This is a genomic window from Ramlibacter sp. AN1015 (genome assembly GCF_037726105.1).
Taxonomy (GTDB): Bacteria; Pseudomonadota; Gammaproteobacteria; order Burkholderiales; family Burkholderiaceae_C; genus Ramlibacter.
Window position 1 is genome coordinate 393,253 of the sequence record NZ_JBBJUM010000002.1, and the last position, 56,708, is coordinate 449,960.

Annotated in this window: 50 protein-coding genes (2 of these 50 only partly in view); 23 read left to right on the forward strand and 27 right to left on the reverse strand. The window is 70.3% G+C overall.

Annotated features, from left to right (window positions below; genetic code table 11):
• Positions 1–1,946, forward strand: partial view of an FAD-binding and (Fe-S)-binding domain-containing protein gene (locus tag WG922_RS04540; RefSeq protein ID WP_340280975.1) — the 3' portion only. The gene continues 979 nt to the left of window position 1, outside the view; 1,946 of the gene's 2,925 nt are visible here — the last part of the coding sequence; its start codon lies off the left edge, out of view; the stop codon is at positions 1,944–1,946.
• 4 nt (positions 1,947–1,950) lie between these two features.
• Positions 1,951–2,385 (forward strand): PPC domain-containing DNA-binding protein, encoded by a 435-nt coding sequence (locus WG922_RS04545; RefSeq protein ID WP_340280976.1) that lies wholly within the window; start codon positions 1,951–1,953, stop codon positions 2,383–2,385.
• A gap of 38 nt (positions 2,386–2,423) precedes the next feature.
• Here WG922_RS04545 and WG922_RS04550 read toward each other — a convergent pair whose 3' ends face one another.
• Together WG922_RS04550 and WG922_RS04555 are read right to left on the reverse strand one after the other, a co-directional pair.
• Positions 2,424–3,380, reverse strand: a complete 957-nt coding sequence (locus WG922_RS04550; RefSeq protein ID WP_340280977.1) for a c-type cytochrome — start codon at positions 3,378–3,380, stop codon at positions 2,424–2,426.
• A gap of 26 nt (positions 3,381–3,406) precedes the next feature.
• A complete protein-coding gene (locus WG922_RS04555; protein WP_340280979.1) occupies positions 3,407–3,802 on the reverse strand; it encodes a c-type cytochrome in 396 nt (131 codons plus the stop codon).
• Positions 3,803–3,985: 183 nt separating this feature from the next.
• Between WG922_RS04555 and coxB the strand changes: the two genes are divergently transcribed.
• The 3 genes from coxB to WG922_RS04570 are packed head-to-tail and all read left to right on the forward strand — an operon-like array spanning position 3,986 to position 7,903.
• Positions 3,986–4,969 (forward strand): cytochrome c oxidase subunit II, encoded by a 984-nt coding sequence (coxB, locus tag WG922_RS04560; protein ID WP_340280980.1) that lies wholly within the window; start codon positions 3,986–3,988, stop codon positions 4,967–4,969.
• An 8-nt stretch (positions 4,970–4,977) separates the two neighbouring features.
• Positions 4,978–7,539 carry a cytochrome c oxidase subunit I gene (ctaD, locus tag WG922_RS04565; RefSeq protein WP_340280981.1) on the forward strand — a complete coding sequence of 854 codons (2,562 nt, stop codon included), beginning with the start codon at positions 4,978–4,980 and terminating at the stop codon, positions 7,537–7,539.
• Between the two features lie 4 nt (positions 7,540–7,543).
• Positions 7,544–7,903 carry a hypothetical protein gene (locus WG922_RS04570; RefSeq protein ID WP_340280982.1) on the forward strand — a complete coding sequence of 120 codons (360 nt, stop codon included), beginning with the start codon at positions 7,544–7,546 and terminating at the stop codon, positions 7,901–7,903.
• Positions 7,904–8,027: 124 nt separating this feature from the next.
• On the opposite strand, the gene lolD is transcribed toward WG922_RS04570, so the two are convergent.
• Complete coding sequence (gene lolD, locus WG922_RS04575; RefSeq protein WP_340280983.1) at positions 8,028–8,723, reverse strand: lipoprotein-releasing ABC transporter ATP-binding protein LolD; 696 nt, start codon at positions 8,721–8,723, stop codon at positions 8,028–8,030.
• A complete protein-coding gene (locus WG922_RS04580; RefSeq protein ID WP_340280985.1) occupies positions 8,716–9,972 on the reverse strand; it encodes a lipoprotein-releasing ABC transporter permease subunit in 1,257 nt (418 codons plus the stop codon). Before WG922_RS04580 ends, lolD begins: the two co-directional genes overlap by 8 nt.
• Positions 9,973–10,043: 71 nt before the next feature.
• Between WG922_RS04580 and WG922_RS04585 the strand changes: the two genes are divergently transcribed.
• Both WG922_RS04585 and recJ read left to right on the forward strand, forming a co-directional pair.
• Complete coding sequence (locus WG922_RS04585; protein ID WP_340280987.1) at positions 10,044–11,024, forward strand: phosphoglycerate mutase; 981 nt, start codon at positions 10,044–10,046, stop codon at positions 11,022–11,024.
• Entirely contained in the window at positions 11,021–12,730 is a 1,710-nt protein-coding gene (gene recJ, locus WG922_RS04590) for a single-stranded-DNA-specific exonuclease RecJ (protein WP_340280988.1), read from the forward strand. Before WG922_RS04585 ends, recJ begins: the two co-directional genes overlap by 4 nt.
• 43 nt (positions 12,731–12,773) lie before the next feature.
• Here the strand turns inward: recJ and WG922_RS04595 are convergent, their stop codons facing one another.
• Positions 12,774–13,103 (reverse strand): hypothetical protein, encoded by a 330-nt coding sequence (locus tag WG922_RS04595; RefSeq protein ID WP_340280989.1) that lies wholly within the window; start codon positions 13,101–13,103, stop codon positions 12,774–12,776.
• 143 nt (positions 13,104–13,246) lie between these two features.
• Positions 13,247–13,522, reverse strand: coding sequence for a hypothetical protein (locus WG922_RS04600; protein WP_340280991.1), 276 nt, complete (start codon positions 13,520–13,522; stop codon positions 13,247–13,249).
• A gap of 165 nt (positions 13,523–13,687) precedes the next feature.
• Here WG922_RS04600 and WG922_RS04605 point away from each other — a divergent pair, with 165 nt between their 5' ends.
• On the forward strand, positions 13,688–14,611 hold the full coding sequence (locus WG922_RS04605; RefSeq protein ID WP_340280992.1) for a delta(1)-pyrroline-2-carboxylate reductase family protein: 924 nt from the start codon (positions 13,688–13,690) through the stop codon (positions 14,609–14,611).
• Positions 14,612–14,650: 39 nt separating this feature from the next.
• Here the strand turns inward: WG922_RS04605 and dcd are convergent, their stop codons facing one another.
• The 8 genes from dcd to WG922_RS04645 form a co-directional block, all read right to left on the reverse strand.
• Complete coding sequence (dcd, locus tag WG922_RS04610; protein ID WP_340280994.1) at positions 14,651–15,214, reverse strand: dCTP deaminase; 564 nt, start codon at positions 15,212–15,214, stop codon at positions 14,651–14,653.
• Positions 15,211–16,539: a guanine deaminase gene (gene guaD / locus WG922_RS04615; RefSeq protein ID WP_340280995.1), complete on the reverse strand. Its 1,329-nt coding sequence runs from the start codon at positions 16,537–16,539 to the stop codon at positions 15,211–15,213. The genes dcd and guaD overlap by 4 nt, the downstream gene beginning before the upstream one ends.
• Positions 16,540–16,702: 163 nt before the next feature.
• The gene (locus WG922_RS04620) at positions 16,703–17,359 is read right to left on the reverse strand and encodes a hypothetical protein (protein ID WP_340280996.1); all 657 of its coding nucleotides are present in this window, start codon (positions 17,357–17,359) and stop codon (positions 16,703–16,705) included.
• A gap of 247 nt (positions 17,360–17,606) precedes the next feature.
• On the reverse strand, positions 17,607–18,698 hold the full coding sequence (locus WG922_RS04625) for a BMP family ABC transporter substrate-binding protein (protein WP_340280997.1): 1,092 nt from the start codon (positions 18,696–18,698) through the stop codon (positions 17,607–17,609).
• Positions 18,699–18,770: 72 nt separating this feature from the next.
• Positions 18,771–21,224, reverse strand: coding sequence for a penicillin acylase family protein (locus WG922_RS04630; RefSeq protein ID WP_340280998.1), 2,454 nt, complete (start codon positions 21,222–21,224; stop codon positions 18,771–18,773).
• Positions 21,225–21,237: 13 nt separating this feature from the next.
• Positions 21,238–22,305 (reverse strand): adenosine deaminase, encoded by a 1,068-nt coding sequence (locus WG922_RS04635; protein WP_340280999.1) that lies wholly within the window; start codon positions 22,303–22,305, stop codon positions 21,238–21,240.
• Positions 22,306–22,409: 104 nt separating this feature from the next.
• Positions 22,410–24,431 carry a hypothetical protein gene (locus WG922_RS04640; protein WP_340281001.1) on the reverse strand — a complete coding sequence of 674 codons (2,022 nt, stop codon included), beginning with the start codon at positions 24,429–24,431 and terminating at the stop codon, positions 22,410–22,412.
• Between the two features lie 26 nt (positions 24,432–24,457).
• A complete protein-coding gene (locus tag WG922_RS04645) occupies positions 24,458–24,937 on the reverse strand; it encodes a type III secretion system chaperone (protein WP_340281003.1) in 480 nt (159 codons plus the stop codon).
• 256 nt (positions 24,938–25,193) lie between these two features.
• Here WG922_RS04645 and opgC point away from each other — a divergent pair, with 256 nt between their 5' ends.
• Positions 25,194–26,339: an OpgC domain-containing protein gene (gene opgC / locus WG922_RS04650; RefSeq protein WP_340281004.1), complete on the forward strand. Its 1,146-nt coding sequence runs from the start codon at positions 25,194–25,196 to the stop codon at positions 26,337–26,339.
• Between the two features lie 122 nt (positions 26,340–26,461).
• Here the strand turns inward: opgC and WG922_RS04655 are convergent, their stop codons facing one another.
• The 6 genes from WG922_RS04655 to WG922_RS04680 form a co-directional block, all read right to left on the reverse strand.
• The gene (locus WG922_RS04655; protein ID WP_340281005.1) at positions 26,462–27,406 is read right to left on the reverse strand and encodes an SGNH/GDSL hydrolase family protein; all 945 of its coding nucleotides are present in this window, start codon (positions 27,404–27,406) and stop codon (positions 26,462–26,464) included.
• 360 nt (positions 27,407–27,766) lie between these two features.
• Positions 27,767–28,939: a BMP family ABC transporter substrate-binding protein gene (locus WG922_RS04660; protein ID WP_340281007.1), complete on the reverse strand. Its 1,173-nt coding sequence runs from the start codon at positions 28,937–28,939 to the stop codon at positions 27,767–27,769.
• A 42-nt stretch (positions 28,940–28,981) separates the two neighbouring features.
• On the reverse strand, positions 28,982–29,902 hold the full coding sequence (locus WG922_RS04665) for an ABC transporter permease (RefSeq protein ID WP_340281008.1): 921 nt from the start codon (positions 29,900–29,902) through the stop codon (positions 28,982–28,984).
• Positions 29,902–31,008, reverse strand: coding sequence for an ABC transporter permease (locus WG922_RS04670; RefSeq protein ID WP_340281009.1), 1,107 nt, complete (start codon positions 31,006–31,008; stop codon positions 29,902–29,904). The genes WG922_RS04665 and WG922_RS04670 overlap by 1 nt, the downstream gene beginning before the upstream one ends.
• Positions 31,001–32,539, reverse strand: a complete 1,539-nt coding sequence (locus WG922_RS04675) for an ABC transporter ATP-binding protein (RefSeq protein WP_340281010.1) — start codon at positions 32,537–32,539, stop codon at positions 31,001–31,003. The genes WG922_RS04670 and WG922_RS04675 overlap by 8 nt, the downstream gene beginning before the upstream one ends.
• The gene (locus WG922_RS04680; protein WP_340281011.1) at positions 32,536–33,471 is read right to left on the reverse strand and encodes a LysR family transcriptional regulator; all 936 of its coding nucleotides are present in this window, start codon (positions 33,469–33,471) and stop codon (positions 32,536–32,538) included. Before WG922_RS04680 ends, WG922_RS04675 begins: the two co-directional genes overlap by 4 nt.
• Positions 33,472–33,584: 113 nt before the next feature.
• Here WG922_RS04680 and xdhA point away from each other — a divergent pair, with 113 nt between their 5' ends.
• Positions 33,585–35,075 (forward strand): xanthine dehydrogenase small subunit, encoded by a 1,491-nt coding sequence (xdhA, locus tag WG922_RS04685; protein ID WP_340281013.1) that lies wholly within the window; start codon positions 33,585–33,587, stop codon positions 35,073–35,075.
• Complete coding sequence (gene xdhB / locus WG922_RS04690; protein ID WP_340281015.1) at positions 35,072–37,471, forward strand: xanthine dehydrogenase molybdopterin binding subunit; 2,400 nt, start codon at positions 35,072–35,074, stop codon at positions 37,469–37,471. The genes xdhA and xdhB overlap by 4 nt, the downstream gene beginning before the upstream one ends.
• Positions 37,472–37,711: 240 nt before the next feature.
• Here xdhB and WG922_RS04695 read toward each other — a convergent pair whose 3' ends face one another.
• Positions 37,712–37,930 carry a DUF3606 domain-containing protein gene (locus WG922_RS04695; RefSeq protein ID WP_340281017.1) on the reverse strand — a complete coding sequence of 73 codons (219 nt, stop codon included), beginning with the start codon at positions 37,928–37,930 and terminating at the stop codon, positions 37,712–37,714.
• A 247-nt stretch (positions 37,931–38,177) separates the two neighbouring features.
• On the opposite strand from WG922_RS04695, the gene WG922_RS04700 reads away from it, so the two are divergent.
• Both WG922_RS04700 and WG922_RS04705 read left to right on the forward strand, forming a co-directional pair.
• Positions 38,178–38,447 (forward strand): GlsB/YeaQ/YmgE family stress response membrane protein, encoded by a 270-nt coding sequence (locus tag WG922_RS04700; protein WP_445322789.1) that lies wholly within the window; start codon positions 38,178–38,180, stop codon positions 38,445–38,447.
• A gap of 12 nt (positions 38,448–38,459) precedes the next feature.
• Positions 38,460–38,861, forward strand: coding sequence for a hypothetical protein (locus tag WG922_RS04705; protein WP_340281019.1), 402 nt, complete (start codon positions 38,460–38,462; stop codon positions 38,859–38,861).
• A gap of 141 nt (positions 38,862–39,002) precedes the next feature.
• On the opposite strand, the gene WG922_RS04710 is transcribed toward WG922_RS04705, so the two are convergent.
• The 3 genes from WG922_RS04710 to WG922_RS04720 form a co-directional block, all read right to left on the reverse strand.
• Complete coding sequence (locus tag WG922_RS04710; RefSeq protein ID WP_340281021.1) at positions 39,003–39,152, reverse strand: hypothetical protein; 150 nt, start codon at positions 39,150–39,152, stop codon at positions 39,003–39,005.
• Positions 39,153–39,294: 142 nt separating this feature from the next.
• Positions 39,295–40,440, reverse strand: coding sequence for an alpha/beta hydrolase (locus WG922_RS04715; RefSeq protein ID WP_340281022.1), 1,146 nt, complete (start codon positions 40,438–40,440; stop codon positions 39,295–39,297).
• A gap of 31 nt (positions 40,441–40,471) precedes the next feature.
• Positions 40,472–41,392 (reverse strand): LysR family transcriptional regulator, encoded by a 921-nt coding sequence (locus WG922_RS04720; RefSeq protein WP_340281023.1) that lies wholly within the window; start codon positions 41,390–41,392, stop codon positions 40,472–40,474.
• An 84-nt stretch (positions 41,393–41,476) separates the two neighbouring features.
• Here WG922_RS04720 and WG922_RS04725 point away from each other — a divergent pair, with 84 nt between their 5' ends.
• The 5 genes from WG922_RS04725 to WG922_RS04745 all read left to right on the forward strand — a co-directional run bounded on the left by WG922_RS04725 (position 41,477) and on the right by WG922_RS04745 (position 49,865).
• Positions 41,477–43,630, forward strand: coding sequence for an indolepyruvate ferredoxin oxidoreductase subunit alpha (locus WG922_RS04725; RefSeq protein ID WP_340281024.1), 2,154 nt, complete (start codon positions 41,477–41,479; stop codon positions 43,628–43,630).
• Positions 43,631–43,650: 20 nt separating this feature from the next.
• Positions 43,651–45,246 carry an indolepyruvate oxidoreductase subunit beta family protein gene (locus tag WG922_RS04730; RefSeq protein ID WP_340281175.1) on the forward strand — a complete coding sequence of 532 codons (1,596 nt, stop codon included), beginning with the start codon at positions 43,651–43,653 and terminating at the stop codon, positions 45,244–45,246.
• Positions 45,247–45,287: 41 nt separating this feature from the next.
• Complete coding sequence (locus WG922_RS04735; RefSeq protein ID WP_340281025.1) at positions 45,288–46,295, forward strand: Bug family tripartite tricarboxylate transporter substrate binding protein; 1,008 nt, start codon at positions 45,288–45,290, stop codon at positions 46,293–46,295.
• Positions 46,296–46,315: 20 nt separating this feature from the next.
• On the forward strand, positions 46,316–46,729 hold the full coding sequence (locus WG922_RS04740; RefSeq protein WP_340281027.1) for an acyl-CoA thioesterase: 414 nt from the start codon (positions 46,316–46,318) through the stop codon (positions 46,727–46,729).
• A 178-nt stretch (positions 46,730–46,907) separates the two neighbouring features.
• Positions 46,908–49,865, forward strand: coding sequence for a hypothetical protein (locus WG922_RS04745; protein ID WP_340281028.1), 2,958 nt, complete (start codon positions 46,908–46,910; stop codon positions 49,863–49,865).
• A gap of 20 nt (positions 49,866–49,885) precedes the next feature.
• Here the strand turns inward: WG922_RS04745 and WG922_RS04750 are convergent, their stop codons facing one another.
• Entirely contained in the window at positions 49,886–51,124 is a 1,239-nt protein-coding gene (locus tag WG922_RS04750; RefSeq protein WP_340281030.1) for a urate hydroxylase PuuD, read from the reverse strand.
• Positions 51,125–51,229: 105 nt separating this feature from the next.
• Positions 51,230–52,057, reverse strand: coding sequence for a xanthine dehydrogenase accessory protein XdhC (gene xdhC, locus WG922_RS04755; protein WP_340281032.1), 828 nt, complete (start codon positions 52,055–52,057; stop codon positions 51,230–51,232).
• A gap of 73 nt (positions 52,058–52,130) precedes the next feature.
• Here xdhC and WG922_RS04760 point away from each other — a divergent pair, with 73 nt between their 5' ends.
• Positions 52,131–52,682, forward strand: a complete 552-nt coding sequence (locus tag WG922_RS04760) for a hypothetical protein (RefSeq protein ID WP_340281034.1) — start codon at positions 52,131–52,133, stop codon at positions 52,680–52,682.
• Positions 52,683–52,713: 31 nt separating this feature from the next.
• On the opposite strand, the gene uraH is transcribed toward WG922_RS04760, so the two are convergent.
• Positions 52,714–53,070, reverse strand: a complete 357-nt coding sequence (uraH, locus tag WG922_RS04765; RefSeq protein ID WP_340281177.1) for a hydroxyisourate hydrolase — start codon at positions 53,068–53,070, stop codon at positions 52,714–52,716.
• A 93-nt stretch (positions 53,071–53,163) separates the two neighbouring features.
• On the opposite strand from uraH, the gene WG922_RS04770 reads away from it, so the two are divergent.
• The 4 genes in view from WG922_RS04770 to WG922_RS04785 are tightly spaced (at most 7 nt apart) and all read left to right on the forward strand, a layout consistent with a single transcriptional unit that may run on beyond the window.
• Entirely contained in the window at positions 53,164–53,829 is a 666-nt protein-coding gene (locus tag WG922_RS04770; protein ID WP_340281036.1) for a GntR family transcriptional regulator, read from the forward strand.
• A gap of 7 nt (positions 53,830–53,836) precedes the next feature.
• The gene (gene puuE / locus WG922_RS04775) at positions 53,837–54,772 is read left to right on the forward strand and encodes an allantoinase PuuE (protein WP_340281038.1); all 936 of its coding nucleotides are present in this window, start codon (positions 53,837–53,839) and stop codon (positions 54,770–54,772) included.
• A gap of 5 nt (positions 54,773–54,777) precedes the next feature.
• Positions 54,778–56,565 (forward strand): 2-oxo-4-hydroxy-4-carboxy-5-ureidoimidazoline decarboxylase, encoded by a 1,788-nt coding sequence (gene uraD / locus WG922_RS04780; protein WP_340281039.1) that lies wholly within the window; start codon positions 54,778–54,780, stop codon positions 56,563–56,565.
• Positions 56,562–56,708, forward strand: the start of a protein-coding gene (locus tag WG922_RS04785) for a M20 family metallopeptidase (protein ID WP_340281041.1). The gene runs 1,086 nt beyond the window's last position; the window shows 147 of its 1,233 coding nt (coding positions 1–147); its start codon is at positions 56,562–56,564; its stop codon lies beyond the right edge, outside the window. Before uraD ends, WG922_RS04785 begins: the two co-directional genes overlap by 4 nt.

Here is a 56,708-nt window from a genome sequence, read left to right on the forward strand (position 1 = left end):
TGGCCTTGCTGCCCGAGGGCCGCGGCTGGCTGCTGGCGGAGTTCGGCGGCGATTCCGTCGAGGCGGCGTGCGATCGCGCGCGCGCCCTCATGGCGCGGCTGGAGGGCGAGCACGAGCCGCCGTCGATGAAGCTGATCGAAGATCCGAAGGTGCAGGCCATGCTGTGGAAGGTGCGCGAGGCCGGGCTGGGCGCCACGGCCCACGTACCCGAGGAGCACCTGACCTGGGAAGGGTGGGAAGATTCTTCCGTGCCGCCCGATCGACTCGGCGAATACCTGCGCAAGCTGCGCGCGCTGTTCGACCAGTACGGCTACGGCTGCGACCTGTACGGCCACTTCGGGCAGGGCTGCGTGCACACGCGCATCGACTTCGACCTGCGCACCGCCGCCGGCATCGAGAAGTTCCGGCGCTTCATGGAAGACGCGGCGCGGCTCGTGGTGAGCGTGGGCGGCTCGATCTCGGGCGAGCACGGCGACGGCCAGTCCAAGGGCGAGCTGCTGCCCATCATGTACGGCGAACGGCTGGTGCGCGCCTTCGATGAGTTCAAGGCCATCTGGGACCCGCAGGGCAAGATGAACCCGAACAAGGTGGTGCAGCCGCACCGCTCCGACGAGGACCTGCGCCTGGGCACCGACTACCGGCCGGCGCAGGTCGAGACCGTGATGCATTTCGCCTCGGACAAGGGCGACTTCTCCCGCGCCGTGCTGCGCTGCGTCGGGGTGGGCGAGTGCCGCAAGAAGAGCGGCACCATGTGCCCCAGCTACATGGCGACCGGCGAGGAGATGCACTCCACGCGCGGGCGCGCCCACCTGCTGTTCGAGATGCTCAACGCCGAGACCAAGGACGGTGTGCTCAAGGGCGGCTGGCGCGCGCCGGCGGTCAAGGAGGCGCTCGACCTGTGTCTCTCGTGCAAGGGCTGCAAGAGCGAGTGCCCGGTGAAGGTGGACATGGCGAGCTACAAGGCCGAGTTCCTGCACCACCACCACCGCACGGCCTGGCGGCCGCTGTCGGCGCAGGTGTTCGGGCGCATCGACCGCTGGTCGCGGCTGGCGAGCCACGCGCCTTCGCTGGTGAACTTCTTCAGCCAGCGCGAGCCCTTCGCGGGGCTGGGCAAGCGGCTGGCGGGCATCGCCCCGCAGCGCCGGCTGCCGGTCTTCGCCCGCCGCACGTTCCGTCAGGGCTTTCGCGAGGCGCCGCAACGCCCCGGCGCGCGCGAGGTGCTGCTGTGGCCCGACACCTTCAACAACCACTTCCACCCGCAGGTAGGCCACGCCGCGGCGGACGTGCTGCGGCATGCCGGAGCCCAGGTGCGCCTGCCGCCTGCGGGCCTGTGCTGCGGCAGGCCGCTCTACGAGTTCGGCATGCTGGAGGACGCGCGCCGCTATCTGGAGCGCATCGTCCTGGCGCTCGACGATGACCTGCGCGCCGGCACGCCAATCGTGGTGCTGGAGCCGGCCTGCCTCTCGGTGTTCAAGGAAGAACTGCCGCAGATGCTGCCGCACGACCAGCAGGCCAAGCGCCTGCGCGAGCAGAGCCTGTCGCTGCCGGAATTCCTGCGCGACCATGCGCCGGACCTGGCCTTCGAGGCACTCGAGCGGCCCGCCCTGCTGCACGGCCACTGCCACCACAAGAGCGTGCTCGATTTCGATGCCGAAACCGCGCTGCTGCGCGAGCGGCTGGGGCTGCATCTGGAGCTGCCCGACACGGGCTGCTGCGGCATGGCCGGCTCGTTCGGCTTCGAGGCGCACAAGTACGAAGTCTCGATCGCCTGCGCAGAGCGGGTGCTGCTGCCGGCCGTGCGCGACTGGAGCCCCGAGCGGCTGCTGGTCGCCGACGGCTACAGCTGCCGCGAGCAGATCGTCCAGTGCACGGGGCGCGAAGCCCTGCACGTCGCCGAAGTCCTGCAGCGGGCGCTGCCGGGCCATCCATCACCCACCGGGAGCTAGCTTCATGCGATCCAAGGTCCTCAACGCCGGCAGCGAACGCACCATCGCGCTGGTCTACGACGCCGGCGACGAGGTGGTCGCCACGCTGCAGCGATTCGCCGCCGACCAGAGCCTCACCGCCAGCCGCATCAGCGCCATCGGCGCCTTCGAGCGCGCCACCCTGGGCTATTTCGATTGGCAGCGCAAGGACTACGAGCGCATCGAAATCGACGAGCAGGTCGAGGTGCTCTCGCTGCTGGGGGACATCGCGCTCGACGGCGACAAGCCCAAGGTCCACATCCACGTGGTGCTGGGCCGGCGCGACGGCAGCTGCGTCGGCGGCCACCTGCTGCAGGCGCAGGTGCGCCCCACGCTGGAGCTGCTGCTGGTCGAGTCGCCCGGCTACCTCAAGCGCGAGCACGACGCCGCGAGCGGCCTGCCGCTGATCCGCATCGGATAGGGACGGCTCGCACCGACCCTCCGCTGCGGCGCGCGGATTCACGGCGTGCGCAGCGTGTAGAGGAAGGCCGCGATGTCGCGCGCATCCTGCTCGCTCATGCCCATGGGCGGCATGGCCGACAACGGATCGATCTCCTGCGGATCCAGCAGGAAGCGCACCATGCTCTGCGGGTCGTTCGCGACCACGCCGGCGATGAACGTCCGCGTGCCGATGCCGGCCAGCGGCGGTCCTACGTAGTGGTTGGCGCCGACGACGCCGGGGATCTGATGGCAGGTCTGGCACAGGAAGGCCTGCGCCTTGTGCTGCCCGACGCGCGCGTTCCCCAGGGGCACGCCGGGCCCGGTGGCCACACCCGGTGGAGCCTTGCGCGCAGCGTTGGCAACCATGAGCGTAGCCGGCGGTTCGGCTTTGCGGGCGGTGGCGTCGTCTGGCGGCCGCTTGCCCCCGCTGCCTGCGTCCGCCTTGCCGCCCGGCAGTTCCAGCACGAGCTGCCCATACTCGCGCGGCGACATCGCCGCCATCCCCTTGGTAAACGCGACCACGTCCCAGATCTGGTCGTCGCTGAGCCGGTACTCCCAGGCCGGCATGCCCGACATCTTGATGCCGTGCTTGACGATCCAGAAGATGCGCTCGCTCGGCCAGCTGCGCGCGGCCGGCATCAGGTTTACCGGCGCCGGGGTCATGCCGTAGGCAAGCGAGTCGGGTGCCACACCTGGAGCCCCGTGGCACTGCAGGCAGTGCGCGCGGTAGTGCACCGCGCCGGCGCGGATGCGCTGTGGCTCGATCAGGTCGGGAGGCGCGCGCACGTCCTGCGATTCGGCGATGACCGACCGCTCCATCGCGTAGTTCAGCAGCCGATAGACCGGCGGGATGTGCTGCCGGGTCGCCGCGACGTTGTAGATGCCGAAATAGACGAACAGCCAGGCACCGACGCCGCCGAGCAGCAGCAGCACCAGCAGGCCGATCAGGAGGTTGCGTACGCGGACGGTGGTCATGGCAGCGGGGCGGGGCGTCCGACGGTTCAGTGGGCGCTCACCAGGTAAGCCGCGATGTCGCGTGCCTCGCGCTCCGACACCCCCAGGTCGGGCATGGCCGTGCGCGGATCGATCTCCGGCGGCGACTGTAGCCAGCGCACCAGGTTCTCCGGGGTGTTCGCGATCACCCCGGCCACGTAGGCGCGCTCGCCCATGCCGCGCAGGGGCGGACCCACGTTCGCGCCGTAGCCCGGCAGGCCGGGGATGGTGTGGCAGGAGACGCAGCCGTAGCGTTGGATGGCCTGCATCCCGGCCTGTGCGTCGCCACCGGGGATGTGCATGGGCGCGCTCTCGCTGCTGCACCCGCCCAGCAGCAGGAGCAGGCCGAAGGCGCACGCACTGCGCGGCAGCAGGGCAGAAGCCCGGGTGGAGGTACTCGGCACGTTCGCTTCATTCTGCGGTTCGGCGTTTGGGCGCGGGGTGCTGTCGAGCGCGAACGCGAGGTAACAAAGGCTGGGAAATGAAAGGCAGAGGCGCGCGCGAGCCCACCGCGCGCCCGGATTCTTCAATCATTGCCACTCGACGAGAGCTGCTGCGTGCGCGGCAGCTCCGCCTGCCGCCCACCCATGACCGCCGCCACCCCACCCGCCTCCCCTGCCGCCCCGCTTCACCGCGAAGGTGTGCAGTCGGCACTGGAGGCCTGGAGCGATGGCGCCGCCCAGCTGCTGGAGATCACCTGGGTGCTGTTGATCGGCAGCGCCGCGATCTTCGTCGCGGTCATGGTGCTGGTGGCGCTGGCGGTGCTGGGGCCGCAGCGCATCCGTGCGGCGCTGGGCCGGCACGCCTGGGTGGTCGGCGGCGGCATCGTGTTCCCCACGGTGGTGCTCACGGGCCTGCTGGTCTACACGCTGTCGGCGGCGGGGCCGGTGTCGCACCCGCGCGGGCCGTCGGCCGCCCTGCGCATCGAGGTCACCGGCGAGCTCTGGTGGTGGCGGGTCCGCTATCTCGACGGCCAGGGCGGCGTGCTGCTGGAGACGGCCAACGAGATCCACATCCCGGCGGGGCAGCCGGTGGACCTGGCACTGGTGTCCGACAACGTGATCCACAGCTTCTGGGTCCCCAATCTCGCCGGCAAGCTGGACATGATTCCCGGCCACGTGAACTGGCTGCGCATCGAGGCGCGCGAGCCCGGCGTCTACCGCGGCCAGTGCGCCGAATACTGCGGCGCGCAGCACGCCAAGATGGCCTTCCACGTGGTCGCGCAGCCGCTGGCCGACTTCGAGCGCTGGCTGCAACAGCAGCTGCGCCCCGCCGCGCCGCCGCAAGAACCAGTGCTGCAGCTGGGGCAGCGGCTGTTCCTGGAGAACCGCTGCGGCGTCTGCCACACGGTGCGTGGCACGCCCGCCGACGGACGGCTCGGCCCCGAACTCACCCATGTCGGCCTGCGCGACTGGGTCGCCGCGGGCATCCTGCCCAACAACCAGGGCACGCTCGCCGGCTGGATCGCCAATCCGCAGGAGATCAAGGCCGGCGCGCGCATGCCGGCCTACCAGCGCTTCTCGGGCGACGAGCTGCGCGCGCTCTCGGCCTGGCTGGCCAGCCTGCGCTGAGGAACGCCATGGCATTGCCACCCGAGCACGAGATCGACTTCAGCAGGCTGCCCAATCCGGGCCCGCGCGACGACAGGAAGGAGCTGGCCCAGCTCAAGAAGATCTGGGCTCCGCCGAGCGGCCTGCGCTTCGTCTCGGTGGTCAACAACAACTACGTCGGCGCCTTCTACGTGGGCACGGCGCTCATGTTCTTCGTGCTGGCGGGCATCCTCGCGGTGATCATGCGCACCCAGCTGGCGGTGCCCGACAACGACCTGGTGGGGCACGACCTCTACAACCAGCTCTTCACCATGCACGGGACCATGATGATGTTCCTGTTCGCGGTGCCGGTGGTCGAGGCGATGGGCGTGCTGCTGCTGCCGAACATGCTGGCCGCGCGCGACCTGCCCTTTCCGCGCCTGAGCATGTATGCCTTCTGGGCGTACTTCGTGGGCGGCACGGTGTTCTTCTGCAGCATCTTCTTCGACCTCGCGCCCCGCGGCGGCTGGTTCATGTATCCGCCGCTCACCAGCTATGAATATTCGCCGGGTCACAACGCCGATTTCTGGCTCCTGGGCATCGGCTTCATCGAGATCTCCGCCATCGCCGGCGCCATCGAGATCGTGGTGGGCATCCTGCGCACCCGCGCGCCGGGCATGACGCTGGACAAGCTGCCGATCTACGCCTGGTCGATGCTGGTGCTGGCCGGCATGATCATCTTCGCCTTTCCGGCGGTGATCCTGGGCACGGTGCTGCTGGAGATCGAACGCACCTTCCACTGGCCCTTCTTCATCGCCGAAAAAGGTGGTGATCCCCTGCTGTGGCAGCACCTGTTCTGGCTGTTCGGGCACCCCGAGGTCTACATCATCTTCCTGCCGGCCGCGGGCATGGTCTCGATGATCGTGCCGACCATGGCCCAGCGGCCGCTGATCGGCTACAAGCTGATCGTCATCGCGCTGGTGGGCACCGGCTTTCTCAGTTTCGGGCTGTGGGTGCACCACATGTTCGCCACCGGCATCCCGCAGCTGTCGCTGAGCTTCTTCTCGGCCGCCAGCATGGCCGTCTCGATCCCGAGCGGCATCCAGGTGTTCGCCTGGATCGCCACGCTCGCCGCCGCGAAGAAGCTCTCACCCATGCAGACGCCCATGCTGTTCGTGCTGGGTTTCCTCTTCATCTTCGTGCTGGGCGGGCTCACCGGTGTCATGGTGGCCGTCGTGCCCTTCGACTGGCAGGCGCACGACACCTACTTCATCGTGGCCCACCTGCACTACGTGCTGATCGGCGGCATGGTGTTCCCGCTGTTCGGCGCGTTCTACTACTGGATGCCGTATGCGAGCTCCAAGCCGATGTCGGAGCGGATGGGGCGGTGGGTGTTCGCGCTGATGTTCATCGGCTTCAACCTCACCTTCTTTCCCATGCACATCACCGGGCTGGAAGGCATGCCGCGGCGGGTCTACACCTACCCGGCGGAGATGGGCTGGGGCACGCTCAACATGCTGTCCACGGTAGGGGCCTACATGATCGCGGCAGGCGTGCTCATCTTCCTCGTCGATCTCGCGATGCACTTCCGCATGACCGGTGAGAACGCCGGCAATGTCTGGAACGCCGGCACGCTGGAGTGGCTGCCCTCGGGCAACTACTCCAACCGCAGCATCCCGTTCGTCACCAGCCGCGAGCCCCTGTGGGACCAGCCCCGCCTGTCGGAAGACGTCGATGCGGGCCAGTACTACCTGCCCAACGCCCCCACCGGCGGGCGCGAGACCATCGTCACCAGCCCGGTCGATGCCAAGCCGCAGTACCTGCTGCAGATGCCCGGGCCCGGGTGGTCGCCGTTCCTCGCGGCAATCGGCACCGCCGGCTTCTTCCTGCTGCTGACCGTCAAGCTGGTCTGGCCGGCCATGGCCTGTGGCGTGATCGCCGTCGCGGCCGTGCTGCGCTGGGTGTGGGACACCGACCCCGGCTTCACGCACCCGCCGGTGGACGTCGGCGGCGGCATCCGCCTGGAGGTCTATGCCACCGGCTCGCGCTCGCACTCGTGGTGGGCCATGATGGTGCTGGTCATCGTCTCGGGCTCGATCTTCGCGTCGCTGGTGTTCTCGTACTTCTTCCTGTGGACCGTGTCGCCGCAGCTGTGGCCCCGGGACGCCGCGATGCTTCCCGGCTTCGGCTGGCCGGCCGCCTCGGCCGCCTGCCAGCTGGCCAGTGCGGCACTGGTGGGCTCGGCCGGCCGGCGGCTGCTGCGCCAGGACGACCGGGCGCCCACGCTCGCCTGGCAGCTGGCCATGCTGGTGGCCATCGCCCTGCTCTGGGCCGCCCTGGCGATTGACATCCAGGCCCAGTGGCGCACCGGGCTGGGTCCGACCGAGCACGCCTATGGCGCGGTGGTCTACACCATGGTGTCGCTGCAGGGGTTCTACGTGGTCGTCATGACCTTCATGGGCGGCTACTGCATGGTGCGCGCGGTCGCCGGCATGCTCACCGGCCGGCGCCGGGTCACCTTCGAGAACACGCGCCTGTACTGGTACTACGTCGTGGTGCAGGGGCTGATCGCGCTCGCCGTGGTGCACGGCTTTCCCCGCATGCTGGAGTAGCGCGATGGCCTCCGGCACCCTGCCACCGCAGCCGTTCTACCGGACCTTGCTGCTCACCTCTTCGGGCCCCATCGTGTGGGCGCTGCACTTCATCGCCATCTACGGCTTCCACGGCCTCGTCTGTGCGCGACCCGAATGGGACTGGCAGTGGTGGGGCATGTCGGCGGCCATGCTGGGGGTGCTGGCCGCAGGGGTCGTGGCGCTGGTGGCGATCGCGGTGTTCTGCGCGTGGGCCTGGCCGCGCAAGACCGCCGGCGAGCCCACCGGTTTCCTCGCCTGGACCACCGTCGGGCTGGGCGCGCTGTCGGCCCTCGCGGTGGTTTACGAGACCATCACCGTCTGGCTGGTGCCGGTCTGCGGCTGAGACGGCTCATGGGCGTGCACCGGTCGGCCGGAAGGCCGCGCAGGAAGGCCAGTCGCGGCGCCCGTGCGTGAGCGGCCGCGAAGCCGCGGTTTGAGGACGTGATCGGCCCGGGACGACGACCGCCTCAGCCGAGTCGTCCGCCCATCAGCCGCAGCTGCTGGCCGCAGCGCGCGGCCAGCGCCTCGTCGTGCGTCACCAGCACGAACGCGGTGCCGCGGGCGCGCGCCAGCTGCAGCATCAGGTCGAAGACGCTCTCGGCGGTGCGGCGGTCGAGGTTGCCGGTGGGCTCGTCGGCCAGGACGCAGGCCGGCTGCGTCACCAGCGCCCGCGCGATCGCCACGCGCTGGCGCTCGCCGCCCGAGAGCTCGGCCGGCCGGTGGCGCAGGCGCTCGCCCAGCCCGACTGATTCGAGGGTCTCGCGGGCCATCGCGTGGCACCGCTCGACCGGCTCGCGCCGGATGCGCAGGGGCATGGCGACGTTGTCCAGGGCGCTGAACTCGGGCAGCAGGTGGTGGAACTGGTAGACGAAGCCGAGGTAGCGGTTGCGCAGCCGCCCCTGCTCGGCCGCCCCGAGCGTCGCGAGTTCGCGCCCGTGCAGCATCACCCGGCCGGCACTGGGTGCCTCCAGGCCACCCAGCAGGTGCAGCAGCGTGCTCTTGCCCGAGCCGGACGCGCCGACGATGGCGACCGTCTCGCCCGGGTGCACGACGAAATCGACGCCACGCAGCACTTCGACGTCGAGTCCGCCTTCGGAAAAGCGTTTGCTCAGGCCCTCGGCCTGCAGCACGGCACCGCCTGCGAGGTCGTGCTGGTCATTCATAGCGCAGCGCCTCCGCCGGATTGACGCGGCTCGCGCGCCAGCTGGGGTAGAGCGTCGCCACGAAGGCGAGCACCAGCGAGATCACCGCGATCGGCACGATGTCGGCGGCCAGCGGCTCGCTGGGCATCCGGTTGATCAGGTAGATGTCCTTGGGCAGGAAGGTCGCGCCGAGCGCGTTCTCCAGCGCCGGCACGATCACGTCGATGTTCAGGGCCACGCCCAGTCCCAGCAGCAGCCCGGCCAGCGTGCCCACCACGCCGACGGTCGCGCCCTGCACCACGAAGATGCCCATGATGCTGCCGGGACTCGCACCCAGCGTGCGCAGGATCGCGATGTCGGCGCGCTTGTCGGTCACGGTCATCACCAGCGTGCTCACCAGGTTGAAGGCCGCGACCGCGACGATCAGCGTGAGGATGATGAACATCATGCGTTTTTCCAGCTGCACGGCCGCGAACCAGGTGCGGTTCTGGCGCGTCCAGTCGCGCAGCAGCACCGCGCCGGACATGCTGGAGGACAGCTCGGCGGCGACCTCGCGCGCCTGGTGCAGGTCGGCCAGGCGCAGGCGCAGGCCGGTGGGTCCCTCCAGCCGGAACAGCCGCTGCGCGTCCTCGATGTGCATCATGACGAGGCCGCTGTCGTACTCGAAGTGCCCGGAGTCGAAGGTCCCGACCACCGTCATCTGCTTGAGGCGCGGCACGATGCCCGCCGGCGTGACCTGCCCGCTGGGGGCGACCAGCGTCACCGGGTCGCCCTCGCGCACGCCCATGGCGCGCGCCAGCTCGGCCCCCAGCACCACCCCGAACTCGCCGGGCACCAGGCGCGCGAGTGCGGTGTCGCGCAGCTGCGCGGCCAGCTCGGTGATCTGCGGCTCCAGCGCGGGGTCGATCCCGCGCACCAGCGTGCCGCGCATGTCCTCGCCGCGGGCGATCAGGGCCTGCGCGGCGACGAAGGGCGCCGCGCCCACCACCTGCGGATGGCGCGTGGCTTCCTGCAGGGTGCGCTGCGGGTCGGCCAGGACGCCGCCGCCCGGGCCGTAGACCTCGATGTGCGAGACCACGCCCAGCATGCGGTCGCGCACCTCTTTCTGGAAGCCGTTCATCACCGACAGCACGATGATCAGGGCGGCCACGCCCAGCGCGATGCCGAGCATCGAGACGCCCGAGATGAAGGAGATGAAGCCGTTGCGGCGGGTGGCCCGACCGGCGCGGGTGTAGCGCCAGCCCAGGAGCAGTTCGTACGGAATTCGCATGCCGCGGGTGCAAAGCGTCCGGAAGGACGGAAAGGTGGGGGCGCCATTGTGGCATCCGGGACAATGGCGGCATGTCTCAAGGCGTTCCCCCTGGCGCTCCACGCGGTGCGCACCTGCTGGTGCCCTTTGCCGCGTGTGCCGGCGCCGGCTGCGGCGAACAGCTGCAGGCGCTGGAGCTGCCGGCGCTGGCCGCGCTGCTGGCGCAGCTCGATCCGTCCGAGACCGACGCCGGCACTGCGCACGACCTGTCCATGCCGCACGAGCGCGTCCTGGCGCGCCGCGCCGGGCTCTGGGAGCGCGACGGGCGCGTGCCGAATGCCGCCTGGGAGATGGCCCTGGCCGAACAGGACCCGGGCACTGCGGCCTGGGCCTGGATCACCCCCTGCCACTGGGCCGTCGGGCGCGACCACATCCGCATGCTGCCGCCCCACGCGCTGGACCTTCCCGAGGACGAGGCGCGCGCGCTCTTGGCCGCCATGGCGCCGTATTTCGCCGAAGACGGCATCACCCTCGCGTTCCGATCTCCCCTGCGCTGGCTGGCGCACGGCGAGCCCCTGCGCGAGCTCCCCTGCGCATCCCTGGATCGCGTCAGCGGCGCGGTGGTCGATGACTGGCTGCCGCGGGGCGACGAGGCCCGCACGCTGCGGCGGCTGCAGCAGGAGATGCAGATGCTGCTCTACACCCATCCCGTCAACGAGGGACGCGAGGCCCGCGGCATGCCGCCGGTGAATTCGTTCTGGGTGAGCGGCGCCGGCGCCCTGCCGCCCGGCGCTGCGCCTGCCCTGCCGGCCGGCCTGCAGGTGTTCGAGGGGCTGCGCGAGCCGGCGCTGGCGGGCGACTGGCCCGCCTGGGCGGCCGCCTGGCACGGTCTCGACGCCGGGGTGCTGGCCGGGCTGCGGGCGGCCCTGGACCGCGGCGAGCCGGTCTCGCTCACCCTGTGCGGCGCCGCCAGCGCCCGCACCTGGGCGGCGGTCGAACGCGGCGCGTGGCGCCGTGCCCTTCGTGTTTTCCGCAGCGCGCCGCCGGTGGCGCAGGTGCTCGCAACCCTATGAAGATCATTCCGAGAGACGTCAATCCCCGTGCCGCCTGGACCCTCGAACAGGCGGGCGTGCACCCCCTGCTCGCGCGGCTGTTCGCCGCCCGCGGCATCGCCTCGCGCGAGGACCTCGACGACGCGCTGTCGCGCCTGCTGCCGCCCGTCGGGCTCAAGGGCGCGCGCGAAGCCGCGGTGTTCCTGGCCGACGCCATTGCGGCCGACCGGCGGCTGTGCATCGTGGCCGACTACGACTGCGACGGTGCCACCGCCTGCGCCGTGGGCGTACGGGGCTTGCGCCTGCTGGGCGCGCGGCAGGTCGAGTACCTGGTGCCTGACCGGGTGGTCGATGGCTACGGCCTCACGCCCACCATCGCCCGGCGCGTGCACGCCCGCGGCGCCGACGTGCTGATCACGGTGGACAACGGGATCGCGAGCTTCGAGGGCGTGGCCGAGGCCAACGCCCTCGGGCTGCAGGTGGTGGTGACCGACCACCATCTGCCGGGCGAGCGGCTGCCGGAGGCCGCGGTGATCGTGAACCCCAACCAGCCCGGCTGCGGCTTCGACAGCAAGTGCATCGCCGGTGTGGGCGTGATGTTCTATGTGCTGCTCGCGCTGCGCGCCGAATTGCGCGCGCGCGGCGCCTTCACCGCCGAAGCGCAGCCCAAGCTCGACGCGCTGCTGCCGCTGGTGGCCCTGGGCACGGTGGCCGACGTGGTGCGGCTGGACGCCAACAACCGCCGCCTGGTGGCGCAAGGCCTGCGCCGCATCCGCGCCGGCGCGCTGCCCTGCGGCTTGTCCGCCCTGTTCGACGTGGCGGGGCGCCAGAGCGCCAGCGCCAGCGCCTTCGACTTCGGCTTCGCCGTGGGGCCGCGCATCAATGCGGCGGGACGCCTGTCCGACATGACGCTGGGCATCGAGTGCCTGCTCACCGACGATCCCGCCCGCGCCGAGGAACTGGCCCGCACGCTCGACGGCATCAACCGCGAGCGGCGCGACATCGAGGGCGGCATGCGCGATCAGGCACTCGAGCTGGCGCAGGCGCTGTTCGACGAGGGCGAAGAGCCGCCCGCGGCGGTGTGCGTGTTCGACCCCGAGTTCCACGAAGGCGTGGTCGGCATCGTCGCCTCGCGCATCAAGGAACAGCTGCACCGCCCCACCTTCGTCTTCGCGCCCAGCCAGGCGCCGGGCAAGGAACACGAGCTCAAGGGGTCCGGCCGCTCCATCCCCGGCTTTCACCTGCGCGACGCGCTGGATCTGGTGGCCAAGCGCCACCCCGGCGTGCTGCTGCGTTTCGGTGGCCACGCCATGGCGGCCGGCTGCACCGTGCTCGAAGAGCACTTCGACACCTTCGAGCAGGCGCTGGCGCAGGTCGCCGCCGAATGGCTCGAGCCTGCCACGCTGCAGCGCCGGCTGGACACCGACGGTCCGCTCGCGCCCGAATGGCGCCGCGTCGATCTGGTCGATCTGCTGCACAAGGAGGTGTGGGGGCAGGGCTTTTCGCCGCCCGTCTTCAGCGAGGAGCTGGAAATCGTCTCGCAGCGGCTGGTGGGCGAGAAGCACCTGGCGCTGAAGATCCGCCACCAGGGGCAGCCGGTGGACGGCATCTGGTTCGGACGCACGCAGCCGCTTCCGGCCCGGGCGACGCTGGCCTTCCGCCTCGATGCCGACGAATGGCAGGGTGCGCGCCGGCTGCGCTTCCTGGTCGAAGGCGCGGAGGTTTAGGGCGTAATTCGGCGCCGCCGCGCGAGAAGCCCCGCCGGCGGCGTCAGCCGCGGCCGCCCGACGGGTCGGCCCATCGCGCGAACAGCCGGGCGGCCACGCTGCGCAACGCTTCGTCGTCCGTGGCGCGAGCCCGCGCGATCTGCCACAGCGCGTACTCGCGGTCGTTGCGCATCTCGGCGCAGTGCACCGCGCGGCCATGCTCGGCCATGCGGGCCGCGAACTGGTCCAGCAGCACCTGCAAGCCCACCGGATCACCGGTCAGCGGTGTGGGCAGGGCTTCCTCGTCGCAGCACTCCAGGGATGCCTCGGGATTCGACAGGCGATCGTCTCTCTGGGACGCATCGACGCGTCGGGTAGGCACGGGGGTTGACATGCATCCAAGATACGTCGCGGCCGCGCTTGCGATGCGTCGGCAGCGGCGCGCAGCGCCTGTCGGACAGCAGCGCCATGTTGCACCGCCGCATACGGACATCCGTCAGCCGGCCGGCGGGCGCACGCCGGCCGTGCGGGCCAGGCTCAGCGAGACGCCGTGCGCACGGCGTCCGGGCTGGCGGCGGTCGCGTCCGCGGTGGCGCTTGCGCCTGGGCCGGCAGACCGAACTTCGGCGCCGGACTGCTGCAGGCCGAGGCGGCTGGTGCATGTGCCGATGGTCGAGCCCACCACGTACTGCAGGCAGTCGCTGAAGGCCGTCTGCTGCACCTGGGCAGCCGTGCGGCGCGCTTCGGCCTTGCGTACCTGATGGCTCACGACGAGGTAGAACGCCAGCCCCAGCAGCACGGCCAGGGTGACCATTCCGGTCCAGAAAACCCGCCCTGCCGTCGTACGGGAGCGGAGGGTCGGCAGTGGGTTGGGCGGCATGGACGAATGGGCGCTTTGCAGTGCAGCGCATGGTAGGCAGCCGCGGCGGCCGGCACGGCACGGCATCCACCCAAGCCCCTGTAGGACAGAATCGGGGCCATGTCCCTGCTTCTCGACGCCGTCGCGACGGCGCGCCTGCTGCCCACCCCCGCCCTTGTCGAGCACCTGCGCGCCGTGCTGCGGGATGCGTCGGTCGAAGTGCCGCCCCGGCTCGTGCAGGCGCTGCACGGCGGCGGCAGCCTGTTCGTGATGCCGGCACTGGACCGGCACATCGCCATCACCAAGCTCATCACCTTCACGCCCGCCAATGCGGGCAGCGCCCGGCCGGCCATCCAGGGAGACGTGGTGGTGTTCGACGTCGCGACCGGCGAACGCCGCCTGGTGCTGGACGGACCCACCGTCACCGCCCGCCGCACCGCGGCCGTGTCCCTCCTGGCGGCGCAGGCGCTCGCGCCCGCGCCCGACGGACCGTTGCTGATCGTGGGGGCGGGTGCGCAGGGCTTCGCGCACCTGGAAGCCTTCGCCGCCGGACTGCCCCTGCGCGCCGTGCGCATCGTCTCGCGCAGTGCGGCCAGCGCCGAGGCCCTGGCCGCACACGCCCGTGCGATGGGGCTGGATGCATCGGTGCTCGCGCAGGCCGACGCCGCCCTGGCCGAATGCCCGCTGGTGGTGACCTGCACCCCGGCGCGCGAGGTGGTGTTGCGGCAACGTCCGCGCGAGGATGCCTTCATGGCGGCGGTGGGCGCGTTCACGCCGCGCATGGTCGAGCTCGCGCCCGAGCTGTGCCGGCACTGCGCAGACACCGGCGGCATCTGGCTGGACGCAGCGGACGCGCGGCACGAAGCCGGCGACCTGCTGCAGGCGGGGCTGGACCTGGCGGCCTTGCCCACGCTGGCCGACCTCGTGCGCGGCACGGCTGCTGCCCGCGCCGGGTCCGGGCCGGTGCTGTTCAAGAGCTGCGGCTGGGCCGGCTGGGACCTGGCGGCGGCACGGACGGCGCTGGAAGCCGCCGATCGGGCCTAGGGAGGCGCAGCTCGCCCGGCTCGCCGGGCGTGGAGTGTTTCAGGCCTTCGGCAAGGTCACGCCGCGCTGTCCCTGGTACTTGCCGCCGCGGTCCTTGTAGCTCACCTCGCAGACCTCGTCGCTCTCGAAGAACAGGACCTGGGCGCAACCCTCGCCGGCGTAGATGCGCGCCGGCAGCGGCGTGGTGTTGCTGAATTCGAGGGTGACGTAGCCCTCCCACTCGGGCTCGAAAGGCGTCACGTTGACGATGATGCCGCAGCGCGCGTAGGTGCTCTTGCCCAGGCAGATGGTGAGCACGTTGCGCGGGATGCGGAAGTACTCGAGTGTGCGGGCCAGCGCGAAGCTGTTGGGCGGAATGATGCAGGAGTCGCCGTGGAAATCGACGAAGCTTTTCTCGTCGAAGTTCTTGGGATCGACCACCGTGCTGTGGATGTTGGTGAAGACCTTGAATTCGGGCGCGCAGCGGATGTCGTAGCCGTAGCTGGAGGTGCCGTAGCTGATGACGCGCTGTCCATCGACCTCGCGCACCTGCCGCGGCTCGAAGGGCTCGATCAGGCCATGCTCCTCGGCCATGCGGCGGATCCACTTGTCGCTCTTGATCATGCTGCTGCTCTCCTGGGGGGCTCGATTGTAGGTGTCGGCCACGTGGGCACCCCCGCCACGTGCACCCGTTCGACGACGCGCTCGTCGCCCAGCACGATGAGCGCGAACAGCAACTCGTCCACCGTGCGCGCGTGCCCGGTGCGACGCGCCAGCAAGGGGGTCGCGCGGGGGTTCAGCACGACGAAATCGGCCTCGCAGCCCGGCTGCAGGTTACCGACCACGCCGTCCAGCCCGAGCGCCTTCGCCGCCCCGGCCGTGTGCTGCCACCACAGGCGCGCGGGCGCGAGCGACAAGCCGGGTTTGGTCTGGCCCTCGCGGCCGACGTAGTAGGCCGCGAGCATGGTGTGAAAGGGGCTGAAGCTGGTGCCGCCGCCGACGTCGCTGCCCAGGCCGTGGCGAAAGCCCACGCGTTCGGCGCCCTCGTAGTCGAAGAAGCCGCTGCCCAGGAACAGGTTGCTGGTCGGGCACACCGCGGCCGCGGCGCCCGAGTCGCGCATCAACGCCCGGTCGTCGTCGTCGAAGTGGATGCAGTGGGCGTATATGGCGCGCCCCCGCATCAGGCCGAAGTCGTCGTAGACGGCCAGGTAGCTGCGCGCGTCGGGGAACAGCTCGCGCGCCCACAGGATCTCGTCGCGGTTCTCGGCCACGTGCGACTGGATCCACACGTCGGGGTAGCGCGCCGCCAGCTCGCCGGCGCCTCGCAGCTGCGCCGGCGAGCAGCTCGGCGCGAAGCGCGGCGTGATGGCGTAGCCCAGGCGTTTCTGGCCGTGCCAGCGGCGAATCAGCGCTTCGGTGTCGATCAGCGACTGCTCGGTGTCGTCGCGCACGCCGTCCGGCGAATGCCGGTCCTGCAGCACCTTGCCGCCGATCAGGCGCATGTTGCGTTGCGCCGCCGCGCCCATGAGCGCATCGACCGACGCCGGGTGCGAACTGGCGAAAGCGAGTGCGGTGGTGACGCCGTGGCGCAGCAGCTCGTCCAGGAAGACCTCGGCCATCCCGGCCGCGTGGGCCACTTCGGCGAAGCGTGACTCGTGCGGGAAGGTGTAGTGCTCCAGCCAGGGCAGCAGCCCGTCGGCCGGCGAGCCGATCACGTCGGTCTGGGGGAAGTGCACGTGCAGGTCGATGAAGCCGGGTGCCAGGATGCGATCCGGCAGATGTTCGACGGCGATGCCGGGGAAGTTGCCCGCGAGTGCCGACCAGGCACCCGCGGCGCGGACGACCGGCGTGCCGTGTGCGTCGGGGCCGATGACCAGCAGGCCGTCTTCATCGAAGACCGCGGTGCCATGGTCATCAAATCTCAGGAGAGCGGCGCGGAAAGCTTGCATGCGGCGAGCTTAAGCCAGCGGAGCGTCGCAGCGACCGGCACTGCTCCGAGGGCAGCCCCTCCGCTCGAAGGTAGTCCGACGCCCGGCTGCCACCGCGCGGCCACCGCGACGGCGCGACCGCGGCCGCCCAGGCCAGGGACAGCGGACGTCCGCTTTCCGAAGCCTAGGAAGGAAGGCCCACGTCGATGGCCATGTGCTCGCTCCGCGCGCCGTCCAGAGGCCCTACGTAGCCTTCGACAATCGGCAACAGCGCCGCAGGCAACTGCTCCTGACCTGCCTTGAGCAGGGCTGACTCACATCTCGACAATCGGTCGAAGGCCTGCTCCTCGTCCTGCTCCGCTGCGTCGATTTGTCTCTGTACCGCCGCGATGTCCGCATCGAGTTCCCGCTCCTGCGTGTAGTGGTGACGCACGCACATGCCCAGGCAGCACACCAGGCCCAGCATGGTGGCGCCGACTCCCACGGTGACCGCGTCCGTATCCTCGGACCCGGCCAGCAGGAAATAAGCCGTGGTCGGCAAGGCGACGAGCAGGCACATGCTGGCCACGAGGCGTTGGGGCGCCCAGCCAGCCGAGCGGCGGTCCAGCAGGATCACCTGCCGCTCCCGCAGGGCGCCGGTCGCCGCCTGCGCTGTCGCGTGCGCCTGCTGCAGCCGCGGGCGTTGCGCCGTGAGGCGCATCACGTCTCGCCGCGCGTCGCGCAACCGGGTGTCTATGAGCCTGCCGCCGCGCACGGGGGATACGCGGACGAGTACCGCCTCGTCCGCATGGGCACCTGATGGCCGGCGCGGCGCGGGATGGGAATGAACTGCTGAAAACAAGGGGGAGTCCTCGAGGCTGATGAGCGAAGCGGGTGCTGCTCGGCGCGCTGCATGGGTGGACGGCACGCCCCTCCCGTTCCGAGAACGTCAGCGTTCGCGCACCCGGCGCGAGTGCGAAGCGGGTGCGAAGCGAGTGCGGTGCAACTGCGCGGCACGTTGCGCTCCGGTGCCGCGCAAGTTGGGCGTGCGGCGCCTCTGCGCGGGTTCGCGCCGCCAACCACAGGCGAGCCGGCAGCCCGTGCGTCGCTCAGCCGCGCGGCTTGCCCACGACGCCTTCGACCAGCCAATCCATGCCGATGATGGCGTCATCCTGCAGCGTCTTGCCGGCCGGCACGCGCTCGCGGCCCGCGTTGTCGCGGATCGCCTGGCGCCCCGCCGCGAACGGATGCAGCCGTCCGGCGGCGATATCCGCCTGCCGCGCCTGGACTTCGTCGCGCACCGCCTGCGGCACCTTGGGGCCGAACGCGCCCACGCGCACCATGCCCTCCTTCACGCCGCCCCACACCTGCTGCGGCTTCCACTGCCCGGCCAGCACCTCGCGCGCGCGCTGCGTGTAGTAGTCGCCCCAGTGGTGGGTGACGGCGGCGACCTGCGCGTCGGGCGCGAAACGGCGCATGTCCGAGTGGTAGGCCACCGCCAAGCGGCCACGCTCTTGTGCGGCGGTCATGACGGCGGTGGAGGCGGTGTGGAAGGCCAGCACGTCCGCACCCTGGTCCATGAGGCTCATGGCGGCGTCCCGCTCGCGCGGCGGATTGAACCACTCGCCCAGGAACACGACCTTCACCTGCGCCTGCGGGTTGACCGAGCGCATGCCCAGCGTGAAGGCGTTGATGCCCTGCAGCACCTCCGGGATCGGCAGGCCCGCGACATAGCCGGCGCTGCCGCTGCGGCTGAGGCGCCCCGCCGCGATGCCGGCGAGATAGCGGCCTTCGTAGTAGCGGGCGTTGGCGGTCGCGACGTTGGGGGCGGTTTTCAGGCCCGTGATCGATTCGAACTTCACGTCGGGGAAGTCGCGCGCGACTTTCAGCGTCGGCTCCATGTAGCCGAAGCTGGGGGTGAAGATCAGGGTGTGCCCCTGCGCGGCCAGATCGCGGATGACGCGCTCGGCATCGGGCCCTTCTGGCACGTTCTCGATCGAGGTGGTCCGCACCTGTGGGCCGAGCGCCGCCTCGAGCGCGCGGCGGCCGTCCTCGTGCTGGCGTACCCAGCCCGCCTCGGTGGCCGGCGCGACGTGGACGAAGGCCACGCGCAGCGGCGCCACGGAGCCCTGGGCAAAGGAAGCGGAAAGGGGAAGGCAACAGGCGGCCGCGATGGCGCGCGCCGCGAGGTTTTTGTACATGGTGTTCCTCTACATGGCCCCGGGGAAGCACGGAAAGAGCGGCCGCCGGGGCACGGCCGCGAGGGCGCGATTCTACGGGGCCGGCTGCAGCGTCGCCTGATGGGCCCACCGTGCAGGCCTCAGCTGCAGGGGTCGGTACTGCACCTGCGCCCAGGCGTCCGACATGTCCCGGTAGCGGGGGCTGAAGACCAGCCCGCTCTGCCCCGTCTGGTAGATGAACTGCGAACGCTCCAGGTCCGCCAGGTCGTACAGCGCCCGCAAGCTGGCGGCGTGGCGGTTGGCGAAGGGCAGCAGCGCGTTGTTGGGCGCGTACTGGCCGACGTTCACCGTCCAGGCATCGCCGCCGGTGGGCACGCGCACGTCGAACCAGCGCGCCAGTGCCGCGACGTTGCCGAATGGCCGGTGCGTGGAGAGCGCGGGGTGCGCGGCGCCCCAGCGCCAGGCGGCGACCTCGCGGCCGTGCTCCGAGGCGATGCGCTCCAGCGCGCGGTCGAGCGCGGCGGCCGATTGCGCGGCGCATCCCTGCGGAGCGCACCACCACGCGCCGGCCTGCGGGTCCTCCAGCATGGACTCCAGCCCGGCGCGAAAAGAACGCTTTCCATACAACGCGTCGAAGCGGGCCTGGCCCAGACGCGGCACCACCAACGCGCGCGTGAGCTCATCGGCCCACACGGCGAAGATCAGCGGCGCGGCACCGTCTGCGCGCATGTCGCCGTCGAAGCCCTGCAACTGCTTGCGCGCGGCCGCGGCAAGCGGGTGCGTGCCGGTCGTGGCCTGCAGCACCGGCAGCAGCCGTCGCGTGGCCAGGGAAACTGTGTCGGCCTGCACTGCGCGCATGCTCGCGAGGTCGTGCCGGGGCGTGGCTTCGAGCAGGGTCTCGATGCGCTCGAAGCGCTCCGGCGTGCTCCAGTCGGCGCCCAGGAAGTGCGGGTAGTCGGGCCCGTGGATGCGCTGGTTGGCCGTGGCGTGCCAGCCGCGTGCGGCGATGGCGTCGGCGTGCTTGCGCGGCGTCTGTTCCGGGGCGAGCCAGCCTGTCCAGTCGTAGCGGGCGTCCCAGCCGGGCGCCGGCGCCACGCCGCGCAGGTCGTTGCCGGCCGCGCGCTGCGGCACGCGACCGATTGCCTGGAACGCGGTGCGGCCGCCAGTGTCGGCCGCCACCACGTTCTGCATCGGCGAGTGGTAGAGATCGAAGGCTTCCAGCAATTCATCCACCGAGCGGGCGGCATTCGCGCGCAGGCCTGCCAACACCGTCGCGTTGTCGGCGTCGAGCGCGGCCCAGCGCAGTGCGATCGCATAGCGGCGGGTGTCGATCACCTCGCCCCAGCCGGGCGCCACGTCGCTGATCACCGGGCCGTGGCGCGTGCTGCGCACCACCAGCGTCTGCGGCGCCTGGCCCTTGATCCGGATGATCTCCTCGCGCCGGGCGAACGGCGCCCAGCCCTCCGGCGTGCGGTACTGGCCGGGGTCGTCGGCGTGCACCTGCTCGAGGTAGAGGTCCTGCACGTCGGGGCCGGTGTTGGTGAAGCCCCAGGCCACCTGCGTCGTGCGCCCGAGCACCACCGATGGCAGGCCCGGCAAGGTGGCTCCGATGACGTCGGTGGCCGGCCCCGACGGCCCGGCGGGGGCCTGCAGGCGCGCGAAATACCAGATCGCCGGCGCGCTCAGGCCCAGGTGGGGATCGTTGGCCAGCAGCGGCTTGCCCGTGGTGCTGCGCGATCCGTCGATCACCCAGTTGTTCGAGCCGATGCCCTCCAGGTGCCCGAGACCGGCCAGCCACGCGTCGAGCGCGGGCCATCGGTCGGTCGGCGTCGCCGCGGAAGTCCTGACCGGCGTGCGGTAGACCCCCAGCCCGTGGTACAGAGCGGCCAGATCGACCTGCGTCGCCGGAGCCTCGCCGGGGTAGGGCGGCATGAGCTGCCACAGCTGCCCGGTCGTCAGTCGCTGCAGCGCGGACAGCCGGGCGAACTCGGTGCCCCAGTTGCCGCCCAGGTCGAGCGCCATCATGAGCGCCCAGCCCATGCTGTCCTGCGGCGTCCAGGCGCCGGGGCGCACCTGCAGCAGGTGGAACTCGGGCGACAGCACCTGGTCGCTGCCCGCGTGGAAGCCGTTGATGCCGTCGGCGTAGGCCTGCACCAGCCGCTGCGCCTCGGGCGGCAGCCGCTCCCACTGCGCCTGGGCGGCCTGCACGATGCCCAGGGTGCGCAGCATGCGGTCGGTCGCCAGCGTGCTCGGGCCGAACAGTTCGCTGAGTTCGCCGCGCATCAGCCGCCGGTTGAATTCGAGTTGCCAGCCGCGCTCCTGGGCGTGCACGTAGCCCAGCGCGTAGGTCGCATCGGCGAGGCTGCGCGCCTCGATGTGGGTGACGTCGGCTTCATCGCGGCGCACGTGCACCGCGTGCGCGAGGCCCGGCGCGCGCAGCTCGCCGTCGAGCGCGGGGAAGCTGCGCCAGACCAGCACGGCCGCGAGCAGCGCCACCAGCGCCAGCAGCACCCCCAGGGCCGCCAGCCCGATCTTCAGCACACGCATGGCAGCAACTCCCTCAGGCGAACGAAGCGAAGCAGGCGTCGAGCTCGCCGATCCACCGGGCGCGGCTGGCCTCGTCGGCGAAGCTCGCCTCGAAGCTGTTGCGCGCGAGGCGGTAGGCATGTCCCGCGTCCATGCCGGTGGCCGCGAAGATTTCGAGGTAATTGGTGTTGAGGTAGCCGCCGAAATAGGCCGGGTCGTCCGAGTTCACCGTGACCGCCAGGCCGGCGTCCAGCAACTCGCGGATGTTGTGCTGCGCGAGCTGCGGAAAAACGCAGAGCTTGAGGTTCGACAGCGGACACACGGTCAGTGGCATGCGGTCCTGCGCCAGCCGCTGCATCAGCGCGGGGTCCTTGCTGGACTGCACGCCGTGGTCGATGCGCTCGACGCGCAGCACGTCCAGCGCCGACCACACGTAGGCGGGCGGGCCCTCCTCTCCCGCATGGGCCACCAGGTGCAGGCCCAGCTCGCGGCAGCGCGCGAAGACGCGGGCGAACTTCTCCGGCGGGTGCCCGACCTCGCTCGAATCCAGGCCCACGCCGATGAAGCGATCGCGCAGCGGCAGCGCCGCCTCGAGCGTCTCGAACGCCTCCTCTTCGCTCAGGTGCCGCAGAAAGCACAGGATCAGCGCCGCATCGACCCCCAGCGTGGCACGGGCGTCCTCGCAGGCGCGGTGCAGGCCGTCGATGACGGTTCTCATGGGCACGCCGCGCGCCGTGTGCGTCTGCGGGTCGAAGAAGATCTCGGCGCGGCGAACATTGTCGGCGCGGGCCCGCTCGAGGTAGGCCCAGCACATGTCGTAGAAGTCCTGCTCGTGCAGCAGCACGCTGGCCCCGGCGTAGTAGATGTCGAGGAAGCTCTGCAGGTTGTCGAAGTCGTAGGCGGTGCGCAGCGCGTCCACGCTCGCGTACGGCAGCTGCACGTCGTTGCGCCGCGCCATCTCGAACATCAGCTCCGGCTCGAGCGAGCCTTCGATGTGGATGTGGAGCTCGGCCTTGGGCATGCGGCGCAGGAGCTCGGGCAGGCGCTCGGCAGGGACGGCGTGCGCAGGCGGGGAAGACGGGGGGAATGCGGGCGCGATCATGCCGCCATTGTGAAGCCAGGGCGGCGCGCGCCGCGGCACCCCGAAGGGATGCCGCACCCATCGCCCGCATCGCGCGGTCGCGAACAGGGCGGTCGAGGGCGGCGCTAGGCGGCGGCGGGCCAGCTGACAGCGCCGGTGTCCCCCTGCGGGTGCGCCGCGGCGCGGGAGGCGATGTACTCATCCAGAGTGCCCGCAAACACCGGCTCCTGCAGCGAGTGGCGCAGCCACGGCAGATTCCCGGCGCTCGATGCCAGGCTGGTGTGGCGCAGGAACTCGGCGCAGCTGGCGGTGAACTGCTCCGTACTGATGCCTTTCGAGTTGCGGGCCCAGTCCTCGATATGGGCTTGCAACTCGCAGACATCGGCCACCTGCCGCATCTGCTCCTGCCCCGCCTCGAGAAACCTCTGCAGGTTGGCGAAGACCTCGTTGATCACCGACAGGGGCTGCTTGGCCGTGACCGGCACGCCGATCTTTTCGCTGATCGCGGCCAGGGAATCGGCCAGGAGCCCGAGTCGCTCCAGCGCCGGCACGGGCTTTTTGTCGCGCAGGGCCGTTGCCAGCGCCAGCACCTGCTGCTTCGCCACCGCCAGGCCTTCGGCGCCCGCACCGCTCTTGGCGACCTCGGCCAGGGCGCGGGCCATCGCCAGCGACGGAATGACTCCGGTGTAGTCGCGCCAGAACTTCGGCGTGCGCTGGGATCTGCTGATGCCGCTGATCTCGTCCCGGTTGAAGAAGTCGCGAATCCGATTGCCGCCCGGATCGCGCATGCCGCCTCCGGTCAGGCTGCCGCCGGGCCCGGTGATGAGGTCGTTGAAAGCGTGACCGAAATCGATGCGACCGACGGCGCCCTCGCCCAGGACCACCATGTTTCCGGGGTTCACATCGTGGTCTGCCACCAGCGCAGAGAGGGCCAGATTCCGGCAGATATCCTGCGTCTGCGCAGGCGACGGATGCCAGACGCCGCCTCCGGCCGCCGCCCTGCCCTCGGCGCCCGAAGCGGATGTTCCGGGGGCCGGTGCCAGATCGACGAGAACGTGCTTTCTTCGCGCCGGCTGCTCGTGCGCGGCGGCGGCCGTAGGCGCCCCGGCGCTGGTGCCCGAGGTCTCCTCGGAGCCCTCGCGCGCCGCCGCTCGCGGGTAGTACACCTCGTCCAGCGTGCCCCGGCAGCCGGAGAGGTAGCGCGAAGCGACGGCGCCATAGTCGCTGGTGGTGTCGTGCACCAGCGCCACATCGGGCACCAACTGCGGCGACGTACCGCCGACGTCGCTTCCACCCTGGCCACGTGCGGAGCGCTTGAACCCGCTGGAGATGGCGCGCGCGACGTTGGCGCCGATCAGTTCCGACAGGTTCTCGGAGTCCTTGCCGCCCGCCTTGGCTCGCCGCGCCAAGCGACCCAGGCCCGTGCCCTTGAACACCGAAAACTTGAGCTGAAAGAATGATCCTTCAGGTTGGCTCTTGAGCTTCGCTCGCACGCTTCCCGTGGCACCGCCCGTGCTTTGCGCGCCATCGAGCATGAACTCGTCCAGCGACATCAGCCGCGGCACGGGCGCACGCCCCCCCGGAGCGGGGTCGGGCGACACACGGCCTGCGGGCGCCGCAAGTGGAGCGACGCCCACGCGGGGGTTGTCGGGGGCCGCGCTGGGGCTGGGGACCTTGACGTCCGGGCCGAACTCCGGGAGCTTGCGATCGTCCGGAGGGTTCTGCCAGGGTTCCGCGGCGGCCGCTGCACCGCCGGCGTGGTCCGTGAGCGCGTCGAGTCGCCGCCGGAGTTCTGCCACGGTCATCAGGCCGGAGCTCGGCGGCTGGTCGCCGCCCTCACCCGCTGGCGCATCGGCGTCGAAGCTGGGAAACAGGATCTGAAGCAGGAACGGCGCCGCTCGTTGGCGGCTGAGCTTGTCGCTGCGGGATCGATCAACCCTGCGCCCTGCGTCGGTCGCGGCTTGTTTGCTGGACACGAACAGCACGTAGGTCCCGTTCTTCTCCCGCGCTTCCAGGGTGCCCTTGCCTTTGGCTGCATGGGCGAACTGCCGAAGTGCATTCAGGCCCTTTTCGGTGTCGAAGGACGCGCCCTCGCGAAGATCGATTGCGAACTGGGGTTTGCGAAAGAGCGAAGACTTCGTGAACAAGGTGACCTCCTTGGGACGACCGGGGGTCAGGCACGAACCCATTCCCCGTGTGATTGCACTAGCGAGGCGGCATCCGATGGCGCAGGAGCGGCGGATATGCCGATGGCGAGCCGCTCGCGCGCGCTTCGCGCACGAGCGGCAAAGCGCGTCATGCGCACGCCCAGCGCGGCAGCGTCGAGGCCGGCCACGGCGACCTCTTCGAGCTGGACGACCGAGTCGTCGGCCGGCTCGAGCCCCATGCGCAAGCCCCCGGCCTCGTGGCGCAAGGCAGACACGTGCAGCAGCAACCGGTAAGCCGCCTGCTCGGTGCCCGGTGCCGGAAGCCCGAGGTTGGCGGCCATCACCAGCACGCCCCGCTGGGCGTCGTGTGATAGCTCGACTGCCGTGTCCGGGGGGAGCGTGACCAGCCAGCCAGCGTCGTCCCACTCGATGACCGCAGCAGCGCCGAGCCGCTCTCCAAGAGCGACAAGAAGCTCGCGCATGCCATCTTCATCTACAACTTCCATGGCACTCCATGACAGACATTGCGTCTCTTAGTAGTACCAGTCTAGCGAGCACCCCCTCGCGCGGCAAGCACGAAAGGCACAAGGTGGAGGGGTACCGCGGCATGAACCCCTGTCGTCCTGCGCCTCGACCCCGGAACGCAGCTGCACGCCTCACGGTGATCGACTCCAGAACAGATCACCGATTGGCGCGGCTTCGCGGTCCTGTCGGCCGCGGCGCTCCTACAGGATCCGGTCGGGCGCTCGCATACCATCGGCCATGACCTCCGCACGCCGCTGGGAAGTCGATGCGTTGCGCGGGCTGATGCTCGTTCTGATGACACTGACCCACCTGCCCACCCGCCTGACCAGCCCGCTCGGGCAACCCTTCGGCTTCGTTTCGGCCGCCGAAGGCTTCGTGCTGCTGTCGGGATTCATGGCCGGCCTGGTGTACGGGCGCACCGCCCGCGCCAAGGGACTGGAGGCGATGCGCCGTGCCTTCGCGCGCCGGGCCCTGCTGGTGTACGGCTGCCACGCGGCGACGCTGCTGTTCCTGTTCACCGTGATCGCCCTCATCGGCATCCGCGTCGATCAGCCGGCGGTGAAGAACCTCATGAGCTTTTACCTGCAGCACCCGGTGGACGGCCTGCTGGGCGGCCTGGCGCTGATCTACCAGCCGCCGCTGCTGGACATCCTGCCCATGTACGTGCTGTTCATGCTCGCGAGCCCCTGGGCGTTCTACCTGGCGCTGCGCTTCGGCTGGGTGCCCGTCATGGCCGGCAGCATCGCGCTGTGGCTGCTGGCGCAGTTCGGGCTGGCCGAGTGGCTCTACCACCTGGCGCAGTCGCGGGTGCCGCTGCCGGTGCCCTACGCCGAGACGGGCGCGTTCAATGCGTTTGCGTGGCAGCTCCTGTGGGTGCTGGGCCTGTGGATGGGGGCCTCCCGCAACGACCCCGCCGCGCCGCCCTTCGTCTTTCCGACCGGCGCGGTCGCGGTGGCCCTGCTGGTCGGGCTGGTCGGCCTGCTGTGGCGCCACTGGGTCGGCCAGGCGCCGTTCGGCGCCGACGTGGGCCGCAACCTGCTGTTCGACAAGTGGCAGCTGGCGCCGCTGCGCCTGCTGAATCTGCTCGCGCTGATGCTCCTGGTGATCCGCTTCGGCCCCACGCTCGCGCACCGGCTGCCCCGCATCCGGGCGCTCGAGACGCTGGGGGCCGCGTCGCTGCCGGTGTTCTGTGCCCACCTCGTGGTGGTGCTGCTGGTGCTGGCGTTCTTCGGCGCCGAGTTCCGGCGGCCGTGGATCTTCGATGCGCCGCTGTTGGCCGGCTGCCTGCTGAGCCTCTACGCGACCGGATGCCTGACGCTGTGGTGGGAGCGGCGCAGCGAACCGGCGGCCCCACCGCCGGATTCGCTCAGGGGTGCCGCGTGACCAGCACCGCCGACGGCGCGCGAGCGGACCGCTTCTGCCGCCTCGCCCGCCTGGCACCGCCCCAGCCGCCCAACCGGCCTCGACCGGAAATTGGCCATCGTCGCGAGAGGTGCACCCCGTCTTCAGGGTCGCTGGTGTGGCGGGGTTGTCGAGGGAAGAGCGGCAGCCGCCGTGGCCGCAGTGGCGGGCGCCGCAAGCGCGGTCATGGAGGCTGGTGTGGCTACCGTGGATGACCCGGACGGCGACGCCGTCGTCACGGCCGTGGCGATCTCGGCGGGCGTGGCGGGTGCAGGCGCCTCGGATGCGCCGGTCGCGGCCTCTGCTGCTGCGGCCGCCGTCGTCGGCGCGGCCGCGGTGAGGCTCGAGGCCGGTTGCAGGTAGCTCGCGATGACCGAGCGCCACAGCGCATAGCCGGCCGCGTTCAGGTGCAGGCGGTCCGCGCTGAAGAGTTCGGCGCGGGGCGCACCCTGCGCATCCAGCATCGGGCCGAAGATGTCGATGAAGCCCGTGTTCGGCACCCGGGCAGCCCACTCGGCCACCAGAGCGTTGGCTTCCCGTGCGAGCGGCAGCAGGTGCGCGCGGGCCGGGCTGGGCTTGACGGCGATGAAGTCGATGCGGGCGTCCGGCAGTTCGGCGCGGACGGATTCGACGAAAGCCGCGAAGCTGTCGCGCACCTCGTGCGGCGTGCGGCCCTCGGCGAGGTCGTTGTCGCCTGCGTAGACCAGCACCTGGCGCGGCCTGTACGGAAGCACCAGCTGCCGCGCCAGCGCGTGGCAGTCGGCCATGGTGGATCCGCCGAAGCCGCGGTTGATCACCACCGGCGCGGCGCTGAAGTCCTGCTGCAGGCTGCTCCACAGGCGAATCGAGGAGCTCCCGAGGAACAGCACGCCGCCCGGTGGCGGGCGGCTCGCCCGGTCCGCCAGATCGAAGGCGGCTAGGTCGGCGCCCCAGCGGCCGCCCGGCCGTGCCGGCTCGGCGACGGCCACGGCGGCGGCAAAAAGGCCCAAGGCGAGGAACACTGCCGCGCCTGCGGCGGTCGCCAGAGGAAGTCGGGGGCGCACTGGCATGGGGTTACATGAATCGGTGTGGGCTTGTGCAGCGTGCATTCTGCTGCGTCCGCCGTGATGCGCAAGGCGAAGCGCCGCGAACAGGCTTCAGCCGCGCGGGGAAATGTGGCAGCCCCGCGGCACCGGCTCGTGCCGGGCAAGCGGCCTGCGGGAGCGCGCCGCCCGGGCGGCGCGCTCGAGCGGAGCCGCCGAACGCGCGCCACGGACGCGTGGCATGGACGCATCGGCGGTGACCCCGCATGCCCCCATGCAAAAGAGCCGCCCGAAGGCGGCTCTTTTGGCGGATGACTGTGCAGGAGGGAGCACCGCACACCAGACCTCGCGGCCTGCAGTGCGTGACGCGTTCCCTCCCTGCCCGGCTTACTTCTTGTCGCCGCCCGGCACCTTGCCTTCCACGCCCTGCACGTAGAAATTGACTCCGCCCAGGAACTTGTCGTCTGCGACCTGGTCCTTGGCGAGCACTTCCTTGCCCTCCTGGTTCTTGATCGGGCCCTTCCAGATCGCGAAGCTGCCGTCCTTGAGGCCGGCCCTGATCTCGTCGATGCGCTTCTTGGTCTCGGCCGGCACGTCCTCGGCGACGGAGACCATATCGATCGCGCCTTCCTTCACGCCCCACCAGCTGCCGGTGTTGCCCTTCCATGTGCCGTCCAGCGCCTCGCGCACGGCCTTGGTGTAGTACGGCGTCCAGTTGATGATGGCCGAGCCCAGGTGGGCCTTGGGGCCGTAGGCGGTCATGTCGCTGTCCCAGCCGAAGGCGCGCTTGCCCATCTTCTCGGCCGTCTGCAGCACGGCCGACGAGTCGGTGTTCTGCATCAGCACGTCGGCGCCGCCGTTGATCAGGGCCGTGGCGGCCTCGGTTTCCTTTGGCGGATTGAACCAGTCGCCCACCCACACCACGCGCGTCTTGATCTTCGGGTTCACCGACTGCGCGCCCATCGTGAAGCTGTTGATGTTGCGGATCACCTCGGGGATGGGGATGGAGCCGACCACGCCCAGCGTGTTGGTCTTGGTCATGGAGCCGGCGATCACGCCGGCCATGTAGGCGCCTTCGTAGGTGCGGCTGTCGTAGGTGCGCAGGTTGTCGGCGGTCTTGTAGCCGGTGGCGTGCTCGAACTTGATGTCCTTGTGGTCGGCCGCGACCTTGAGCATGGGCTCCATGTAGCCGAAGGTGGTGCCGAAGATCAGCTGGTTGCCCTGCGAGGCCATGTCGCGGAAGACCCGCTCGGCGTCCGCGGACTCGGGCACCTTCTCGACGAAGCTGGTGACGATCTTGTCGCCGAACTCTTTCTCGATGGCCTTGCGCGCGTTGTCGTGCGCGAAGGTCCAGCCGCCGTCGCCGACCGGGCCCACATACGCGAACGCCACCTTCAGCGGCTCGGTCTTGGGCGCCGGGGCCGCGGCGGGCGCGGCGGCCGGGGCTGCGGCCGTCGGCGCGGCGGCTTCTTCCCGCTGGCCGCAGGCCACGAGGGCCGTGGCCGCCAGCGCGGACAGAGCCGCCGTCTGCAGAAGGGAACGTTTCGTCAGGTCGGTCATGGAGTCCTCTGAGTGGATGGGGGAATGCGGTACAGCCCGAAATTATGAGCCGGGATGGAAGGGCTTGCCCAAGGATGCGGGCATGTTCACCCGGATCCACGTGGGATTGCGCGACATCAGCGCCAGCACCACGATGGTGGCCAGGTACGGCAGCATGGTGAGGAATTCGGAGGGCACGTCCACGCCCCGTCCCTGCAGGTGGAACTGCAGCATGGTCACGCCCCCGAACAGGTAGGCGCCGAGCAGCACCCGCGCCGGCCGCCAGGTGGCGAAGGTGGTCAGGGCCAGCGCGATCCAGCCCTTGCCGGCCACCATGCCCTCGACCCACAGGGGCGTGTAGATGACCGACAGGTAGGCGCCCGAAAGGCCGCACAGCGCGCCACCTGCGACCACCGCCGCCAGTCGGATGCGCCGCACCGAATAGCCCAGGGCATGGGACGAGTCCGGCGACTCACCCACCGAGCGCAGCACCAGGCCGGCGCGCGAGCGGTAGAGGAACCAGATGAGACCGACCGTGAACGCGATGGTGAGATAGACCATGGGGTGCTGGCGAAACAGCGCCGGGCCGATGAGCGGCACGTCGCCGAGCACGGGGATCGCGAAGCGCGGCCGCTCCGGCAGCTTTTCCTGCACGTAGGAGATGCCGGCGAAGGCCGAGAAGCCGGCGCCGAAAAGGCTGAGCGCCAGCCCGGTGGCGTACTGGTTGGTGTTGAGCCAGATGACCAGCCAGCCGAAGACGGCCGCCAGCGCGGCGCCGGCGGCCGCACCCGCGACGAAGCCGGCAACGTCGCTGCCGGTGTGCACGACGGCGGCGAAGCCGGCGATGGCGGCGCACAGCATCATCCCCTCGGCGCCCAGGTTGACGATTCCGGCCTTCTCGTTGATCAACAGCCCCAGCGAGGCGATGGCCAGCACGGTGCCGGCGTTGAGCGTGGCGGCCAGCAGCAGTGCGTAGGCGTCCATCACGCGGCTCCCTGGGTGGTGGTGGCGGTGCCGGCGGGCGCGGCGGCCCGGCTCCCGGTGCGGCGGATGCGCCAGGCCAGCAGCGTGTCGCAGGCGAGCAGCGTGAACAGCAGCAGCCCCTGGAAGACGCCGGTGATCGACTTGGGCAGGCCGAGCCGCGACTGCGCGAGCTCGCCGCCGATATAGAACATGCTCATGAGGATGGCCGAGAACACCATGCCCACGGGGTGCAGCCGCCCGACGAAGGCCACGATGATGGCGGCGAAGCCGTAGCCGGCCGGCACATAGGGCGTGAGCTGCCCGATCGGCCCCGCAACCTCGAGCGCGCCCGCCAGGCCCGCCGCGCCGCCCGAGGCGAGCAGCGCCACCCACAGCGCCTTGCGCGACGAAAACCCGGCGTAGCGCGCCGCCGCCGGCGCGAGGCCGCCCACCTGCTGCGCGAAACCGGCGCGGGTACGAAAGAGGAACACCCACAACACCGCCACGCCCGCCAGCGCGATCAGCAGCCCGATGCTCGCGCGCGAGCCCTGCATCAACCGGGGGATCTGCGTCACCGCCTCGAAGGTGGCGGTCTGCGGGAAGTTGTATCCGCGCGGGTCTTTCCAGGGGCCGAACACCAGCCACACCAGCAGCTGCACCGCGACGTACACCAGCATCAGGCTGACCAGGATCTCGTTGGCGTTGAAGCGGTCACGCAGGAAGGCCGTGATGCCCGCCCAGAACATGCCCCCCGCAACACCGGCCAGCAGGATCGCCAGCACGATCCAGCGGCTGGTGTCCTTGCCCGCCAGCAGCGCGATGCCGCCGGCGCAGATGGCCCCGAGGATGAACTGCCCCTCGGCGCCGATGTTCCAGACGTTCGAGCGGAAGCACACAGCCAGCCCGAGCGCGATCAGCAGCAGCGGCGTGGCCTTGACCATCAGCTCGCCCAGGGCGTAGCGCGACTTGAGCGGCTCCCAGAAGAACAGCTGCAGCCCGCGCACCGGGTCCTTGTCGAGCGCGACGAACAGCAGCACGCCGATCAGCACGGTGATAGCCAGCGCCAGCAGCGGCGACGCGATGCTCCAGAAGGCCGAGGCCTGCGGCCGGGGTTCGAGCTTAAACACGGGCTGCCTCCCGCGCGGCTTCGTCGTGGGGGCGGTCCCACAGGCCGCTCATCCACTCCCCCACCAGCTCGACGGTGGCCTGCTCGCGCGCCACGGCGGGCGAGAGTCTTCCTTTGGCAATGACGTGCAATCGATCGCTCACTTCGAAGAGTTCTTCCAGTTCCTCGCTGACCACCAGCACCGCGCAACCGGCGTCGCGCAGCCGCAGGATCTCGCCGCGGATCTGGGCCGCGGCGCCGACATCGACGCCCCAGGTGGGCTGCGAGATCACCAGCAGCCGCGGCCGGGCGTCGATCTCGCGCCCGACGATGAACTTCTGCAGGTTGCCGCCCGAGAGCGAACGCGCGAGGGCGTCGGGGCCGCCGGCACGGACATTGAACTGCTCGATGATGCCGCGCGCCTGCCGCTGCAGGGCCCCCATGCGGATCCAGCCGCCCGCGCCCACCGCCTCGCGGCGCGTGAGCATGAGGTTGTGCGCGAGGCTCATCGCGGGCACGGCGCCACGGCCCAGGCGCTCCTCCGGCACGAAGTGCAGGCCCAGCGCGCGGCGCCTGCCCGGGCCCAGCCGCCCTGCCGGCTGGCCGGTGATCTGCACCATCGCGGGATCGGCCCGGGTGTCCTCGCCCGAAATCGCGTAGAGCAGCTCACGCTGGCCGTTGCCGGATACGCCGGCGATGCCCACCACTTCGCCGGCGCGCACCTCCAGGTCGATGCCCTCGAGGTCGGCGCCGAAGGGCGTCTCGCGCGCAAGGCGCAGCCCCTGCACGCGCAGCACGGTCTCGCCGGGCGTTCGCGCGCGGTGCTCGAGCTCGGGCGGCTCGGCGCCGATCATCATGCGGCTCAGCGATGCGTTGGTCTCCTCGCGCGGGTCGCACTCGCCCGTCACGCGGCCGCCGCGCAGCACGGTGCAGGCGGTGCACAGCTCGCGGATCTCGTGCAGCTTGTGGCTGATGTAGAGGATGCTGCAGCCCTGCGAGGCGAGCTGGCGCAGCACCACGAACAGCCGCTCGACCGCCTGCGGCGTCAGCACCGAGGTCGGCTCGTCGAGGATCAGCAGCTTCGGGTCGGTGAGCAGCGCGCGAATGATCTCGACGCGCTGCATCTGGCCCACCGAGAGCGTGTGCACGGGCCGCCTGGGATCGAGGTCGAGCCCGTACTCGCTGGCCTTGGCCTCGATGCGGCGAGTGACTTCGGCGAGCGACAGGTGCTTGTCCAGTCCCAGCCAGACGTTCTCGGCGACGGTGAGCGTGTCGAACAGGCTGAAGTGCTGGAACACCATGCTGATGCCCAGCGCCCGCGCCTCCTGCGGGTTGCGGATATGCACCGGCTGGCCGTTCCACAGCACCTGGCCTTCGTCGGGCTTGACGCTGCCGTAGATGATCTTCATCAGCGTCGATTTGCCCGCGCCGTTCTCGCCCAGCACCGCATGGATCTGGCCCGGCGCGACGCGCAGCGACACGCGATCGTTGGCCACCACGGCGGGGTAGCGCTTGGTGATGTCGGCCAGTTGCAGCCGTGAGGTGGTGGTCATGGTTCGTGGTCCAGGGCCGTGGCCGCCTGCCGGATCCGCTCGCGCAGCCAGCGCGCCGCGGCCGAGGCATGGCTGCGCTCGTGCCACAGCTGGTAGTACGTGAGCGGCGGAAAGGGCTGCGGGCAGGGCAGGATTGTCACCGGCAGCACGCCGGTGAAACGCTCGCAGTACTTGCGCCCCGTCGTGAGCACCAGCAGGCTGCGGGCCACCATGTCGGGGATCAGCCCGAAGTGCGGGCAGCGCGCCGTGACGTTGCGCACCAGGCCCAGGCGCCCCAGGTGCTCGTCGATGACGCCGCGCGCGCCGGGGTGCGTGGGGGTGGGGGCGATGTGCTCACCCGCGAGCCAGTCCTCCACGGTCCAGGGGCGGCGCACCGCCGGATGGTCGCGCGCCACCAGGCAGACCACCTCGTCCTGCAGCAGCTCGCCGCGGTGCAGGGCCCCCGGCGGCTCCAGCCAGTTGCCCACCACCACATCGACCAGCCCCTGCGCGAGCTGGGCGTGGCAGTCGGCCTGCTCGGACAAGGGCTCGATCTCGATGCGTGCGCCCGGCGCCTGCGACTTCACGCGCTGCACCAGCATCGGCAGAAAGCGCGGATCCATGAAGTCGCTGGCGGCGATGCGGAAGGTGTGGCCGCTGGTGGCCGGCTCGAACGCGCGGGCGTCGGAGAACAGCACCTCGGCGGCACGCAAAATGCTGGCACTGGGACCGATCATGCGCAATCCGGCATCCGTGGGCACCATCGCCGAGCCCGAACGCACCAGAAGGGGGTCGCCCGCGGCCTCGCGCAGGCGCTTGAGCGCGGCCGAGACGGCCGGCTGGTACATGCCGAGCCGAAGCGCGGCGCGCGATACGCTTCGTTCGGTCAGCACGGTATGCAGGATCCTGATCAGGTGGAGATCGATCTTGTCGAACAGCGCGGGTTCTCTCATACCTGGGTTCGCATGGATGTCATACGGCGGCGCCTATGCGGCGGCCGCCCCCGCTCTTCTAATCTTGAAACTCGCGCGCGAAAGCCGCCGCAACGTCACCTACTGAACTGCCAATGGAAGCCAAGACCCTCCGATTCATCCGCCGGGGCGAGCTCGTATCGCTCGGCAATGTACCACCCGACCGTACGCTGCTCGACCTCCTGCGCGAGGACCTGGGCGCCTGCGGCACCAAGGAAGGCTGCGGCGAAGGCGACTGCGGTGCCTGCACCGTGGTGCTGGCCGAACCCGAGGGCGATGCCCTGCGCTTTCGGGCCATCAACAGCTGCATCCGCCTGGCCCACTCGATCGACGGCATGGCCCTGTGGACGGTGGAGGACCTCGCGGCCGACGACGGCGCCCTGCACCCCGCGCAGGAGGCGATGGTGCAGTGCCACGGCTCGCAATGCGGCTTCTGCACCCCCGGCTTCGTGATGAGCCTGTTCGGCATGTACCAGAACCACGTCTGCCGGGGCAAGGCCGTGAGCCGCGAGCTCGCGCAGGCCGAGCTGTCGGGCAACCTCTGCCGATGCACCGGCTACCGGCCCATCCTCGAGGCGGCGACACAAATGGCCGAGCTTCCGCGCGTGGCGGTGGACGAGCCGGGCTTGCTGGCGCAGCTGCGCGCCCTCGTGCCCGGCAGCGGCGGTGCCACCGGCAGCGCGTACCTCGCCCCCACCAGCCTGTCAGAGCTGCTCAGCCTGCGCGCTGCCCACCCCGAAGCCCAGCTGGTGGCCGGCTGCACCGACGTCGGGCTCTGGGTGACCAAGCTGCACCGCCACTACCCGCAGGTGCTGGACGTGACCCGTGTGGCCGAGATGCGGCGCATCGAACCGTGGGCGCCGCCGGGCGACGCATCCGCTGCGGAGGCGGGCCTGTCCATCGGCGCCTCGGCGCCCCTCACCGACGCCTTCGCCGCGCTGGTGGCGCAGCGGCCGCAGCTCAAGAATTTCGCCGAGCGTTTTGCCGGACTGCCGGTGCGCAATTCCGGCACGCTCGGCGGCAACGTCGCCAACGGCTCGCCCATCGGCGACTCGATGCCGCTGCTGATCGCGCTCGGCGCCCGCGTGGTGCTGGCCAGCGTGCGCGGTGAGCGCGCGCTGCCGCTCGAGGACTTCTACACGGGCTACCGCAAGAGCGTGCTGGCCGCCGACGAGGTGCTCGCGCGCATCGAGGTGCCGGGGCCGGCACCCGGCGAGTTCCTTCGGGCCTACAAGATCTCCAAGCGCTACGACGACGACATCTCGGCGGTGTGCCTGGTGGTGAACCTGCAGCTCGCCGAGGACAGGGTGGTCGCGGCGCGCATCGGCGCCGGAGGCGTGGCCGCCACGCCGGCGCGTGCCCGCCAGACCGAGGCGCTGCTCGCCGGCCAGCCCTGGAGCGAAGAAGCCGCTGCCGCGGCCGCCGAGAGCCTGCGCGCCGAGTTCGCGCCCATCAGCGACATGCGCGCCTCGGCGGCCTACCGCCGAGAGGTGCTGGGCAACCTCGTCCGGCGCCTGTGGCTGGAAAGCCAGGGCATGAGCCACATCAACCTGGAAAGCTTCCGGCTCGAGGAGGTCGCGGCATGAACGCCCGAGAAAAGGATTTCCCCGCATCCGCGGGCGGTGGCCCCGGCGGCGCGGCGGACGCCGGCGAACGCAACCTGGCCCCCGGCACGATCTCGCCGCACGCGCAGCCCGCCTCGGACGCGCCGGCGACCGGCAGCTCGCGCTTCCACGAAAGCGCCCGCGCGCAGGTGGCGGGACGCGCTGCCTACATCGACGACCTGCCCGAGCTCAAGGGCACGCTGCACGCCGCACCCATCCTGTCGCCGGTGGCGCACGGCCGGCTGCGCGGCATCGATGCGCAATCCGCGCTGGCGCTGCCCGGCGTGCGCGGCGTGGTGCTGGCCGGTGACATCCCGGGCGATCCGGTGCTCGCGACCTTCGTGCACGACGAACCCATCTTCGCGCGCGACACCGTGCAGCATGCGGGCCAGGTGATCGGCCTGGTGGTCGCCGACAGCGCGATGCAGGCGCGCCGCGCCGCACGCCTGGTGCGCGCGGACATCGAAGCGCTGCCGGCCGTGCTGGACGTGCGCACCGCCCACGCGGCGCAAAGCTACGTGCTGCCGCCCGTCACCGTGCGCCGGGGCGAGCCCGAGCAGGCGCTCGCCGACTCGAAGCACCGCCTCGAAGGCCGGCTCGAGGTCGGCGGCCAGGAGCACTTCTACCTGGAAGGCCAGATCGCCTATGCCATCCCGCGCGAGCAGGGGCAATGGCACATCCACTCCAGCACCCAGCACCCCGGCGAGGTGCAGCACTGGGTGGCGCACGCGCTCGGCCTGGAGAACAACGCCGTCACCGTGGAATGCCGGCGCATGGGCGGCGGCTTCGGCGGCAAGGAGACCCAGGCCGGCCACATGGCGGTGTGGGCGGCGCTCGCCGCGCGCAAGCTGGGCCGTCCGGTCAAGCTGCGAATGGACCGCGACGACGACTTCATGGTCACGGGAAAGCGCCATCCCTTCGCCTACGACTGGCAGGTGGGCTTCGACGACACCGGCCGCATCACCGCGCTCAAGCTCACCATGCTGGCCAACTGCGGCTTCTCCGCCGACCTGTCGGGGCCCGTCGCCGACCGCGCCATCTTCCACAGCGACAACGCCTACTTCCTCTCGGACGTGGAGATCGCCTCCTTCCGCTGCAAGACCAACACCCAGAGCCACACGGCCTTCCGCGGCTTCGGCGGGCCGCAGGGGGTGATCGCCATCGAGGCGATCCTGGGAGACGTCGCACGGCACCTGGGCATGGACCCGCTGGCCGTGCGCATGCGCAACCTCTACGGCATCGAGGAGCGGCACACCACGCACTACCAGATGCGGGTGGAAGACAACATCCTGGAGCCGCTGATCTCGCGGCTCGCGCAGACCTCGCGCTACGGGGAGCGGCGCGCGCACATCGCCCGGTGGAACGCGGCCAACCCGGTCATCAAGCGCGGCATCGCCATCACGCCGGTGAAGTTCGGCATCAGCTTCACCGCCACCTTCTTCAACCAGGCCGGCGCGCTGGTGCATGTGTTCACCGACGGCAGCGTGCAGCTCAATCACGGCGGCACCGAAATGGGCCAGGGCCTGCACACCAAGATCATGCAGATCGTGGCCGACGAGCTCGGCGTGCCCTTCGAGCGCGTGCGCATCACCGCCACCGAAACCGGCAAGGTCCCCAACGCGTCGGCCACGGCTGCGTCCAGCGGCACCGACCTCAACGGACGCGCGGCGCAGTTCGCCGCGCGCAACATCCGGGACAACCTGGCAGCCTTCGTCTCGGGGCTGGACGGCTGCGGCGCCGGCGCGGTGCGCTTTCGCGGCGGGCAGGTGATGTCGCCCACCGCCACGCGCAGCTTCGACGAAGTGGTCAAGCTCGCCTACGCGAACCGCATCCAGCTCTGGAGCGACGGCTTCTACCGCACGCCCAAGATCCACTACGACAAGGTGACCCTCACCGGCCGGCCGTTCTACTACTTCAGCTATGGCGCGGCCTGCAGCGAAGTGGCCATCGACACCCTCACCGGCGAGACGCGCGTGCTCGCCGTGGACATCCTGCACGACGTGGGAACGAGCATCAATCCGGCCATCGACATCGGCCAGATCGAAGGCGGCTTTGTGCAGGGCATGGGCTGGCTCACCTGCGAGCAGCTGGTCTGGAACGACCAGGGCGTGCTCGCCACCCACGCCCCCAGCACCTACAAGATCCCGGCCACCGGCGACGTTCCCGCCCACCTGAAGGTGGACCTCTGGCCCGAGCGCAATCCCGAGGACAACGTGGGCGGCAGCAAGGCCGTGGGCGAGCCGCCGTTCATGCTGGCCACCAGCGTGTGGGAAGCCATCCGGGAGGCGATCGCATCCGCCGCCGGGCCGGAGCAGGCATCGCGCCTGGTCGCACCGGCGACGCCGGAGAACGTGCTGCGGGCGCTGGGAGGCGGCTGAGCGGATGGGCTGCTCTACTCGGTAAGCAGTTGGCTTTGCAGAGAACCCTTTATCGGTGCCACGCACGAGCCGGCGTCGGCGCTATGGCGCCGCCTGCTGCGCCACTCAGACAGTGCGAGACAGTGCGCGCACGAGCGCCGACATGCGCAGGCGGTGCGTGCCTGCGCCTGCTGCATGCGTGCCAGAAAGACGGCGCAGAAAAGATGAGAGCCGCCGTGTTCGTCGCGCGAGCGCGCGAGATCACGCCCCGCTCGGCCGCTCCGACACGCCCCCGGCCTGCGTGCGCCGGCTCGGCTGAAGGTGGCGGGCCACCGCCACTGCCCGGTCGCCGACCGCGGCGACGGCCTCGCGGACCTGCTTCTCGCTCACGTTGAAATGCCGCGCCCAGGCGCATACGGCGTAGTCATGACTGGTGTCGATGCGGTCGCTCTCGCGTACCGCCGGTCGGTCATTCTTCATTCTTCCGGCCTCCCTGGCGCGTGCTCGCTTGTGATGGCCAGGATGGTAGGCACGCAGGTGCGGCTGCCCTGTAGGACGCTGCTGTTGACGCACGCGCGTCAACGGGAGCACGAGAGGGCCGCCGCGCCGCACCGGGCGGCTCGAGCGTGGCGGTGTCGTACGGCCCCATGCTGGCTCGGCCTACAGTCGCGCCGCACGGCGCGCCCCTAGCATGCGGAACAGGTTCACTCGAAAAGCACCCACCACAATGATCACCACCATCCTCGGCACCATCATCGTCGGCTTCATCGTGGGCCTGATCGCGCGGGCCATCAAGCCGGGCGACGACCGCATGGGCCTGATCATGACCACGATCCTCGGCATCGCGGGCGCGGCGCTCGCGCGCTTCGTGGGCGCCGCCTTCGGGCTCTACGGACAGTACGAAGCGGCCGGCTGGGTGGCGTCGGTGCTGGGCGCGATCGTGCTGCTGCTGCTGGTGGGCGTGCTGCGCGGCAGCCGCACCCGCCGTCGCCCCTGACAACTCGCAAGCGTGATCGTCTACAGCCGACTGCTGGTCTGGGCCTGCGGGATGACGCTGGCGCCGCGCCTGATCGTCATCCACCCGCGCTACCGCAACGACGCCGGCCTGCTGGCGCACGAGCATGTGCATGTGGAGCAGATGCGCCGCGACGGGCTGCTGCGGTTCTGGTGGCGCTATGCCTGCAGCCGGCGCCATCGGCTGGCGTACGAGGTCGAGGCCTATCGGGTGTCCATCGCGCATGGCAGCACGCTGGCTGGCTGCGCCCGCACGCTGGCGACCGGCTACTGGCTGGGCATTGACGAGCGGCAGGCGCGTGAGGCGCTGCTCGCCGCGCCGGACCCGCACGCGCATTCAACCGGATGCGGCGCCGGGCACGCACCAGCAACGCCGATGGCGCGCGAGCCGCACTAGGTTCCCTCGCCTCCCACTGTTCACGGGTACCACGAGCCAGGCGCACCAGCATTCCTCCGCCCGAGGAACCATGACGAGATACGCTGACGGCGGCCTCGATCGCGGTCGCTGCTCACCCGGCTGGCGCCCTGCGCCCTGGCATCAAGCCCAGAGGCGGTGCGCCCGCTCCTCCAGCTGGTGTCGCCGCATCAGCAGCCGCGGAACGTCCGGGTGGAGCGGGTCGATTTCGCGCAGCGCCCACTTGTAGAAGGCGCAGGCCAGCGTGACGTGGAGCAGGTGAAGGATCTTCATGGTGGAGCCATGCTCGGCGCGTGGCCCAGCCGTGCGCGTGCGCGGCTGCCTCATGCGTATGTCAGCGGTTTGAAACACGGCGTGTCGGACGGTGACGACACGCGACAAACTGATAGCACGCAAGCTCGACAGGGCGCGGCGCTCAGAGCGCCAGCATCCAGGCGGCCATTTCGTCCGCCACCTGCTCCACCAGCTGCGGCTGGCCGGCGAGGTAGTGGTTGCCGCCGACCACATCGACATTGCGGATGCGGGTGCCGCCCGCCTCCATCCACGCCTCGCGCGTGCTGGGGAAGGTGGACTGGTCGGCGGTGTAGGTGAAAAGAAGCACCGGAACGCTGGTGCGTGCCAGATTGGACGGTCCGTCGGCCCGGCTGCGCGGCGACCACTGCGAGAGGTAGGCCGTGAGCGAGGTGATGCGTCCCATCTGGCTGGCGGCGTAGTTGACGGCCCGCGCCCCCGACGCGCCGTTGCCCCAGACGCTGCCGACCTGCCGGTCGTTGGCATCGAGGGACAGGTCGAGGCAGCGCGGGTCGGCGTGGGTGCGGTAGATGATGAAGGTCTGGTCGCGCGGGCTGCCGGGCTCCTTCAGCCCTCTCAGCAGGGCCAGGCGCTCGGTGACCCAGGCGTCGATGCGCCCGAGCCGCGCGTCCTGCGCCGCATCGAAGCGCGCCAGGAACTCGGCACTGTAGGGCGGGCCGTTGGCCGGGTCGTACATGTCGAGCGTGGGGTCGCGCGAAAGCGCATCGTGCTCGTCGGTCAGCGACGGGTCGATCCAGCGGCGCATCAGGCGCGAGCGGCCCTCGTGGGCGCCGCACAGGGCCAGGCCCTGCACCGGCGGCAGGTCGGAGCTCGCCAGGCCGGCGGGGTCGCCATCGACCAGGGTGTCGATGCTGAGGTTCTCGGCCTGCGCCTGGTAGAGCGAGGCCAGCGCGGCCCCGCCCGAGTTGCCGATCAGCACCACGGTGTCGTAGCCCTGCGCGCGCAGGAACTTGACGCCGGCCCCCAGGTCCTGGATGGCGCGTTCCATGAGGAGCATGGTGTCGTTGCCGGCGTAGCGGGTGTTCAGCCCCATGCAGGCGACGCCCCGTCGCGCCAGCGGCTCGATGAGGTAGTGCCCCATGAAGTTGCTGGTGGGGTGCATCACGATGGCGGCCACCTTCCGGGGGCCGGCGGGCTGCATCCAGGCGCCGTAGATGCGCGGGCGCAGCAGGGCCAGGCCCGACTGGCTTTCCATGGCGGCGCCGGGTTTGACGTCGATGACGGCGAGTTCGAGTTGCGGTGCGGACATGGGGCGCGAGTGTGCCAGCCCTGCGCGCGCGCTACGAGCGGAAGACCTCACCGATCAGCCCGCGCAGCCAGCGGTGGCCCGGCTCCGATTCGAAGCGCCGGCTCCAGTGCAGCGAGACCGTGAAGTCGCGCAGCGGGAACGGCGGCTCGACGATGGCGTGGCCTTCGCCGAAGCCTTCGGCGATGTCGCGCGGCACCAGCGCCGCGAGGTCCGTCGCCTGCACGATGGCCGGCAGCACCAGGAAGTGTTCGGTCACCAGGCGCAGCCGCTCTTCGAGCTGCAGCAGCTGCAGGATGCGGCGGGTGTCGGCGTGGGTGCGCACGGCGACGAACTCGAGCGCGCTCAGCGCCGCCAGCAGGGCGCGCCCGGTGCGCCGCCGCGCCAGGAAGGGGTGGTCCCGCCGCAGCACGACCACGTAGCGGTCGTCGAGCAGGCGCGCGCGCTCGGTGTCCTTGAGCATCGGCAGGAAGCCGAAGGCGAAGTCGATGCGGCCGCTGTGCAGGCCCTCGGCCAGCTCCTCGCGCGGCCAGGGCCGCGCCTCGACCCGCACGCCCGGCGCCTGCGCGCGAAGGGCGGCCATGAGAGGCGGCAGGAAACGGCCCTCGCCGATGTCGCTCAGGTGCAGCTGGAAGGTGCGGCGCGACTGCAGCGGCTGGAACTCGTCCGCTTCCGCCAGGGCCAGCTCCAGCGTGGCCAGCGCCTGGCGCACCGGATCGGCCAGCCGGTCGGCGCGCGGCGTGGGCTGCACGCCGCCGGGTGCGCGCATGAAGAGCGGGTCGTGCAGCAGCGTGCGCAAGCGGGTGAGCCCCTGGCTGGCCGCCGGCTGGGTGAGCTGCAGCTGCTCGGCCGCGCGGCTCACGCTGCGGCTGCGGTAGACGGCGTCGAACAGCCGCAGCAGGTTGAGGTCGATCTCGTTGATATGCACGCTGCTTATTCCGCTTAGTCGGGTCATTTTATTGATTGATGACGGCGAAGCGCCGACACTCCCGCGATTGACTTCGGGCGCCCACGTGGGCCCCGCACTGGGAGACAAGCCGTGGAAGTTTCATTCAGCAAGGAAATCGAGTCGCTGCGCCTGGGCGACGGCGAGACCTTCCATGGCGAGGGCATCCTCGCCATCACCAAGGCGCTGCTGCAGTCGGGCGTGGCCTACGTCGGCGGCTACCAGGGTGCGCCGGTGTCGCACCTGCTCGACGTGATGGTGCAGGCCAAGCCCTACATGGACGAACTCGGCGTGCACGTCGAGGCCTGCTCCAACGAGGCGTCGGCCGCGGCCATGCTGGGCGCATCCATCCACTACCCGCTGCGCGGTGCGGTGACCTGGAAATCGATCGTCGGCACCAACGTGGCGTCGGACGCGCTGTCCAACCTCTCGTCGCCCGGCGTGACGGGTGGCGCGCTGATCGTGGTGGGCGAAGACTACGGCGAGGGCGCCTCGGTGATCCAGGAGCGCACCCACGCCTTCGCGCTGAAATCGACCATGTGCCTGCTCGACCCACGCCCCGACCTGCCGGTGATGGTGAACATGGTGGAGCACGGCTTTCGCCTGTCGGAGGCGTCGAACATGCCGGCCATCCTGGAGCTGCGCATCCGGGCCTGCCACGTGCGCGGCAGCTTCGAGACCAAGGCCAACCAGCCGCCGCAGGTGTCCACGCGCCAGCTGATGGCGAACCCGGCCAAGTTCGACTACATGCGCCTCGCGCACCCGCCGGTCACCTTCCCCCAGGAAAAGCTCAAGCACGAGCAGCGCATTCCCGCCGCGCGCCGCTACATCGTCGAGAACCAGTTGAACGAGCTGATGCCCGGAGCGCACGAGGACCTCGGCATCATCGTGCAGGGGGGCCTCTACAACGCGCTGGTGCGCAGCCTGCAGCAGCTCGGGCTGGCCAACGCCTTCGGCGAGTGCGACATCCCGCTGCTGGTGCTCAACGTGACCTATCCGCTGGTGCCCGAGCAGGTGGCCGACTTCTGCATCGGCAAGCGCGCGGTGATCGTGGTCGAAGAGGGCCAGCCCGAATACATAGAGCAGGAGATCGCCACGCTGCTGCGCCGTCGCGATATCCAGACGAAGTTGCACGGCAAGGACTGGCTGCCCCAGGGCGGCGAGTACAGCGTCGAGGTGCTGGCCGCGGGCCTGACGCAGTTCGCCGGCACCTACCTGCCGGGCGCCGCGATCGACTCGGCCCGCGGCTGGCTCGAAGGCAACCGCGAGCGCCGCGGCGCCGTGGCCCGCCAGCTCGATGCGCCGCTGCCGCCGCGCCCGCCCTCCTTCTGCGTCGGCTGCCCCGAGCGCCCGGTGTTCGCGGCGCTCAAGCTGGCGCAGCAGGACGTGGGCCCGGTGCACGTGGCCGCCGACATCGGCTGCCACGCGCTGGGCACCTTCGAGCCCTTCAACACCGGCCACTCCATCCTGGGCTACGGCATGAGCCTGGCGAGCCGCGCAGGGGTCTCGCCGATGATGCAGCGGCGCACGCTGGCCATCATGGGCGACGGCGGCTTCTGGCACAACGGCCTGCTCACCGGCGTGCAGTCGGCCCTGTTCAACGGCGACGACGCGGTGCTGCTGATCTTCAAGAACGGCTACTCCTCGGCCACCGGCACGCAGGAGCTGATCTCCACACCGATGGACGAGGCCAAGGCCGTGGCCGCCGACAAGGGCCAGAGCATGGTGCACACCAACCAGACCATCGAGTCCACGCTCAAGGGCCTGGGCGTGCAGTGGATGCGCACCGTGCACACCTACGAAGTCGCCGAGATGCGCGACACCCTGAAAGACGCCTTCACCTCCAGCTTCAACGGCCTGAAGGTGATCGTGGCAGAGGGCGAGTGCCAGCTGGAGCGTCAGCGGCGCCTGAAGCCATGGCTGGCCAGCCTGCTGAAGAAAGGCGAGCGCGTGATGCGCGTGAAGTACGGCGTGGACGAAGACGTGTGCAACGGCGACCATGCCTGCATCCGGCTCTCGGGCTGCCCCACCCTCACCCTCAAGGACAACCCAGACCCGCTCAAGGTGGATCCGGTCGCCACCGTGATCGACGGCTGCGTCGGCTGCGGCCTGTGCGGTGCCAACGCGCACGCGGCCACCCTGTGCCCGAGCTTCTACCGGGCCGAGGTGATCCAGAACCCCAAGTGGCACGAACGCCTGTGGGCCAGCCTGCGCGGCGGCCTGGTGCGCGCCCTGCAGCCCGCCTGAACGAGGGCATGGAGATGACGATGACGAACGACAAGGCCATCACCCTGCTGGTGTGCGCGCTCGGCGGCGAAGGCGGCGGCGTGCTCACCGAGTGGCTGATCGAGACCGCGCGCCATGCCGGCTACCCGGCGCAGAGCACTTCGATCCCCGGCGTAGCGCAGCGCACCGGGGCCACCACCTACTACATCGAGGTGTTCCCACGGCCGGCCGCGCAACTGGCCGGCCGCCGCCCCGTGTTCAGCCTCAACCCGGTGCCCGGCGCGCTCGACGCGCTGGTGTCGTCCGAGTTGCTGGAGACGGCGCGCCAGATCGGCAACGGCATGAGCTCGGCCACCCGCACGCGGGTGATCACCTCCAGCAGCCGCAGCTTCACCACCGCCGAGCGCATGCAGATGGGCGATGGCCGGCTGGAGAACGCGGCACTGATGGAGGTGGTGCGCCACCACAGCCGCGAGCACCACGTCTTCGACATGGCCGCCGTCGCCAAGGAGTGCGGCACCATCGTCAGCGCCGTGATGCTCGGCGCCATCGCCGGCAGCGGGCTCTTTCCGTTCCGCCGCGAAGACTACGAGGCCGCGATCAACGAGGGCGGCGCCGCCACCGCCAAGGCCAGCCTGCGCGGCTTCGCGCGTGCCTTCGACATCGTGCGCCAGGCGCAGCAGCAGGCCGTGCTGGTGCAGGAGCTGATGGCCGACGACACGCCGGATGCGCCGACCGCGAGGCCGCTGCCGGCCGCCGTGGCCGCCCGTTTTCCGCAGCCGGTGCAGGGCATGCTGGCCCTGGGCCATGCGCGACTGGTCGATTACCAGGGGCCGGCCTATGCCGAGCTGTACGTGCAGCGCCTGGCCCGCGTGCTCGAGGCCGAACAGGCGGCCGATCCCGCCGGCGCACAGGGCTTCGCCACCACCACCGAGATGGCCCGCTGGCTGGCGCTGTGGATGGCGTTCGACGACATCGTGCGCGTGGCCGACCTGAAAAGCCGCGCGAGCCGCTGGCAGCGCGTGCGCGGCGAGGTGAAGGCGAAAGACGAGGACCTGCTGCAGGTGTGGGACCACTTCAAGCCCGGCGTGCCCGAGTTCGCCGCCCTGCTGCCGCCGGCACTCGCCCAGCGCCTTACGGCCTGGGACCGCAAGCGCATCGCCTCCGGCAAGGACGCCTGGGCCATGCCGCTGAAGGTCGGCACGCATTCGCTGCGCGGCATGGTGGCGCTGCGCACCCTGGCCAGCATGAAGTGGCTGCGCGTGCGCGGCAGCCGCTTCGCGATGGAGCAGCAGATGATCGAGCGCTGGCTGCAGGGCGTGGTCGAAGGCACCCGCCGCGGCTGGCGCCTGGGCCATGAGATCGCGCTGTGCGGTCGCCTGATCAAGGGCTACGGCGCCACCAACGAACGCGGCAAGGAGAACCTGCTGCACGTGCTGGACCACCTCGCCCACGGCCCCTCGGCCGAGGACAGCGCCACGGCCATCGCCGCCGCCCGCACCGCCGCGCTCAAGGACGAGGCCGGCAGCGCGCTCGACGCCGCGCTGGTGCAGCACGGCGCGCCGCCGCGGCCGGTCAAGGAGCAGCCGATCCGATTTGTTCGCACCCCCAAGGCCGCGGCACGGCAGCCGGCCTGAGCTTTCCTTCCACCACGAACTACACCCCAGGAGACCCTGACATGAACAACAAAGACACCATCGCACCGTCCGCTGGTCGCCGCGCCCTGCTCGGCGCCGCACTCGCCGCCGGTGCGCTCGCCAGCGTCGGCGTGCAGGCGCAGCCGGCCGGCTCATGGCCGAACAAGCCGGTGCGCGTCATCGTCAACTTCCCCGCCGGCGGCGCTGCCGACACGCTGGCCCGTGCGATCGGCCAGCCGCTCTCGGAAGCCCTGGGCCAACCCGTCGTCATCGAGAACCGCGGCGGCGCCAACGGCAACATCGGCGGCGAAGCGGTGGCCCGCGCACCGGCCGACGGCTACACCCTTCTCATGAGCTCGGGCGGCATGGTGTCGATCAACCCGCACCTGTACGCCAAGATGGCGTTCGACCCTGCCAAGGACCTGGTGCCGGTGGCCAGCGCCGCGCGCGTGGCCGTGTACCTGATGGCCAAGCCGCAGCTGCCGCCCAACAACGTGCAGGAGTTCCTGCAGTACCTCAAGGCCAACCCCGGCAAGCTCTCGTTCGGCTCGCCCGGCAATGGCAGTTCGCCCCATCTCGCGGCCGAGATGATGAAGAGCCAGGCGGGCGTGTATGCCGTGCACGTGCCCTACCGCGGCGCGGCGCCCGCGCTGCAGGACCTGCTGGCCGGGCAGATCGATTTCTACTTCGACCCGGGCATCGGCCTGCAGCACGCGCGCAGCGGCCGCCTGAAGCTGCTGGCCGTGGGCAGCCCCAAGCGCTCGCCGCTGTTCCCGGATGTGCCCACGCTGCATGAAGCCGGCCTGAAGGGCTTCGACGCCGACAGCGTGTTCGGCTTCTACGCGCCCGCCGGCACGCCGCCGGAAGTGGTCGCGCGCCTGAACCGCGAGATCAACAAGGCATTGGGCACCAAGGCCATTCAGGACCGCATCGTCACCATGGGCGGCGAGGCACTGCCGCTCACGCCGGCCGAGTTTGCCGCGCGCGCGGCGGAGGACTCGAAGCGCTTCGGCGCCATCATCCGCGAACGCAAGATCGCGGCGGAATGAGTGAGGGCACAGGCGCCGCGATGAGCAAGACCGTCATCTACACCCAGCGCGTCGAGTTCGGCGACTGCGATCCCGCCGGCATCGTCTGGTTTCCCAACTTCTTCCGCTGGATCGACGCGGCCTCGCGGCACTTCTTCATCGAATGCGGCGTCCCGCCCTGGCACCAGACCGCCAAGGATCTGGGCGTCATCGGCACGCCGCTGGTCGATACGCACGCGAAGTTCATGAAGACGGCGAGCTATGGCGACACGCTGCAGATCCACACCAGCGTGGCCGAGTGGCGTGGCAAGAGCTTCGTGCAGCGCTACCGCGTGACGCGGGGGGACGACGCGATCATGGAATGCGACGAGGTGCGCATCTTCGCGGGGCGGCGGGAGGATGGGAGCATCTTTGCGTGGCCGGTGCCGGAGGGGATTCGGGAAGCGTGCAGCTGACGGGAGGGCCTGGGTTTCTCTTCGTCTGAGTCGGCGCCGCAGGGGGGGGGGGGAGGTTTGCAGCTGAGGTTTGCAGCTGACAGGGAGCACCCCTATAAGAACACTATCGGGTTATTCGTCTCCCGCGAAAAGCGCGTATGTGCTAGCTTTGGTGCGCTACTCATCCGCAAGGAAAGTCATGACTGACCACCCCCGCAATGCTTCGCATTGGAGCCCCTGGCGTCATCTGAATCTCGTGCCGGCGGAGGGGGCGCGACCTGGCAGCGCAGCTTCTCGCAGCGGACCAACTCCTCTGGCGCAACCCGCGCCTGCGGCAGCCACCAACATTCGGCCGCAGGAAATTTCCGACCTTCCCGCCGCAACCGTGCTCGAGCGAACACCTGACGCCTCGCTGGCGCCTGAGCGCCCCCATGCGGGCCGGGAAGTCGGTGTGGTGTACGCCGATGATGGGAACTCCGGCCTGGACAGGAAGCACCGGTCCTCGGAATTTGCCGAGCGCATCTGGCCGGAGAAGCCGACGATTGGCCAGTGGAACGACTACTACGCCCAAGCACTGAAGCAGTGTGAGCGCGCGTACCTCGCGTCACGCCATGACCAGGCACGTCTGCCGGAGGTCGCGCTCAACTTCCTTGGAAAGCAAGCCGACCTGCATCGTGTTGGAAGTCTTCACAACTGGCAGCTCGAGGCGTTCACCTCCGCACTGGTCAACGTGTTCGAACATCAGGCGCGGAACATGAAGGTTGCCTATCGGGAAAGCAAGACCGAAGGAGACGTGATCGTGAATCGGACGATCGCAGACCTGGCGCGAAAAACGAACGGGAGACTAGAGCACTACGGCAGCTTGTTTGAAAGCACTCCGTCCTCTTCTGCATCGTCACCACGGCCGCTGGCGCGGCCGCTGACCTCGGCGCTGCTACCGAGCCCGCTGCTGGAACGACCACAGCCGCAGCCGCAATCGGCATCGGCCTCGGGATCGGAAAGTCCGTTTCCGGGCGCGAATGGATCCATGCGCGACCTGCGCCTCGACCGTCCGTGCTCGGATGAGTCTGCCGTTGCGGCCTCCCGCGGATCCCTCGATTGCAGGCCCTCCACCGGCCGCCCGCCTCCGCTTGGCGTTCCATTAGCGCTTCCAACTAGCGCTGGCGCCGCAGAAGACCAGTTTCTTGATGACCGTAACTTTGACCCCCGGTCCTCCCCTCGCGCCTTGGACACAGGCAGCAGGTCTTCGCCGGCCCTGCCCAGCTCCTCGCGTTCTTCAAGCTCTTCGAGTTCCTCACTGGCGGCGGCTGACCCGCCCGTGCAGAGGCATGGTGCGAGCGAGCAGGACAGCGATGATTCATCTGATCCCAACGCCGATCTTCCAGATCCCGCATCGGCCAGAAACGAGGTGCCGTTCTCCGGCCTGTCCAGTGACCCCTCGTCTCCGCGCACCTCCGATTCGAATGGCTCGCCGTCGAACGAAGTTGCCTTCAGCGACGAGCACATCGATGCCGATGCCGATGACGTTGCGGGTGTCGGCACTTACGCGCAACGCGACCATGATGTTGTTGATGATGGCGGGAATGCGTCAGATAGCGAGGACGAGGAGGCGGACGAGTCTTTCTACTCGGACCAATCACCTACGGAGCAAGATCCGCCTGCGCATGCGTCCGTAGAAGCCCGCCCACCGTCGCTGGAGACGGGCGCGTTGAATTCTTCCGAGGCGCAGCCAGACGTGGTGAACGCCGGCCGCCGTTCATCCTCTGATTCCCCGCCACCCGCACCCCACCGCGATCCGGTTGAATCCGCGCACGGTGCTGATGCCGGTTCCTCGATTTCTCAACCCTTGAGCGATTTTTCGGCTCCCGCTGAGGACCCGGAGGCTGCGTTCCGCAGGGCTCTGGCCGAGCTTGACGTGCCCTCCGCATCTCGCCCGCCCTTGGCGGAGGTGCGCGCGCCGAGCCCCGCGGAGCCTGCAATTGCGCAGTCAGCACCCGCACCAACTGGCCCTGTGAATGCAGGCAGCAGCCTGCCTTCGGACCAGCCGGTGGTCGATCAACTCCCGTCCGATGCCGCCGCCGACGCCCCTGCCGATGGCGATGCTTTTGCCGGTGGCTCGCAGACCTCTTCGCCGGGGCCGAACACGCTACAGAGCGTTGGAGCTAAAGGTTTCGCAACGCAACCCATGGTGCCCGAGCGTCGAGAGGCACTGATCAGCTTGCTCGATCGGCTCCAGCCCTTTTTTGCGGAAGCCGGCATGTTGCCAAGGCGTCCTGGCCAGATGCGCGAACAGGACTACCAGGAGATTCTGGATGCAGCGCTCAAGGCCCTTGCCCACGGTGCGCCATCAACCTCGGCGAACTGGACAGACTCGATTGCACCCGCTCAGCTGAGTGCAGCGACAGATACGCAGCTGGATCGCCTGCTCGATGTCTTGTTGAAGGAAACAGGGGAGCTGGACCCCGACAGCGTGGCGGAGCAGTTGAAGAATAAAGACGCCGTCCGCCACGCCATCTTTGCGGTGGCACGGACTGTGTTCGCGAGAAGCAAAGCCGATTTGTCTTCGTCGATCTCGATTGCCGGTGCTGGTGCTGGCGCTGGCGCTGTCACTGGTTCGTCCACTTCCTCAGTCTCCTCAGTCTCCTCAGTCTCCTCAGTCTCCTCAGTCTCCTCAGTCTCCTCAGTCTCCTCAAGCTCCTCAACGGACCGCGAATCGCCGAGGGGAACGGTGGATGCGGATTGGTATTCGCCAGACGAACTCGACGGCGAGCTGCCCAGGGCTGTAGCTCAAGAGATCGAAGACGGCGAAGCTCTCGCCGACGCAGCGGAGCTGCGAGAACAACAGGATTCCTATGCACTAGCCGCAGCAATGGCTGCAAATCGCGTGGAAGTGGAAGGAATCGAACCAGCACGCAGCGGGCTACTGGCGCAAGACCTCGATGCCCGCGTTCGCGCTATCAAGGCGGCTATAGAAACAGAAGAAGCTGACATGCGGTTCTTTAGGAGCGCGCTTGCCACGAGCCGGAAAGTCGAGCTGGGCGTGAGTGGTGCAGTCCACGGGCTGCGATCACTAGGGGCAAATGTGTACACACCGCCGGCCAGCTCGGAACCGCCGAGCGTTGTTGCACCGCCGACCAACCGAAAGGATGCGAAATAGGCCGACGAGCAGCGCTCCGGTTACTCCCCCTTCGCCCCCGCCCTGAACCACGCCCCCACCACCGCCCGCTCCTCCTCCGTCATCCCCGTCGCGTTGTTCATCGGCATGAGCCGCGTGACCACGGTCTGCTGATACACCGCCTGGGCGTGCTGCCGGAGGGCCTCGGGCGAATCCAGGCGCACGCCTTTCATCTGCATCTGCTCGCCGTGGCACATGACGCAGCGCTGGGCCATCACCTGCTGCACGGCGGCGAAACTGGGGGCCGCAACCGCGGAAGACGCCGAGGGAGCCGCACCCGGCGACGCCGCCCTCGCCGGCCCTGACACCGTGGGCGCCGGCGCCATCCACCAGGCCGTCGCCGCAATCACCACCACCCCCACCACCGCATACCCCGCCGGATTCCCGTTGCGCCCCAGCTTCCATCCATGCCGCAGCACGAAGAACTGCCGGATGGCGGCGCCGGCGGCCATCATCAGGACCAGCACCAGCCAGTTGTTCGGGTGGCCCCAGGTGAAGCTGTAGTGGTTGGACAGCATGGCGAACAGCACCGGAAGCGTGAAGTAGGTGTTGTGCACGCTGCGCTGCTTGCCGCGCTTGCCGTGGATGGGATCGACGGGCCGGCCCTCGCCGATGGCGGCGACCATCTTGCGCTGCCCGGGGATGATCCACATGGCGACGTTGGCGCTCATGGCGGTGGCGATCATCGCGCCCACCAGCAGGAAGGCGGCGCGGCCGGCGAAGAGCTGGCAGGCCAGCCACGAGGCGGCGACGACCAGCACCGCCACCAGCACGCCGACCATGGTGTCGCCCTTGGCGCGGCTTTCAAAGACGCGGCAGATCAGGTCGTACAGCAGCCAGAAGACGACGAGGAATCCCAGGGCGGTCGCGATGGCTGCGGGCGGCGCCCAGTCCATGCGGGCCGGATCGATCAGGTAGGCGCGTGCGTTCCAGAAATACAGCACCACCAGCAGCGCGAAGCCGGACATCCAGGTGGTGTAGGCCTCCCAGTAGAACCAGTGCAGGTGCTTGGGCAGGGTGGGCGGAGACACCGCGAACTTCACGGGGTGGTAGAAGCCGCCGCCGTGCACCGCCCAGAGCTCGCCGCTCACGCCCTGCTTCTTGAGGTCGTCGTCCTCGGGCGGCGTGAGGCTCGAATCGAGAAAGACGAAGTAGAACGAGGAGCCGATCCAGGCGATGGCGGTGATGACGTGCAGCCACCGCAGCAGCAGGTTGGACCAGTCGAGGAGATAGCTTTCCATGGCGGGCGTTCGAAGACCTTCAGCACTGCTCACCACCGCGGGCGCTCTGAGCAGCAACATGGGCCGCGAACCTCGAAGGGCACCGCTGCGACCGACCCGCCGAGTTTAAGCAGCTTCTGCGCCTGCCTGGCGCTGCAGCAGCTGCGCCGCCACGCTCACCGCGATGACCTCCGGCTCCTTGCCGCGGATGCCCGGGATGCCGATGGGGCAGGTGACGCCCGCCAGTTCCCCGTCGTCGAAGCCCCGCTGGCGCAGGCGGCTGCGGAAGGTCGCCCACTTGGTGCGGCTGCCGATCAGGCCGACGAAGGGCAGGTCGGCGCGCTCGCGGCGGCGGCGCAGGCAGGCGGCCACGATGTCCAGGTCTTCGGCGTGGCTGAAACTCATGATGAGGACCAGCGCGCCCGCGGGCAGGTCGGCCACGGCGGCCTGCACCGGGTCACTCTGTTCGCAGCGCACCTGGGGCGGCAGGCCAGGGGGAAAGATCTCGTCGCGGCTGTCGATCCAGGTGATGCGAAAGGGCAGCGTGGCGAGCACCCGCACCAGCGCGCGGCCGACGTGGCCGCCGCCGAACAGGGCCACCGGCTGCTGCGCGCCTTGCAGTTGGTCGATCCAGGCCGCAGCCCCGGTGGGTTCAATGCGTTCGTAGGCGAGCCACACCACGCCGCCGCAGCACTGCCCCAGGCTGGGGCCCAGCGGGTACCGCACCGGCTCGGCGTCGGCCGGCGCCGTGCCCCGCAACCGCTCGCGCGCCTGCTCGATCGCCTGGAACTCGAGCTGGCCACCGCCGATGGTGCCGAAGACCTCGCGCGGGAACACCAGCATCACGGTGCCCGCCCCGCGCGGGGCCGAGCCTTCGGTGCGTGCGACGCGCACCTGCACCGCCGGCTGGCGGGCCAGCAGCTCCGGCAGGCGGGGGCTGAGCAGGTCATTCATGCGGTCGCGTTCCTCGCGCCCAGTATGCTCGTGGCGGTGACGCGCGAAGGCCGCGCGTCCTGCAGGAGCCCCCATGAAAGCAGCCGGCGCCATCGGGCGCCTTCGCGCCCTCGCCGCCAGCGGCCTCGCCAGCGTGCTGGCCGCCTGCGGCATCGCCCCGTCCGCACCCGCGCCGCCGCGTGCGACGGTCGCCGGCACACCGCCGCCGCCCGGTCCCGGCGCCCCCGCACCCGCCCGGGTGGACGGCACACCCATCGCGGCGGTGGCACCGCCGGCGCCGCAGGTCTCGGCTGCCCGCACCCCGCGCGACTACCGGCGCGATGCCGCCGCCCACCTCTACGCGCTGCACCGCGAGCGCGTCTTCACCGGCCGTCTGCCGCCCATGCTGTACGCCGTCGGGGTGCTCGAAGTCGATCTCGACGGCAACGGGCACCCGCGTCGGCTGAACTGGTTGCGCGCGCCGCGCCACGCGCCCGAGGTGGTGGCCGAGATCGAGCGCATGGTGCGCGCGTCGGCCCCCTATCCGCGCCCCGTGCGCATGGGCCGTGTGACCTACACCGACACCTGGCTGTGGGACAAGAGCGGCCGCTTCCAGCTGGACACGCTCACCGAGGGACAGGACTGAGGCCACGCGTGCGCCCGTCAGGTGCGGCGGCTCAGGAGCCGCGGTAGGTCGAGTAGCTCCACGGGCTGCACAGGAGCGGCACGTGGTAGTGCTGGGCGGTGTCCGCCACGCCGAAGTCGAGGCCGACGCGGTCGAGAAAGGGTGGGTCCGGCAGCTGGACGCCCCGCGCACGGAAGTAGGCCGCCACCTCGAACACCAGCCGATAGGTGCCGCGCTGCAGGCCGGCGTTGTCGTAGAGCGGACCGTCGGGATTGCGGCCGTCGGCGTTCAGGGTGAAGCGCTTGACGCACTGCGGCGCCCCGGCGGCGTCGGTGCGCCACAGCTCCACGCCCATGCCGGCGGCGGGTGTGCCGTGCATGGTGTCCAGCACGTGGGTGCTCAATCCCATGGTGTCCTCCACATCGTCTCGGCCGCCGCTGCCGTCGCGGGTGCGGGCATCCACCAGGGCCGGATCGTCTACAGAAGTGTATACACTCTTTGCATGGAGTCCACCACCAGCGCCATCGTCGAGGCCCTCACGCGGGCCATCGCGGCGCACCGGCTGCTGCCTGGGGCCAAGCTGGCCGAGCAGAAGCTGGCGGACCACTTCGGCGTGTCGCGCACGCTGGTGCGCCAGGCGCTGTTCCAGCTCGCGCAGAACCGGCTGGTGAAGCTCGAGCCTGCCCGTGGCGCCTTCGTCGCGGCGCCCACCGTCGAAGAGGCGAGGCAGGTGTTCGCAGTGCGCCGCATGCTCGAAGCCGAGATGGCCCGCGCCTTCGCCCGGGAGGCCACGCCGGCGCGGCTCAAGGCGCTGCGCGAACACATCGCGCAGGAAAAGGCGGCCGCCGAAGCGGGCGACGCCGCCGCGCGCAACGCGCTGCTGGGCGACTTCCACGTGCGCATGGCCGAACTGCTCGGCAACGAGGTGCTGGCCCAGATCCTGCGCGATCTGGCCTCGCGCAGCTCGCTCGTCTCGCTCATGTACCAGCGCGCGGGCGCCGCCGAACACTCGCAGCAGGAGCACGTGCAGATCGTGCGCGCCCTCGCCGCCCGCGACGAGGACACCGCCGCCCGGCTCATGACCGAACACCTGCGGCACGTCGAGGAGAGCCTCGCCTTCGACCGGCCGCAGCCCACCCAGGACATCGCCCAAGCCCTTGGTCCATGAGCATCCCATGATCTACGACAGCACCGCTCCCTACCCCCGCGACCTCGTCGGCTACGGCCGCAACCCGCCGCACGCGCAATGGCCCGGCGATGCACGCATCGCGGTGCAGTTCGTCCTGAACTACGAGGAAGGCGGCGAGAACGCCGTGCTGCACGGCGACGCCGGCTCGGAGCAGTTCCTCTCGGAGATGTTCAACCCGGCCAGCTACCCCGACCGGCACCTGAGCATGGAGGGCATCTACGAGTACGGCTCGCGGGTGGGCGCCTGGCGCATCCTGCGCGAGTTCGAGAAGCGCCAGTTGCCGCTCACCGTCTTCGGCGTGAGCATGGCCCTGCAGCGCCACCCCGAACTCACCGCCGCGTTCCGCGAACTGGGCCACGAGATCGCCTGCCACGGCTGGCGCTGGATCCACTACCAGGGCATGGACGAGGCCACCGAGCGCGAGCACCTGCGCACCGGCATGGAGATCATCGAGCGGCTCACGGGCGAGCGGCCGCTGGGCTGGTACACGGGGCGCGACAGCCCCAACACCCGCAGGCTGGTGGTCGATCACGGCGGCTTCGAGTACGACAGCGATTACTACGGCGACGACCTGCCCTTCTGGATGAAGGTGAAGCGCACCGACGGCGCCGTGGTGCCGCACCTGGTGGTGCCCTACACGCTCGACTGCAACGACATGCGCTTCGCACTGCCGCAAGGCTTCTCGCACGCCGACCCGTTCTTCCAGTACCTGCGCGACAGCTTCGACGCGTTGTACGCCGAAGGCGACGAAGCGCCGAAGATGATGAGCGTGGGCATGCACTGCCGCCTGCTCGGGCGCCCCGGTCGCATCGTTGCGCTGCAGCGCTTCCTGGACCACATCGCCCGACACGAACGGGTGTGGGTGTGCCGGCGTATCGATATCGCGCGGCACTGGAAGCAGGTCCATCCCTACCCCGGCTGAACACCATGCCCATCACCCTCGACCACCTCAACACCGCGCCCCTTCCCGAGGCCGCCCGCCTGCTCGACGGCCTGTACGAGCACTCGCCCTGGATCGTCGAGGCCGCGCTCGCGCAGCGGCCCTTCGCCTCGCTGGCTGCGCTCAAGCACGCGGCCGCGCGCGTGGTGGCCAGCGCGGACCGTGAGCGGCAACTCGCGCTGATCCGCGCCCACCCCGAGCTCGCCGGCAAGGCGATGGTCAGCCGCAGCCTCACCGCCGAATCGACCGACGAACAGAGCCGCGCCGGCCTCACGCACTGCAGCCCCGCCGAGTTCGACAAGCTGCAGCAGTTGAACACCGCCTACAACGCGAAGTTCGGCTTCCCCTTCATCCTCGCCGTGCGCGGGCCGCGCGGCACGGGGCTGGCGCGCCAGCAGATCATCGAGGCGTTCGAACGTCGGCTGCACCACCCGCCCGAGGTCGAGCTGGCCGAGTGCCTGCGCAACATCCACCGCATCGCAGAGATCCGCCTGAACGACAAGTTCGGCGTCGAGCCGGCCCTGGGCCACCTGGTGTGGGACTGGCAGGAGCAGCTCGCGCAGTACAGCGATCCCGGCTTCAAGGAGCACGGCCAGCTCACCGTCACCTACCTCACCGAGGCGCACCGCCAGGCGGCGGATTTCATCGCGCGCGAGATGCGCGCCTGCGGCTTCGACGAGGTGGGCATGGACGCGGTGGGCAACGTGGTCGGCCTCTACCACGGCAGCGACCGACAGGCACCGCGCCTGCTCACCGGCTCGCACTACGACACCGTGCGCAACGGCGGCAAGTACGACGGGCGCCTGGGCATCTTCGTGCCCATGGCCTGCGTGCGCGAGCTGGCGCGCCAGGGCCGCCGGCTGCCGCAGGGCATCGAGGTGGTCGCGTTCGCCGAAGAGGAGGGCCAGCGCTACAAGGCGACCTTCCTCGGCTCGGGTGCGCTCATTGGTCAGTTCAACCCGGCCTGGCTGGACCAGCGCGACGCCGACGGCGTCACCATGCGCGAGGCCATGCAGCGCGCCGGGCTGCCCGCCACGCTCGACGCCATCGCCACCGTGCGTCGCGATCCGTCGCACTACCTCGGCTTCGTCGAGGTGCACATCGAGCAGGGCCCGGTACTGAACGAGCTCGATCTGCCGCTGGGCGTGGTCACCTCCGTCAACGGCGGCGTGCGTTTCGTCTGCGAGATGGTGGGCATGGCCAGCCACGCCGGCACCACGCCCATGGACCGCCGCTGCGACGCGGCCGCCGCCGTGGCCGAACTGCTGCTGTTTGTCGAGCGCCGCGCCGCCCGGGACGCCGACTCGGTCGGCACCGTGGGGCTGCTGCAGGTGCCGGGCGGCTCGATCAACGTGGTGCCGGGGCGCTGCCAGTTCAGCCTTGACCTGCGCGCGCCGGACGACGCGCAGCGCGATGCGCTGGTCGCCGACGTGCTGGCCGAACTCGACGCCATCTGCGCGCGCAGGCGCACCCGCTGCACGCGCGAGGAAAGCATGCGCGTGGCGGCCGCGCCCAGCGCTCCCACCTGGCAGCGACGCTGGGAGCGCGCCGTGCAGGCCGTGGGCGCGCCGGTGTTCCGGCTGCCCAGCGGCGCCGGCCACGACGCCATGAAGCTGCACGAGGTGATGCCGCAGGCCATGCTGTTCGTGCGCGGCGAAAACGCCGGCGTCAGCCATAACCCGCTGGAGAGCAGCACCAGCGACGACATCGATCTGGCGGTGCGGGCGTTCCTGCACCTGCTGGACCAACTTGGCGAGGAGCCCTCCACCCCATGACCACCGACCACGACCGGCTCGACGCCTGGATCGACGCGCACTTCGACGAGGAAGTGCGTTTTCTGCAGGAGCTGGTGCGCGTGCCCACCGACACCCCGCCAGGCAACAACGCGCCGCACGCCGAGCGCACCGCCGAGCTGCTG

Coding starts and splice junctions, on each gene's coding strand:
- WG922_RS04710 (WP_340281021.1), bottom strand. CDS start 39,152: ATGAAGATCCTTCACCTGCTCCACGTCACGCTGGCCTGCGCCTTCTAC.
- WG922_RS04630 (WP_340280998.1), bottom strand. CDS start 21,224: ATGCGTGTGCTGAAGATCGGGCTGGCGGCCCTGGGGGTGCTGCTGGCG.
- coxB (WP_340280980.1), top strand. CDS start 3,986: ATGACCGCCGCCACCCCACCCGCCTCCCCTGCCGCCCCGCTTCACCGC.
- WG922_RS04745 (WP_340281028.1), top strand. CDS start 46,908: ATGACTGACCACCCCCGCAATGCTTCGCATTGGAGCCCCTGGCGTCAT.
- WG922_RS04720 (WP_340281023.1), bottom strand. CDS start 41,392: ATGACCCGACTAAGCGGAATAAGCAGCGTGCATATCAACGAGATCGAC.
- WG922_RS04645 (WP_340281003.1), bottom strand. CDS start 24,937: ATGGAAGTTGTAGATGAAGATGGCATGCGCGAGCTTCTTGTCGCTCTT.
- WG922_RS04580 (WP_340280985.1), bottom strand. CDS start 9,972: ATGCGAATTCCGTACGAACTGCTCCTGGGCTGGCGCTACACCCGCGCC.
- xdhA (WP_340281013.1), top strand. CDS start 33,585: ATGGAAGCCAAGACCCTCCGATTCATCCGCCGGGGCGAGCTCGTATCG.
- WG922_RS04655 (WP_340281005.1), bottom strand. CDS start 27,406: ATGCCAGTGCGCCCCCGACTTCCTCTGGCGACCGCCGCAGGCGCGGCA.
- WG922_RS04635 (WP_340280999.1), bottom strand. CDS start 22,305: ATGATCGCGCCCGCATTCCCCCCGTCTTCCCCGCCTGCGCACGCCGTC.
- WG922_RS04715 (WP_340281022.1), bottom strand. CDS start 40,440: ATGTCCGCACCGCAACTCGAACTCGCCGTCATCGACGTCAAACCCGGC.
- opgC (WP_340281004.1), top strand. CDS start 25,194: ATGACCTCCGCACGCCGCTGGGAAGTCGATGCGTTGCGCGGGCTGATG.
- puuE (WP_340281038.1), top strand. CDS start 53,837: ATGATCTACGACAGCACCGCTCCCTACCCCCGCGACCTCGTCGGCTAC.
- WG922_RS04760 (WP_340281034.1), top strand. CDS start 52,131: ATGAAAGCAGCCGGCGCCATCGGGCGCCTTCGCGCCCTCGCCGCCAGC.
- WG922_RS04600 (WP_340280991.1), bottom strand. CDS start 13,522: ATGGTCACCCTGGCCGTGCTGCTGGGGCTGGCGTTCTACCTCGTCGTG.
- xdhB (WP_340281015.1), top strand. CDS start 35,072: ATGAACGCCCGAGAAAAGGATTTCCCCGCATCCGCGGGCGGTGGCCCC.
- ctaD (WP_340280981.1), top strand. CDS start 4,978: ATGGCATTGCCACCCGAGCACGAGATCGACTTCAGCAGGCTGCCCAAT.
- WG922_RS04605 (WP_340280992.1), top strand. CDS start 13,688: ATGTCCCTGCTTCTCGACGCCGTCGCGACGGCGCGCCTGCTGCCCACC.
- WG922_RS04730 (WP_340281175.1), top strand. CDS start 43,651: ATGACGAACGACAAGGCCATCACCCTGCTGGTGTGCGCGCTCGGCGGC.
- WG922_RS04695 (WP_340281017.1), bottom strand. CDS start 37,930: ATGAAGAATGACCGACCGGCGGTACGCGAGAGCGACCGCATCGACACC.
- WG922_RS04700 (WP_445322789.1), top strand. CDS start 38,178: ATGATCACCACCATCCTCGGCACCATCATCGTCGGCTTCATCGTGGGC.
- WG922_RS04770 (WP_340281036.1), top strand. CDS start 53,164: ATGGAGTCCACCACCAGCGCCATCGTCGAGGCCCTCACGCGGGCCATC.
- WG922_RS04570 (WP_340280982.1), top strand. CDS start 7,544: ATGGCCTCCGGCACCCTGCCACCGCAGCCGTTCTACCGGACCTTGCTG.
- WG922_RS04585 (WP_340280987.1), top strand. CDS start 10,044: ATGTCTCAAGGCGTTCCCCCTGGCGCTCCACGCGGTGCGCACCTGCTG.
- WG922_RS04665 (WP_340281008.1), bottom strand. CDS start 29,902: ATGGACGCCTACGCACTGCTGCTGGCCGCCACGCTCAACGCCGGCACC.
- WG922_RS04740 (WP_340281027.1), top strand. CDS start 46,316: ATGAGCAAGACCGTCATCTACACCCAGCGCGTCGAGTTCGGCGACTGC.
- dcd (WP_340280994.1), bottom strand. CDS start 15,214: ATGATCAAGAGCGACAAGTGGATCCGCCGCATGGCCGAGGAGCATGGC.
- xdhC (WP_340281032.1), bottom strand. CDS start 52,057: ATGAATGACCTGCTCAGCCCCCGCCTGCCGGAGCTGCTGGCCCGCCAG.
- WG922_RS04550 (WP_340280977.1), bottom strand. CDS start 3,380: ATGACCACCGTCCGCGTACGCAACCTCCTGATCGGCCTGCTGGTGCTG.
- uraD (WP_340281039.1), top strand. CDS start 54,778: ATGCCCATCACCCTCGACCACCTCAACACCGCGCCCCTTCCCGAGGCC.
- WG922_RS04680 (WP_340281011.1), bottom strand. CDS start 33,471: ATGAGAGAACCCGCGCTGTTCGACAAGATCGATCTCCACCTGATCAGG.
- guaD (WP_340280995.1), bottom strand. CDS start 16,539: ATGCAAGCTTTCCGCGCCGCTCTCCTGAGATTTGATGACCATGGCACC.
- WG922_RS04660 (WP_340281007.1), bottom strand. CDS start 28,939: ATGACCGACCTGACGAAACGTTCCCTTCTGCAGACGGCGGCTCTGTCC.
- WG922_RS04675 (WP_340281010.1), bottom strand. CDS start 32,539: ATGACCACCACCTCACGGCTGCAACTGGCCGACATCACCAAGCGCTAC.
- lolD (WP_340280983.1), bottom strand. CDS start 8,723: ATGAATGACCAGCACGACCTCGCAGGCGGTGCCGTGCTGCAGGCCGAG.
- WG922_RS04595 (WP_340280989.1), bottom strand. CDS start 13,103: ATGTCAACCCCCGTGCCTACCCGACGCGTCGATGCGTCCCAGAGAGAC.
- WG922_RS04735 (WP_340281025.1), top strand. CDS start 45,288: ATGAACAACAAAGACACCATCGCACCGTCCGCTGGTCGCCGCGCCCTG.
- WG922_RS04750 (WP_340281030.1), bottom strand. CDS start 51,124: ATGGAAAGCTATCTCCTCGACTGGTCCAACCTGCTGCTGCGGTGGCTG.
- uraH (WP_340281177.1), bottom strand. CDS start 53,070: ATGGGATTGAGCACCCACGTGCTGGACACCATGCACGGCACACCCGCC.
- WG922_RS04625 (WP_340280997.1), bottom strand. CDS start 18,698: ATGTACAAAAACCTCGCGGCGCGCGCCATCGCGGCCGCCTGTTGCCTT.
- WG922_RS04545 (WP_340280976.1), top strand. CDS start 1,951: ATGCGATCCAAGGTCCTCAACGCCGGCAGCGAACGCACCATCGCGCTG.
- recJ (WP_340280988.1), top strand. CDS start 11,021: ATGAAGATCATTCCGAGAGACGTCAATCCCCGTGCCGCCTGGACCCTC.